Raw genomic sequence first — 56,360 nt, 5'->3', positions numbered from 1 at the left:
GGACTGCTCGGTCTGCATCCCAAGGCCCATGACGGAGAACATTTTCCGGGTCTCCTCGGACAAATTCAGATGGTAATATTCATTGCAGGCCATGAACATCGCCTCGGCGCAGGTCAGTTCCGTGCCGATGTGGTAGTGGTTGACCAGTTCATAGAGTTTCATTGTTGCCATACCATACTCCAATCGCAAAGCATTTCATTCTGTGTCACCCGGCACAACTCGTCCCGCACCTCCATCAGCGCAAAGCCCAGCAGGTTTTGTCCACGCCACTTCATGGGGTCCTGGGCCTCCGGGGAGCTGGCCGCGAGGCGGATACCCCAGATGGCATCATAGGGGCTGGCCTCCACCAGCACGCTGTCCCCGGTGGAAAGGAGAAACTCCCGCAGTTCGCGGTTCTGGCTGAATTTGTGCCAGTTGCCAAGCAGCACAATGGCGTATTTGAACTTGTCCCACACCTTCTGGTCAAAGCCCCGTACCCTGCGGCCCAAGGCCTTGATCTGCTTTGGATCGCTGCATTTCAAAATCTGGTCCCGGATCTCTTTGTCGCCGAACAGCTCGGCCTTGGCAGCCATCATATACTGCTCCATGCAGAGGTAGGAGTCAGCCGTCGTATAGAAGTCCTCCATCCACCACTGGCTGAGGCAGCTTTTTGTCAGCTGGCCGTCCTCGGATAGCTGATGGCCCCAGAACAGGCACAGCTCCCGCTTCCGCCCGGCGGCAAACTCCTGCTGGAGCCACTGGCGGGTGTACTTTGGCCGGCCCTCCGGCTGCCACGCATCCACCCAAAAGTCACCATGCTCCAGCACCTCGCTGCTGTCCTCGTCATCCCACCAGCCCTTCCAGGTCACCGGTTCAGGAAAGAGAGTGCGGTATTCCGTCCGCTCCTCCGGGGAGAGGGTGTCGAGCCAATCGCCAAATCGGTCTATGTAATCCTCCCCATAGCCCATGCGCCAGCCAATGGAGTATCGCTCAATCTCCCGGTGAGCCAGCCAAGGGGGAGGCATGATGTTCTTGTCTTGCAGTGCCATAGGGCTTGTCCTTTCCTGTCAGATATCGCTTAGTTCTTCTTTTACATCCAGCGGAGCGCCGTCCAGGGATGTGATCTGTGTCAGCTCTGATTCCGTCAGATTTTTCAGAAAAATGCAGTATTCGTCCGGGTGGCCTCCCACAAACTCCATTTTGGGCATCCCGATCTGTTGAGGATCGGTGATCCACAGGCAAGGCTCTCCCGTCGCCCAAAACCGCGTCAGGGTAAGACGCTGACCACGATAAAGGACATTCTGATCCATCCTCATCCCTCCTGTAGTTTCTTCAGCAGCTTCACGATCCGATCCCGATTCTTTGCGGTTTTCATGAAGGTGGGGAGATGGTCGGCCTGGGTCATTTTCGCTCTTCCCGGCGGCTTTTCCCGCAGATCGGCGCTGAGATAGCCAATCAGATAGGCCAGGTGCTCCCGGTTGAGAGCCCAGACTGGCTTACCCTGGAAGGAGGTCAAAAACCACAGTTCCAGGCCGAACCAGGGGTCCTTGCCGCCCTGAATCTCCGCGCCATAGGAGAAAGCCTCCGCCGTCTTGTGTACCTCGCCCGGCATGGTTGCCCCGCAATAGGGGCAGGCCACATGGAGGACGGGAAAGTGCTGTTTTGCCGTATCTTCAATATCCACCCGGTAGTATCTTCCGCAGTTTTTGCACTGGTTATGGACATCATAGCGGTAGACCGTCCGATCCTGCGTCATCCGGTGGCCGCAGCTCAGGCACCGGAAATAGGCGTTATCCTCATCCGCTGTTACAATACCTGCGCCGTGGCACTTGGGGCATTTCACCTGGATGCCGGTGGTCAGGGCGCTGTAGGCGCTGTGGGTGAAATAGGGTTCATCAACGATTCGGCTCATGCGCCCACACACTCCTTTCAGGTAATTACTTTCACAGCCGAAACCGGAATGGGTTCAAATCCTTCACAGTTTCGCAATCTCATCCAACCAGAAAGTATCAATTTCAGAGGTGTAGTCAAGTGTTTTTAACAGATGTTTGTATTCACTCAGATTGGGATTTTTCTTATCTGCAATGATGCGGAACATGAGAGCAATTGTGTATTCGGTTGGTTTCCTTTTCAACGATGCGACCAATTCTTCCTCATAGCCTTCATGGTAAAACTTCTCCATAAAGCTACCCAACGGCCCAGGACCGCCAAAATCAATATTGGGAGAAGATTCAATCAGTTCCAAGATCGGTCTTACAGCATCAAAAGGTGTTTCGCACTGTTCCAGTTCATCAGTTAAATCAAAGACCGGATCTATAAACTGATATTTGTCGCCTGTGGTGGCAGCCTTGTCGATTGCCTTTTTTATCTCTTCCAACAGTTCTGTGATTCTTGTATCCATTGTTTTTTCAACCTCCTCAAAAATCTCGAAGCTCATCAAACTTCTCAATCAGAGCATCTTTCTGGAGCATATCGCCCGGCAGGGCGTCCAGGATACCCCGCAGAGCCATGTAAATTTCATCCCGTTCCTCGGTTTCGATAAATCCCATCTTGTTGAAGGTCTGGGTATAGGCTGTCACCGCATCCAGCGCCTGGGCCTGGGCGTCCTCGCCCGGTTCAGCGGCCAGCTTCATCAGCTGGGAACGGGTCTTGCGGTATTGATTGGCTGCCTTTTTCGCAGCGGAGGCGGGAATATGCTCCGCGCCGTCCCAGCCTCGGAAGGGGTTGTCCAGGTTTTGCGCCAGCCACTCCGGTTTCCGGGGTTTGGTGATTCGCAGGTCCATTCCCGACTTGCTTTTCCAGAGCTGCTTTGCCGCTTTTGCTGCCGTCTCCGGCAGGCTGGTCATCCAGAACCAGCGAAGCTCCGGCACCTGCTCCGGGGTGGGGATGTCAGCTGCGCCGAAGCCGAACAGGTCGAAGGTGGAGAGGTTCGTCAGTTCCCGGAACCCTCCCACGGCGGAGAAGTTCCCCAGGTTTCCCGGCGCGCCCCAGAGCCGCAGTTCCTTCAGGTGGGGATGGACAGCAGCCAGCCCGGTCAGATCAAAGTCCTTCAGCTCGATGCCATACAGCCCCCGTAGGTTCGGCAGTTCCGTGTGCGGGCAGTATTCCCCGATAAATTGGAGGGTCAAGCCGCTGCCATCTTCGGGGGCATGGATGGTACAGGCGTCCGGCCCCTTGTTCTGGAACAGGAGCTGCTCCGTTCCTTCACACAGCCATAGCTCCTCCAGCCCGGTCATGTCCAGCATCAGCTTTCTGATGCTGGTGCCCCGCAGATCAAGTGTCCTCTGACCGTGGTTCAGCAAAGTCACTTCATCAACAAAGGGGTTTTCCCGCAAAAACTCCAGCAGATCCGAGTGCCACCGCTCGCAGATAAGGGTGGAGAGGCAAGGCAGCGCCTTTAGTTCCAGCGCCGAATCGAATGGTTCGTACTGGTCCGTCACCCGATGGCTGCTGACCTTCACCGGGATACCGCCGATCTCCGTTTTCTCTTCGCTCTCCATGGCCTCCTTGAAGGCCCGCCGCCGTTCCTCCGGAATGGCCTGCCACCGGATCTGGAGATACATATCATAGCCGTCACTCCAGCCGCCATAGGAGCGGCAGGGCTGGTCGGTGAAGGGCGGCAGTGTGCCCACTAGCGTGTACTGGGGCGGGACCTCCAACGGCACCCGCAGCAGGTGGAGGTCGCGTGACCAGTACATGAAGTCCTTGTAGAGCGGGCGGAGATGGGGCAGTTCCTCCGCAGTCAGAGGGGCGTCGCCCACCCAATCCAGAGAGAGGACCACCGCCCAAGATTCTTCGCTCACCGAGTCCGGCGGCGCAATATAGGCCACCTGGCAGGCGGTGTAGCGTTTCAGATATTGGTTATAGACTGTATAGACCTCTCCGGCGTTGGCTTTCATGGCGCCACGCTCCTCTCATCCGTTCTTTTCCAGATAGAATCCCCATACACAGTTGGAGAACTCCCCGGCGGCAAAGCGGTGGATCTGCCCGTCAATCTCTACCTGCCAGACCTCGAAGGTATGGCCTTGGCTATAGATCGGGTCTTTGACTTTTACTCGCTTGCCGGTGGTTTGCCAGTCGTAGTCAAAGATGTTCACACCAAACAATTTGCATTGACCGTCTGGGCCAAAAGTTTCATATTCCCAAGCCATGTGATGCCTCACAAACCCGTGCGCTGCCAGCCGTCCAGCCGCTCCTGAATCCCGTCAATCATCCAGTTATCGCCCACACGCTTCATAAGGAAGCGGCGGTCAAAGCCCGTATTTTTCTCCCTGGTGTAGATGTAGAGCTTGTTCTTGGTGATCTGCTCCGCATCAAGGAATTCTTCCCCGTTGTAGGTGCCCTGGGCACTGTATGAGAGGCCCAGGGGCCGGTAGCCCGGACGGGGCTTTTCGCTCACATACTTCTCCCAGATCGCCAGCAGGCGGGGCACAGCCTCGGCATCTTCAAACCCAGCCTGCTCCATGTACTGCTCCCACTGCGTCATCTCGGCAAAGAAAGCGGACAAGATTCTGCGACATTCTTCCGCCGCCTGCCCGTCCAGTTGGACGGGCTTTTTTGCCTTTTCCCGCTGGAGCTGGGAGAAGTGTTCCATCTGCTCCTTGGTGAATTGCACATGGGCCACCGGCTCGATGCGGTTGTTGCCGGCGATGGCCAGCAGGCCCTCATAGGTAACGGCGGTATGGTCGATCTGGATGTGGGAGAGCTTGGGGATGGAGGCCGCCTGGAGCAGACCGGCATCATCCAGCCCGGTGCGGTTGAGTGTCAGAAGGTCCAGCTTGCAGCCTTGCAAGGCGGACAAGCCGCTGCCATGGATGGCGGCATTGCCGTCCAGCAGCAGATAGCGTAGCTTGGGCATAGGGTCAAAAACGGGGAAACAGGCGTCGGTGAGCGCACCGTCCTCCACGCCGAAGTTGGCCATGCTTTTATGCCCGGCAAAGGGGCCAAGCAGTTCATCCGTCACCGGATAGCCTTTCACATGAAAGCCCACCAGGGTGTAACCGGCCAGCCGCTCCATGATCTCTGCGGTCAGTTCCGGGACTTCAAATTGCTTTTCTCCGTCTAAGGTCAGGACACCGCTCTCCCAGTTCACTGTCCGCGCCCGTTTCGGCCATTCCATCGCTGTTTCCCTCCTTACGCCTGCTCCTTGTAGCTGGCTTCAATGTCGATGAAGCGCACATACACGGCGCAGACTTCGCCCTTTGCATCATAGCCGAAGTAGACGGGATAGTAGCCGTCACCCCAGCCGGAAGCAAAGATGGGCAGATTGCAGTCCGTGTCCGGCACCGTCCAGTTGAGCCAGTCGCCGTAGTCTCCCTGATATTTAGGGTGGGCTTTGGCGTTTTCCTCCAGAAGATCGCAGAACAGGTCGTTGTAGGGGTCGATGTCCGGGTCTTCCTCCAGCCGCTTGGCCCAGTATACCTTAAAAGCCGCCTGGGTCTGGATGTCCGCAACACAGCCCATTCCAGCGTCTACGCCAAAGCCAAAATACTCGTCCTCGCCCACTTCCCCGTCCAGATCCTCTTTGCCGGTCATGCCCAGCTCATAGCGGACAGGCTTTTCCCGGCTGACCTCCACCTTGACACAGGCGTAGCGGTCACCATATTTCTCACTGGGGACCACACAGATCTTTACGGGATAAGTCCCGGCGGGGATCGTCTGGATAAAGGGTGGCGTGTCCTCCAGCTCCACCAGAGGATCGCAGGCGAAGATTGTCCCGGTGGGAAAGTGGACGGTGCCGATGTCCAGCACATCCACCGCCATGTCCCCAATCACTTTTTCTGTAAAATGCGCGTCCAGGTCGGTTTTGCAGGCCAGTTTGTCCTTAATCGATTCGTATTTGTTCAGCCACTCGGCAGTCGGCATGGTAGTTCCCTCCTGTTGATTCGATTTAAGCATAGGTCAGCTCTCTACAATGCGTACCTGTTTTCCTCCAATTTCAAATTCCGGCTTTACGCCATAGTCCGCCGCCCAAGCAGGACACTTGCTGAGCAGGGCCAGAATGTGCTCATCCGGCTCCCGGCCAAGGGTCACACGCAAAATCACGGGCCAGCCACCATATTCCTTTTGAAACTCCTCACTCTGGGTGTGGTTCAGATAGCCCTCCATCTTGTCCAGAAGGGCCTTCTGCGTTTCCGGGGAGCCGTCAATAAAGCCGTTGCAGACCAAAACCATCACCACTTCTCCGGCTTTGGTTTCTGCCAGAATGTCGATCTTATCCAGTTCGCCAAACATATTTTCAATGGACATTGTCTTCACCAGTCCCTTTTTGACTCAATCTTCCTCTAAATGCTTGATGTAGTCGCTCTTAGAGCCGTCCCAGTAGCAGTTCACACACCGGCCATTCAGGAAACGATGGGGACAATTTGGGTAGCCATAGAGAACATGAGCACATTCCGGGCACAGTCCTATCATCTGTGAGGAGCCTTTCAAAAACAGGCTGCCGCACTCATCACAGACGGCCAGTTCTTTTTCTGCCATGAGGTTCACCAGTCCCGTTCCCGGATGGCCTCCTCGGTATCAATGGGAATGTTGAACCACGCCAGAATGTAGGCCACATTTTCCGCAATGCATTCCCGTGCCACAGTTTCGAGCTCGCTGTCGTTCTCGTCAAACTCCTCCTGGAGATCATTGATGCCGCAGACCGCCTCGTCCAGCGTCTCCTGCACCACTTCGGCGTCGGTTTCGCCGCTCTCCAGCAGGTCGATGACTTTCTGGAGTTCGTCCTTTACCTTGTCTACCAGAAAAGCAGGATAGTAATTGTCCTGATACATCTCGTCCAGCAGCTTGTAATTGGGGTCAAATGCTTTCATAGAGATTGCTCCTTTCATTTTTCCTGTATTGCTTGCAGCCTTTCCAGCCACAGCGGTTCTTCAATCATCTCATCGTTTTGGTAAAAATGTTCCTTGTCACGGGCCAGATGATCGGCAAGCGGAGGTGCGTCCAGCGGGGTGCATACCGCAAAACTGTCCCGATCCGCCCCCTTAATCTCCCGGTTGAGGTAGTACACCCGCCTGGCATCGCGGGAATACCAGTGACCGAGCAATTCCCATGAGGGCAGATCCGCCTTGGGAAGCTGCTTACCGTAAGCATAGATTCGTTTCTCATCCCTGGCAAAATAGGTGTCGCCCAACGAGAGGAAAGAGGAAACTTCCGCGCCTTTGATGATCTTCACCTTGCCGTCTCCGTTGTGGAAGTAGACCTGCCGGCTGTCCTTTGCATATCCCTGTGGCGCACCCGAATCGTTCTGGCCGTTGTCCAACACCTGGAAGGTTGCCAGCTCTACATCTGGGATTCTCCCGCTGGTGGTGTAGACGGCTGTTTTGTCCATTGCGTAGGCATAGTTTAACACCCGAAACGATGCCGGGTCTGCTCCACGCAGGCGAATCCCGCCGAGAAAGCAGGCCGTAGAGGATTTACCCCAGTAATGCCAGCAGCAGAAGTCTTTGGGCGCAACACCCTTGAGCAGGCTGTTTTCATATAGGCCAGAGAAATATACGGCTCCATCCTGAAAGAAAAACTCATTGTCCAGCGTCTCTATGTTTGTAATCGGCTGCAGCAGTTCTTCGTGATGATCTGTTATGCTCAGCTCGATTTCGTCGTCGCTATAAACTAAGTAGAGCCCATGAGGGGCCTTTCTATCGAAATGCAGTTCAATGTCATGATACTTGAGGATCAAAGGTTTCCCGCCGCTTCTCATGGTGGAAACAGCATCGGGCTTGCCGAAAATCTCTATCACTTCATCCTGTGACATGCCGAATTTCAGCGGTGAAATGTTCTGGGGATTCTGTAATATTTGATTGCGCCAAGTAGTAAAGTCCTGTTTCATATTTTTAACAGCACTGGAGGACCAGCCAGATCCGGTCAAAGCGGCGGGCGGCCAGATCCTCTTTGGTGATATAGAAATAGATGTGCCCGCAGTCTCCGAACATCAACTCGAAGTCACCCTGCTCCACGGTATCCAGCTGGAACAGCAGCATCCAGCGGTCACGGGCCGTTTCTTCCGCCCGCTGACGGATATCTTTCGGGATTCTATTGCAGTTTTCTGGATTGCCCAGGCCATAGCCCTGGGATACCAGGTCGCACTCGTCGAACATACTGTTCTGGATCACATCGGGCCAACCCAGCAGCTGGGAGCGATCATCCGGGTTCTCGGGGTCCTCGCCGGTCAGTTCCTCCCATGCATCGTCGAAAGCGTCGTCATCCTCCTCATCCGGGAACACATCGCTGAAGTCCTCCCAGGAAGGATAGGAGTATTTTGAGTCCATCTTGATTTTAACCATAGGAAATTTGAAGTCTTCCTCCATATCCGCCGGGAAGTCAGCGGCGGACAGCGCGGACATGTCCTCGAACCAGTAGACGCGGGCACAGCCCTGATCCTTGGGGTCATAGCCCCAGCACTGGGTATCCGTCTCATAGAAGAAGGAGAGCAGGCCGTGATCGGGCAGAAGATGCTCTTTGTCAAACTGGGCCAGCTCCGCACAGTTGAACTGAGCCAGGAAAGTGAGAGGACGATCCTTCACCACATGGTCATAGCTCTCGCCCTCATAGGTGGGCCAAACGAAGTCCGGCGGCACATCCGGCTTCCCGCCGAAGCGGGTAGCGCCCAGCTTGTATGTTTCTTTTCTGGCAATTTTCAGCTGAATGCTGTTTCTGCCCAAAGACTCCAGTTTCTCTTTGATGCTCATGTCAGTTCCTCCTTGAAGAGTTCTTACAGCTTTCCATCCAATGCCTCAACCGTTTTCATGGCAGCGGAATCAAAGTTGCACTGCCGCAGATCCCGTTCAATCAGGGCAAACACATCTGGAAAGCACTCAATCTCATCCTGGTACTCATATTTCGCATACAGTTTCCCGTACTCGGAGATCCAAACCTCCGCCGGGTAGTAGTAGCCGATATGACCGATAGGCTGGCATTTTTCACCAGCAGCCTGTTCTACCTCTGCCAGTTCACAGCCGGACATATCCCGAAAATAGGCTTCTTCCAAATGGTTTTTGATCCCGTTGACCAGGTAAGGGAACAAAGCGAATTGGAAGTCAGCCGCCCAGTTCAGTTTTTTCTGCTCCAGATACCACTCACAGCACAGGCCGAAATATTTGCGGTAAAACCGCTGGGTGGACTTCATCATCGGGGCACCATGCTCGGCGTAATACTTTTCCGCAATGGAGATGTCCACTTTTCGCCCTTCCTGCCATCCGGCGTACTCCATCAGCTGCTTGACCTTGCTTTTGAGATCGCCGGAGATGGGGATGCGTTCTTTGATCATGGTGGTTACCTCCATTAGCAGGTTTCAGACAATTACAACTCTTCCATAAACTCATAGGAAACAGCAATGATGTTGTAAACATCATCGTATGTAAACAGCCGGTAGTGCCGATAGATGCCTTTGTCAAAGTCCTCCCGCACCGGCAGAGACTTCAGCCAGGTGCTGTCCTCAATTAAATCGAAGGAACTGCCATCCAGATACTCCGTCCCAGCCATATTTTCATAGGTGTCCAATTCACAGGTAAAATAGGCCAGCACCTGCCGGAAGGTGAGTGTATAGGGAAACCAGTCTTTTTCGTCCCTGCACTGGGAGATTAGATGGCCATTGATGTCCCCCGTAAAGGTCAGATTGTTCAGAGCATCCTGTTTCACCTGATCCAGATAGATGCAGTCCCGTCCCTTCAAAACACCTAAGCAGGTATTATCAGCAGTCGCTTTTTCCATAGGCAATTCTCTTTCATCAGCTTTCATGGGTAATACAGAAAATCTCCTGGTTTAAGTCGAAGTAGATTACCATCAACTCGTCGGTGATCTCCGGGTTGAAGGACAGATCCATAATGAAAACTTGTTGATCCATCTCGTCATCCACCAGACTGCCGAACCGCTTGAGCTTCAAAAAGTCCACCATCTCGGCAAAGGACAGCTTGGATGGGTCGGTTCCCGGAAAAAGTTCCGCCGCAATATCCGGGCCTACATCGTCCCGGTGGAACTCCATGAAAAATGTCACAATGCTATGGTAGCGGCTGTCCTCGTCCGCCAGCGCCGCTTTGATGGCGGCTTTGGCCTTCTCCGCCAATTTCTCCGCCTCATCCAGTATTTCTCCCACCGCATCCATGGCAGCAGGATCGCCGGTCAGTTCTTCCTCTACATCGAAGATAAAGGGTAGTCCCGATTCCTCGGGAAAGTTGAAGATTTCCTCGCCGGGGGTATATGTAAAATCAATGCGTTTACAGTTCAGCTTCATCTCTGCGCCTCCTTATCCCTCAATGTTGGCAGTTTTGAGGCCCTTTTTCAAGGAACCGTAGACCGTCACAGCATGATCGGTGAACATCTCATCGCAGTCAAACCAGGCGGTGAAGCTGCCGCCGGAGGTGACGGATAGGCTCGTTATGCTGATCCGCCGGGCAAGTTCTTCCTCTGTGATGGGGTCGGTTTCCGGGTTGCGGGGATTTTCCTCATCCTGGGAGAGCCAGCTGTTGGCCAGCTCGGTCAGGTTCTTGGCTGCAAGCTCCCGCATGGCCTTGTCCCAGGTTTCACAGTCGGCCAGCAGCTTTTTGGCGGCGCTGCGGGCGCGGGTCCAGGAGGGCTTGCTTTCGGCATTGACCTCCAGAGAAAGGCTCACATCCTTTCCGCACCACTGGATTTCGCCCTCGAAGGTATCATAGTCCTTGTCCAGCGTCAGTTCTCCCAGCACCTGGTCCTGGATCACAACCGGCTTGTGGTATTCCTCCAGAACAGCCTGAAGTTCCGGGCAGTCCTCATGGGCATTGACTATCTCGGAGATACACCAGGGGCGCACCACCAGATCTTTTGCCCGTTCTTCTTTCATCCGGCGGATCTTCAGGCGACAGATCTGCTCCTTGCCAAAGCGTCCCCAGCCTTTGTCACTATTGCGTTCCTCCTCGGTGACCGGCCAATCCAGCCGCTCCTCTTTGGTGCTGACCTTGCCGGTGTCACAGAACACGATACCCAGCGTCTGGGCGGTCATTTCCCAAAAGTTGCCTTTCCAGTTAAATCCGCCCCCAATGCAGCGATTGATCAGGGCGACCACTTCCTGCTCCTCGGGCTCGTACATCTCATAGAATTCTTCAAACATATGTGCAGCCTCCTTTACAGCAGTTCCAGCACCTCGGCAGCGGGCTTGGCAAACTCTGCCGGGACTTGCTCCAATACATCCTGATAGGCTTTCACCGCTTGCCAGGAGTAGTAATAGAAGCTATAGAACAGGTCATCGGGGAAGACCTCGTCCTCCTCGTAGCGCATCTCATCTTCTTCCTCGTCGTATTCCTCCGACCACAGGTATTCTTCCTTCAGCAGATCGGAGAACAGCGGCAGCGCCTCGGCGTGTTCCATCTTATCTCCATCATGGAAACACTGGAGGATGCAGGCAAAGAAGTCCAGCAGTTCCCCGGCCAGGAAATGGGCTGCGGGGTTCTGCCCGCTCTCTGCGAGGGCTTTCTCCAGAATCCGGTTCAGGAACACCATGCCGAAGGGGGTAGCGTGCCACAGGGTACTCTGGTGCTCCATGTTGGTGGTGAGCTCGTAGAGGGACTTTTTGACGGATGCCAAATCACGCATCTGCTCCAGCACTGTCAGGTGAGCGGGAAAATCCGTTCTCCGGCCATAGGCGGTGGTGAGCCGGTGCCACGGGACATCAGCGACCTTGAGATGGGTGATGTAGGTTCTGTTCTTCTCTGTCATGTTGCTGCCCTCCTTATCCCGCTGTATGGCTGAGGTACTCCTTCTCCAGAGCGGTGTACCACCGTTTCAGCATGGTTTCCAGACTGCTTTTCCCGCCTCGGTCTGTAAAAACAAGGAACTTTTGCATCAGTCTGGGGAATAGATATTTGCCCGCTGTTGTCAGATCCTGATTGAGATAGACCATCCGTAGGATACGGCCCTGCCGGTCCAGAGGGTTCTTTTTCAACAGCTCCTTTTCAAAGCAAAAGCGCAGAAACACCACATTCTCGTCGTAGAATTCCTCCACCACAGCCGCACCAATGCTGGTGTATGTGATGTCGTACACCAAACGGCTCCAGTCAAATTTCTCGGCATAGAGCAGTTTCAGCGCTTTTGCCCAGTGTTCCTCCGGGATCACCAGCATCCTGTGCTGGGCGGTGCTGGAGTATCCGCGATAGACGGGGTCCGGCTGCCCCAGCAGCTCGCTCACACTGTCGGCGTAGACGAAGCACAGCTCCTCATCGAACAGGCCGCCGATGAAGTTGCCGTTGCAGTACAACATGTAATTCTTGGACTTGGCCGGAGAATAAGAGAGGTTATATTCCTGCGAGTCCAGGCTTTTATGTACCTTGTTCAGAAAGTCTATTGATGTCATGGCTTTACTCCTCAAACTCGCCCTCGATCATCCCGTTGAGATACCGGCCGGGATCTGCGATGAAGTCATCCCATTTGGCCAGAGGGTGGAATTCCTCATGCTCGATGTCCAGATACCACAGCTTTTTGTCCCTGGGGCTCCACAGCAGCAGATAGTCGCTGTAGTTGTCCATCTGCACCATGAGGGAGAGCAGCTTCTTCCGTTTCCAGGTCATCTCCTGCACATCCATGAAGGAGTAGAGCTCCGCCCACTTCACCCATTCCTGATCCGGGAACTCCAGCCGCAGGGGGCCGGTCTTCAAGTATTCCACCAGCTTGGCGGGCAGCTTGTAGGGCATGAGCTGCCGGATCTTTTCCTGCTCGTTGTGCCATTCCTCTGGCTCCAGGGCCTTCAGGTAGTCGGCCATCTCTTGATTCTTGTTTTGAACTGCCACACTGTAGGGACGGTCACCGTATTTGTCAACAAGGGTGATATCCGCTCCCTGTTCCACCAGCCAGCGCACCATGGAGAAATTGTTGGAGCGGGCGGCCTCGGTGACAGGGGTGGAGGCGTAAGGGAACACCATGTCCGGCTTGTGGTAATTGATATCCGCCCCTTTTTCCAGCAGCAGTTTGGCAAGCTCGGCCTGTCCATCGGACACCGCCGCCCGGAATGCCTCGCTGCCAAACTTGTCCACAGTGATCCCGGCTTGCTCCAGCACCTGGATATTCTCCGAGCGCTTGCCCCAGCGCACTTCCTGGAAGGCCCGCTCTTTTTGCTTCGGGCTGAGTTTTGCGGCCTGTCCAGCAAAGAGGGAGACAACCTCCGGCCCGCAGCAGCGGGCGGCGGTGAGCAGCAGGGGCTGTTCCTCTGCCAGACCGGGATCAGCTCCATGCTCCAGCAGGAAGTGGATCATGGGCACATCATTCCGAAAAACCGCGATCTCCAATGGCATCAGCTTGATGTATTCGCTGAGCTGGATGGGAACATCTAAATCCAGACCGCCCTGGAGCAGCGCCTCCAGCTTGGGAGTGTCATGGTCACAGATGGCGGCAGCCGTTTCCGGGAGGGTCTCCCAGCGGCCAATATATGCAATTTGGTACATAAGGCACCTGCTTTCTCGACTTGTACTCATTCATCCCCGAACCGCTCAGCAGCATCTTTGTAAACAGTAATACTTTCTTCCACTTTCACTTTTTCGCTGCGAATACGGAAGTATTCCCGCAGAATGCGCTTCAGTTCCGGGTTTTCCACCTTGCGGGGCAGCAGGCTGATGAACATTTCGTCGTAGCTTCCATATAGCACACCGCCCCGATTGTAGGTCTGCCATGTCACCGTAGGTTTGCGGCCCTCCGGGTCCTTGGCCAGATCAAAGAGCCACCGCTCATCCAGATCCACATAGCGTTCAATCATAAACCTTGTGTCATAGGTTCCATAGCTATAATCCCCCCAGAAAATCAGAGCGATCATTCCATCCGGGCCCAGGCGTTCATAGGTCCAGCCTTCCGGATAACAGCGGTAATGGAGCATTCCCAGCGCATGGAACAAATAGCCTTTTTGCGGCGTATCCAGAAGGGGCGAATAGGTCTCATACACCTGCTCCTTGGGCTGGGTGATGATCGCCTTCATAAAGACCGGCATCAGCCAGCTGCCGCCGTAGCGTTCATTCAGCTCATCAGCCAATGCTTGCAGTCGCTCATCCGGGTTGCGGATCAGGGAGGCGGTCAGTACCACAGCGGGAATTTTCTCTTTTTCCTTGGGTGTGGCATCCCAAATGCGAAGCCCGTCCGTAATCCACCAGGAGGTACAATCATCACGAGAATAAACAGGCGTGCGTTTCAGCTGGGCGATCCGCTGGATGTTTTCCGCCAGAAAGCGGTAGACCTCCAGCATTTTAGGCGAGGTTTTCCCCAACATTAAATGGAAACAGAAGTTCAGTTGTTCTATATCCAGTGGCTTTGTGTCCCCCTCGTCCAGCAGCTGGGAGAGAGTCTTCAGAATAACTGGGGCGATCTGTTCCGATACACAGTCGGAACAGGCATCCGACATGATATTGCTGCCCATCCATTTACCCTTGACCAGTTTGGCCCACAGTGGGGCAGCAGGGGCATACTCCAGCTGCGTCAAAGCCTTTTGAGCAGCCGTTTTGCATTTGCCCTTTTCTGTATTCACAAGCTGGAAAAGCAGTTCGCCGTTTGCTTCATCCTTGCCCAGCTCCAAAATGGCCTGTTCTCGCTTTATGCCCTTGGGGGGCAGTTGTTCCAAAGTCATCATTCATTTTCTCCTATCCCACAATGGTGGTTTCCTTGACGGCCAGATTGTCGTAATCCATGGCGATCAGCTTTGCGGCGGTCTCCGGCTGGGCCGATGGAGCGACTGCATATACTTACTGCTTTTTCTGGCAAAACTCTTTCACATAATCGTATATGCTCTTTATCCCGCCATCAGTTACTGTATTAAACAGGCCATAAGGTTCGTTTTCCAGCTCCTTTTCTGCAAGGAGCATTGCCTGGTGGAAATTCCCTTCTGCGATTTCACACAGTACGACATTCAATCGTGCGGCCGGCGCAGTATCATGGAGAACCTCCGCTTTGAAGTCGGAGACTGTACTGCATCGGCTATGATGGTCTTGAATGGACTTGTTAAACCGACAAAACGCCTCATTCATGACCAAGGTTGCTGCGTCCACCGTGGGGACAGGTAGTTCCATTTTCTGGATGATATGAGCGGAAGGGGAATGTGCCGCTGTGATATGGAAACTAAATGGTTTCTTCCGGGCTACCTCACCCATTTCATATACATCCCAAAAGACATTGTCAATGACGCATGGCTTTGTGGAAACGACTGCTTTTATGGCAGTACCACGCCGGACAGGGGGCGCAGACAGAAATACTTCATATAAGAAATCACCCAGAACCTTATAGGCGCAGTCTGAAACCACTTTGAAGCCATGCTCTCCGGCAACTACTTTTAGGTTTTTGGAAAGCATCGTGCTTAATTCCTTGACTGCCTTCTGCTCCTGCCGTGTCATGCTATTTTCACCTCGTCCAGCTCCAGAATGGCTTTTTCTCGCTTTACGCCCTTGGAGGGCAGTTGTTCTAACCTCATCATCTATACTATCAATTACTCTTTATTTTTGTATGCTCTGTATCCGCCAATGCACACAATCGCAAACAACATCGGTACTGCTGCATAACCTGCATTTGCTGTTCCGTTTGATAGGAATACATAGAACGCACCAGCAAAGGTCAGGATTGTTAAGAGAATAGAAAGTACAAGCAACAACTTTTTCATATCAGTGATTTCCTATCCCACAATGGTGGTCTCCTTGACGGCCAGATTGTCGTAATTCATGGCGATCAGCTTCTCGACGGCTTCTGTGGTACACATGAACCAGGTGCTCACGCCCCAGGCATCCATCCTTGTGGCGGTGAAGAAGTCGGTTTCGGCGGGAGAGGGATTTCTGGCGTCAAGATAGCGGTCGGAATAGAGGTAGACCAGATCCACCTCCCGGTCCGGTAGCCACTTGGCCCGGCGCGCACGCGGTTTACCATTTTTCAGAGTCTTTTCTCTGGGGTTCTCAAACCACGCCAGTTCCTTGATCTTCAGACCGGTGAAGGTATCCATGAGCCGCTGGGCAATCTCCCGGTGGGTAAATACTCCGCAGTCCCAGGAGCCCATCAGCCATGTCTGTATAAAGTCGCCCACCTTGCTGCCGGGAGCAGGCGGCCCATAGACGCTCTCGTCCGCCCACATGACCTCCATCTTTTCACATTGATCTGGCCGGGGACAGGACTGCTTGTTGCCGTATCGGTACATGATATTCACATAACCGAAGTCCTTGCCGGTTCGGTCATGACCGACGGCTTCCACTTTATAGGCAGTTATGGACATTGCAGTTCCACCTCCTGAGCCAGTACAAATCCGCACAGTCCAAGGGAAGAGTCGATAACAAATACCCGGATGTGCTCCCGTTCCATGCGCTTCCGCAGTTCCTCGATGCTGCAGCAGGCGGGAAAGCCGTAAGAGATGGTCCCGCCCAGCAGGTCTTTGTACTGTTCAAAAAAACCGTCCACGGTGATCTCATCCATGCCGAAGAGGATGTTGTCCTGGACCACATTTTCAAACCAGTGGGCCAACAGGCCGGTGAAGCGAACGGATACTTTCTCTCCGGTCTCGGACTGGGTATCCATGTGCAGTGTGTGGGCTTCAAAGTCAGCGCAGTAGCGCAGGACTCTGTTGTCGTGCAGGCCATCAAAAGAACAAATCAGTGTACTCACAGGGATTCCTCCTCGTTCATGAGCTGCTCCTGAACCTCTTTGGGCAGGTCGTTCCATAAAATGTCGTATGTAAAATCCCGAATCTCCGGGTAACACTCCCGCGCTATCTTTTCTGCCGTCTCCCGATCCAGGTAGTGCATCTCTTGGTGGAAAAAACAGTTGAGCTTTTCCATCAGCCGATAGAGGCGGATCTGTTCTTCTTGGGTCATGGGGCACCTCCTCGGATTAGCAAAGGATAGAGTAGCTGTACTTACGCCAGCTCTGCGTCCAAAATCTGGACTTGTTTTCCTTCCTCGTTCACATAGTAAAGTGCGATATAGTCGATGCCGTCCCGCTTGACCTGTTCCCAAGGCATACGCTCGCCATTGATCAGTTCCACAGTATCCGCCTCATCCGGTTCGAAATCTTCTTTTTCGTCCTCGTAATCCACGCTGTACCCCAGCTCCAGCACCAGCTTGGAGGCGGGGATCTCATACCGCTTGAGGGGACGGTGTTCCAGCTCGGATGGATCATGTTCTTCGCAGAACATATTGTCGTAGCCATGCCGCCCACCGTCGAAGATGACGAACTCCTCGCCACTCTCCGGGTCACGAGCTGTCACAAGTTCGGGAGCGAAATAACTGGGAACAATATATAGCTGTGGTTCTGCGTTTAAGGTCAACAGGTCACCGTAGTACCAAACCTCCAGCAGTTCATTGCCAGTGGTAGAACACAATGTCACGGTGGGCAGGCGTTTCTGTGCCCACTCCTTCACATGGCCGGTGAGCCAGGTGGGATATTTTTCGCTCATCGTTCGTCCTCCTTACAGCACCCAGGACATGATGCTGGTCACAATCAGCACGATTCCCAGTAGGAAGAAGATCACCCGCCTGGAGCCGCGGCCATAGCGGTGAGAGTTCGGCTTACCGGTGGGGTCGCACATCCAGTTCCAATTCAGAATTGAGCCAGCCACGGACACAATGCCCATGATCAAAGTCACCCACTCCCAGTGTGCCTGTAAAAAAGCTGTGATCTGCTCACCGTTCATTTAAGTTTCCTCCTCTCCTTATCCCTGTATATCAGCGTCAACGGGGCCTTTTTTCAGTGTTCCATCCACAGTGATCACATGGCCCCAGAACATATCGTCGTCCTCATACCAGGCGGTAAAACGGCCGCCGGGAGATACTGTAAACTCGGTGAGCAGGATGCGCCGGGCGAACTCATCCTCGGTGATGGGGTCTTTCTCCGGGTCACGGTCGGTCTGGTCATTGTCCGCCAGCCATTCGTTGGCCTGAGCAGTGAGCTTCTGGGCAGCCATCGCTCGCAGGGACTTATCCCAGGTTTCCTGGTCTGCCACTAGTTTCTTCATCACATTGGTGACACGGGTCCAGGACGTTTTCTTTTCAATCTCCACATCCAACGAGATCCGGACTTCTTTTCCCATCCACTTACAGGTCCCCTCGAATATGCTCATCTCACGATCCAGCGTGAGGGTTCCCAGCACTTCGTCCTCCAGAAGAATGGGCTTTGTGTATTCCGCCCAAATCTCCTCCAGTGCCGGACAGGGTACGCCTTCCTCCAGTACCTCAGTGACATACCACTGAGGTTCGTAGAGGGCATCACCTTTCCAGCCGCGGGCTTTGATCCGGTAGATCTGGCCCTTGGTAAACCGCTTGGAATAGCCTCCGCCTTCCCGTTCCTTGTCTGTCAGCGGCCAGCTCAGGTAGCATCGACCGGAGATCACCTCTCCGGTCTGGACATCCGCCATGGCGAGGGCATGGGTATGCGCCGCCCAAAAGGTATCCAGAAAGGTTTTGTCCGCGCTGATACCGTCCTGAATCAGTACCAGCTTTTCCTCATCTTCTGGGGCGTACAGGGCAATAAAGTCCTTGACCGTTCTCTTTTTCATGGCGTTCTCCTTACGCAAATACTTGCTGGTATTTCTCTTTCAGTTCCTTCGGCGCCGACTTGATGACCTTGCTGCCGCCGTTTTCAGAGGCTGTGCCCCAGATGGCCCAGAGCACATCACGCCACAGGTAGGCCAGCACCCTTTTGTCATTGCCGGATTCTTCCGGCAGGTAATATTCCAGATGCCCTTTGATCTCCAGCAGAGCATCCAGGCTCTCCTCATTGGCGATCAGGGCGTGGAACTCCTTTGCGGGCTTCAGATTCTGCATGGACTGTACTCCGTGGACCAGCACCGGCATGGACTGGGCAGTGAACCCGTACTGCTTGAACAGAATATGCAGGAACTTCTCCTGCAAAGAGGAGTGCTCGTCATCACATCGATCCAGGTAATCGCACACCAGCCGCCACCACTTCGGCCCTTCCAGTCCCAGGGCGAACACGGCAAAGGTGCCAGGCATAGCACAGGCTTCGTCCGTAAGGTTTTGGTACCACTCAAACTCCCGCATAGCCAGACGAGCGTATCGCTCCATAGCTGGATGCAGATTGGGGTGCTGCACAGCGCAGGCAAAGAGCTGATTGACTCCCTTCTTGGGCAAGCCGGGAATGGGCAGATAGATTTTCTCCTTCCCTCGGAACTCCACCGAGTAACTGCGGGGGAATTCCTCCTGCTCCAGCACCGCGCACAGGTAGTCCAGGATTTCACCATAGCACTCCTGGGAGGAGTCCCTGGCGGTGATGCGGATAGTAGCAAACGCATCATTGGCCGATGCGGTGAAGTGCTCCGTCTTACGCTGCGGGATGTCCTTTGGTAATTTGCCGCTGCCGGCTGTTTTCAGCTGCTTCACCATATCTGGGCGGAGCTGGGAAACCAGGCCGAGGATGTGTTCAGTGGTGAGGGATTCAAAACTCTGCCCGTACACAGTATGGCAGATCGCCACATAGCAGGCAAAGCGCAGTAGACCTTCGTCCACATCCTCCGGACGCAATTCCGGCAGTACTGTGCAGGGCGGAAAGACGGTAAAGCCATCATCCCGCTCTCCCACAAGGAAGAACCGTTCCTGCACCTGCTTTTCTATGTACTTCTCCAACTTATAGCGGATCTCTTGCCAGCCCACCAACCGCCGCAGGGCATCGCAGAGAGAGACAGCATCCTCACAGGGAAATCCTTTCAACGGCAGCCCGGTCAGATACCGCTCCAGCAGCTGATCAGGGAGAAATGGCGTCCCGTTGTGGTTTCGCACCACGGTCGGGTAGGCGGAGTGATTTTCACGAGCGGTGCCGTTCAGCACATCCTGAATGCAGAGATCCGCCTCCGCCAGCACCTCCGGGGAAGTGTCCGGCTTGTGGATCAGATAGTAGCGGCTATGCACGCCATCACGCTTCGGCAAACTCATGGCAAGGTCTCCTCTCAGGTCTGCTGATGCTGCATGGATACGATATGGCAGTCCGGGCAGAATTCCACATAGAGCGTGCCCTCCGCACAGTCAAACACCGTATCCCACTGGATCTGCGCCAGATATTTCATAGGTTTCCCGCAGTGGGGGCAGGTCGTATATTCTGCGTCCTGTACCCAGTTGGCAAAGCCACCGATGGTGTTCACATCCTGACAGGCCGCGCCGTAAAACAGGGGCGCCAGCGCTTTGCCCAGCACAAAGGGATTTTCGGTGAGAGCCTTGTAGTCCTCGGGACTGACATAGCAATCCATCTTCTCCGCCCCGTCAAAGAGTTCGGAGTGGAAGACCTCCACGCCGCCATCCAGGGTAAAGCGGTTGAAGGCGGGGCCTTTCAGGAAGCCCACGCAGTTGGGGCAGCAGGTGGCAGTCAGGATACCGTCCAGCCCCAGGAACCGGAGCCGCTCATCCCGTCCGTCCAATACCAGTATGTCCACCATGCGTCCGCCGCAGTGGGGGCATGTGTCCTCCCGTGCCCGGCCAATGCGGACGGGAGATTTCTCGCCGGTGGTTCCTTTGACCATAGGATAGCAGGTATCGAAGTTGAGTTGGATTCTCTGGCCCTCCTTGTCAAAGGTCCAGCCGCCGATCTGCGCATAGCTGGATGGGTCCACATAGAGGCCCTTGCGCCAGGGCCGGGAATTTCGCTCCAGCTCCAGCAGCGTCTCCATTGCCTTGCCATCTCCCTGCATAGCAAGGCAACTCATCAGATTGGAGGCCTCACTGGAATATTCCGCGGACAACAGCGCATGAATCAGACCACCCCGCACATCGGCGGGAGCATGATAATAGATCTCACAGGGCCAGAACACCTCTGCGGCCAGTGCCGCCCGCTGGATCTCCGGGTCGATGGCATCCCGGTACCCCAGCAGCTGCCAAAAGTCGGTGAACTCCGGGTCCTCCATCTCCGCCAGCCGCTGGATGTTCTGAATCAGGTTTCTCTGCTTCGCTGTGATTTGTTCCGGTGTCCAGGCAAGAGCAGCCTTCCGCTCCTGTTCAGATTTGCATTTCCAGCACAATCCCTCATAGCCCAAAGAGGTCCCACAGCCGGGGCAGATGTAGTTTAGACTCATATTTCTTAACTCCTTTCCAAAGGTAGAAAAACGCCCCGCGACACCCTGTCACTTGGACAGGCTGACGCAGGGCGTGAAAAGGCCGCAAGAAAGAAGCCACATCTGCCCCCAGATGTGGTTTCCTCCACAGGCAAAATCCATTTTTTATATAGAATCAAAGTTATCTTTAACTGATTGGTGTACATCTCCCAAAAACTTCCGCCTACATCACGCATGATTCCATGCGTACAGTGTAAGTTGCTTGTGATATTTTTATATATGGTTAGTTGCTTCTTTCAAATCATAAGGTTGGATGGTTCTTTTCCATCATACCTAATTACATGGAAATTATCAACTAAAACTTGAATCGAAAAATCCCAGAAACAGTTCTCTGTTAGGGAAACACATAGATGATGGCTGACAACGGGCGCACCAATTTTTAGCACGCAATAAACAAAGAGGTAGAATTTTCTTTTTTGTATTATTTATAATGCTTTATAGTCGTTTTTGCTCCATTCCGCTTACTCTTTAGCACTCTTCGGATGGACTGTTTCCGTGTGTTCCGAGCCGCACTGTGGCTGAAAATGTGGTCAGCGCAATGATTGAGGGGTTCTGTATCTCTACCTCACAGGATGGTTTTAGTACACTGTTAACAAAGATTACTCCGGCATCTCAAACGCATCCTACTATGCCCCCCGGTGTATTGCACCGGGGGACTTATTTTTGTGAACAGTCTTGCATTTCATTTAAGTTTCGCTATAATACAAATAAAGACTATTTTTTGATTTTATACTTTATATAGGGCGGTGACGGCTTGTGGCAAGAAAAGCGTATTCTGATGAGGAGAGGGCGCAGGTAAAGGAAGCCCTGATGGTCACCATGATCCGGTGTATCGCGGACCGAGGTCTGATCCACAGCAGCATTGATGTTCTATGCAAAAAGGTGGGCATTTCCAAGACTTTCTTCTATAGTTTCTTTTCATCCAAGGAGGAGTTGGTGCTCCATGCCTTGCGGTACCAGCAGCCCAGGCTGCTGGATTATGCAAGGTCCCTGATGGAAGACCCTGGACTCAGTTGGCGGGCGGGAGTGGAGACCTTTTTGAAAAACTGTTGCTACGGGGCCAAAAGCGGAGTTGCTGTTTTGTCCATTGAGGAGGAGCAGCAGGCGCGCCGCTGCCTTTCCGAAGAGAATTTTCAGGCATTCCGACAGGACCAAGTCAGTTTTTATGGGAAGTTGCTTTCTATCTTTGGCCTCCCTGTGGACAGTATTGATCCCCGGCTGTTTGGCAATCTGGCCCTCAGCATGATGATGGTACACAAAGCCATTCCAGACACCATGCCATTTCTATTCCCAGAGGTGGCGGAGGACATGGTAGACTTCCAGGTCAGGGCTCTGGTGGACGAGATGGAGCGGGTAAAAGAGGATGTGCGGTAGGTGAAAGCAAATGGATAGGGATGAGTACCCATGTCCAAGCGGACGGGAAAGACAGCAGAATATCGTCAGACACAGAGCCTTGGGATACAGGTCTTGGTTCTGTGCGGCCTTTTCGCGCCCTGCGTCAGCCTGTCCAAATGACGGGGTGTCGCGGGGCATTTTTTATTGTTCGGAAAGAGGTGGCCTGATATGAGTTTACCAAAACGAAATAGTGCGGACGGGCGCTGTTACTGGATGAAGCCCGAGGTACAGGAGGAACTGCAACCGCTCTTTGACCAGTGCATCCAGGATGCCATTGACGGCAGAATCACGCGGCTTGATTCCCTCTGGCCACCGGTCGTGGTCAGCAGCGAAGGCGCGCCCTTTGAGGTGTGGCAACTGCTTCGGACATGGACCGAAGCGCAGCGGGCTGAGACCCTTGACGCGGAAAAGGCCATCGCCTTCAGCGAAAACCTGCGCCGCCAGAGCCGGTGGGGTGAAATTGACCACCATCTACTTGATATGCTGAAACGGGAGCTGCAGGAGAAGTATTTTGTCGTGACGGGCAATGAAGATGACCACTTCTGGGATCGGGAGTATTCCCTGAAACCAGGTATCCGTGCAGAGGAGGTTCCGGAGCCGCTACTGCGTTTCGCTTGCTATGTGGCGGTGAGCTATAAGGTATATGGTATGGACTTTCAGTATCTGGACACCAATTACCTCTTTGGATTGGTGGAGAAAGTCCGTCCTGATATGGTGAAAAAGCTCCGGGAAAATGGAACCGGCAGGCTACCGATCTCTCTGCAAAAGCGGAAAACAGAGCACTTCACTGCATCGGCCAACGATGCCTTTGCTGTGATCCGTATTACTGCCAGGGACAACACGGAGGAATGCTGCCATGAAGTGCTGAACTACCTGTGTGAGATTATGGAGCAGGAGGATTTTCCCCGCAGCTATGCGGTGGAGTTCAAAGGGCCGGAAAAGAGTTATCTTCCCATCACAGGACTGCCCAAAAAGGGAGTAAACCAGCTCTTTGCCTGTGCCGTGCAGTACCCCGGCCTCCACCCCCTGATGGAACGGTACGCCCGGCTTGCCATGCGGCAATATGAGCAGTACACCAATCTCAGCGATGAGCAGTGCGCTCTCCCCGGAAGTTTTGCCGTATTTGCTTTGGGAATGCTGGGGAAAGAGTGGCGGCAGCTGGTATGGGATTATCTCGATCTCTGTGATGATGAGCACTCCCACTTACAGGAAAAATTCCTTCGGGAGTATGTGAAACAGTTCGGATTTACCGCCGATACCGTCCCTGTATTTGTCCGTGGGGTGCTGTCCATGCAGAACATGAAGTATTCCAAGGACTATGCCGCGTGGATGGCAAACGCAGAAAGCCTGGACGCTCTGCTGGAGGCAAAAATCCACCTGTCCGAGATCATTCCAAGCGGTTTTTCCTCCGACGAGGATGACGATGATGACGAGGATGACGAGAATGAGGACCCCACCCAGGAAACAGAAGCCAGCCCGGAGGAAGTGCTGCAATACGCATGGGAGACGGTCTGCTATGTGATCTGGGGCAAAGCCAGCGAAAAGGGTGGTCAAAAAGTGGTGGAAACAGCTCCGGAGGAACTGAAAAAGCGTTGCCGGCAGATTTTTATTCCAATAACAGAGAGCCTGGAAGAAAGAGGTAGCCTGCTATGAGTTTACCGAAACGAGACGGCGTACATGGCCGTTATTACCTGATTCATAAACCGGATACGAACCCCGAAGTGCTGGAACAAGCCGATCAGTGCATCCAGGATGTGTTGGATGGAACCGCAAAAGAAAACCATTCCGGATACCCGGTGGTTGTTCGGAATCAAAACGGAACACCCTTTCTTCCCAGCCAGCTGCTGGAGCGGTACCTGTCCAAACTGCCATTGAAAGGATTTCCCTATGCGGATGCGGTCGCCTTTTGCGATGCCCTGCGGCGGCTGGCGGGCTGGAAAGAGATTGATCACACACTGGGACAATACATCGAACATCAGGTGCAGGAGCGGTATTTTGAGGTTGGAGAGAAAGAGGATTACTTTTCCGCTTACCCGCCCTGCACCGTGTGGCCCGAACTGAGGCCGGAGGATGTGGATGACGGCCTGCTGCGCTTTGCCTGCTATGTGGCGGTCTGTTATACGGTATATGGAGCCAGCTACGACTCCCTCACCACCGAGCACATTCTCGGCCTGGTTTCCCAACTCCGCCCAGACATGGTGAAGCAGCTGAAAACGGGCGGCAGCGGCAAATTGCCAAAGGACATCCAGCGGCGTAAGACGGCGCATTTCACCGCATCGGCCAATGATGCGTTTGCCACCATCCGCATCACCGCCAGGGACTCCACCGAGGAGTGCTATGCTGAAATCCTGGACTACCTGTGCGCGGTGCTGGAGCAGGAGGAATTTCCCCGCAGTTACTCGGTGGAGTTCCGTGGGCCGGAGAAGATTTACCTGTCCATTCCCGGCCTGCCTAAAAAGGGAGTCAATCAGCTCTTTGCCTGCGCTGTGCAGCACCCCAATCTGCATCCAGCTATGGCGCGGTACGCTCGCCTGGCTATGCGGGAGTTTGAGTGGTACCAAAACCTCGCGGATGAAGCCTGCGCGATGCCCGGCACCTTTGCCGTGTTTGCTCTGGGGCTGGAGGGACCACAGTGGTGTTCGCTGGTGTGCAACTATCTGGATCTATGTGATGATGAACATTCCTCTTTACAGGAGAAGTTCATCCACGCATTTTTCAAAAAAAGCGGATTTACCGTTCAGACACTCCCTGTATTGATCCACGGCGTCCAGTCTATGCAGGGTATGAAACCGGCTAAGGAGTTCCGTACTCTAATTGCCAATGAGGAGAGCCTGAACGCTCTGCTGGAGGTCAAGAGGCATTTAGAGGACTACCTGCCGGAAGAAAATTGCCAGGACAAAAGATCCCAGGACTTTCTCTGGCAAGATGTGCTCTGGGGCATTTGGGGGCAAGCTGCACAAAATGGCGGCGGTAAGGTGACCAAAGCAGCACCGGTGGAACTGAGAGAACAGTATCAGAAAATTTTTCAATAGGATGGCAGGAGGATTCAGATGAGTGAAGTAAGCTATTCAAATGTACCTCCTATGATGGCTGCCATCCGAGGTGGCGACATTGAGACACTCCGTTCCCTGCTTCATGCGGGGCATTCTCCCAATGAGCCGCAGTGCTATCAGGTAACGATTGGAGCGTGGCCGCGGGAGGAGGAAACCTCTCCGCTGGAGCTGGCGGTGCTGGAAAAACGGATGGACATGGTGCGGCTGCTGATCGAAGCTGGAGCGGATTTGACCCATAACCCGGAAGAATTGCTTTACGGCTCCCTGCGCAGTCGAGACCTGACCCTGTTTTCTTTTCTGATCCATGCCGGAGTCAGAATCCCCGCAAAACAAGAGGACATCTACCGGCTGTTTCTCTATCTGGAAGACCGACGTGATCCTGACGTGCTCCCTATTTTGGACAGGCTGGGAATGGATTTGAAGCAATATGGCGGAGAAGCTCTGCGCAGTATGGCGAGCCATGGAAATCAGCTGCTGGTGGAGTATCTGATTCAAAACGGGGCGGACATCAACTATCACAAGCCAGATATGGTGTTTCCCTACGCTTCGACTCCTGTCACTGAAGCTGCACGGCACAACGATTTTTCTATGGTGCGCTGGCTTGTGGAACAGGGTGCAGACATCACCATCCCGGATAAATACGGTGACCGGCCCTACACCGTGGCAGTACAGAACAAAAATCAGGAAATGGCCGCCTACTTAAAAGCTCTGGAGCCGGAGGAATGGCATAACGAACAGGAAAAGGCGCGTCAACTCACGCCTTACAAGCTGCCTGCCAAGCTGGTGGAATACTTAAAGACCGGCCCCTTGCGTCTGGAATTTCCAGAGCGGGAACTGGTGAAATGGGCGGAGCTTTACCCCTACATGGATGTACAGGAGATGACCTGGAAACGGAAAAAGTTGCTCGCCCTTATGGCGAAAATGGACAATTACAGCGACTATTTGCTGCTGTGGAGTCCCAGAGATAAGAAACTCTGGTATCTGGACATTGAGCATAAGGAGTTTCATCCGTTAGCCAAATGGGAGGAATTTATTGCTGATCCCGGAAAATATCTTAATGGAATGATTGAGGGAGAGTTTGAGGAATAAGGAGAGAACACAAATGACAAAAGATCAACTCTTATCTTTATGGAATGCGGATAACTGGGAGGTAATGAGTTGCGGGGTCTACTTCACGGCTCACCGGGCAGATGCAGATAAGGAACTGCATATCAACTGCAATGATTATACCGAGGCAGAGATTCTGGCCATGCCCTTCTGGGAACGATTAGCTCAGGAACTGGATGAGCTGGACCGGCAGGCCCATGAAATCTTACAGAAAGAATTCCCCGATGATGAGGACATCCCTGGTCTGGCCCTGACCGACATTACGATAGACGAATCCGGCTGTTACGGGACATTTTCCCTCTGCTATGATACTGGGGACTCTCCGGCTGGGGAACTCTATCTCAATGTGTCCTTTGACGAGCAGTTCGTGCCAAGTCCGAAGGTTGGCTACGACACCTTTTAATACAGGGAGGCTCCCCTATGGCATTAAAATTGAACTTTCGTGAAGTCACCCCGGAAGATACCGAAATTCTTCGTATGATAGCGTTGAGAAACGGGAAAGCAGAAGATTACCTCTGCTGCGATGTTACCAATGAGGATGGTGTAACACAGACTACCTGGTATAGTAAGGCGGATGTGGCCCTCTGGGGGGAGGATTATATCCGGGCGAATACCACAATGAAGTACAGCGATTATAGCGGATGGATCATCATTCTGGATATGGAGCCGTTGAACGATGCACAGGCATCACCACGAAAAAAGAAGAAACGGGATTCCTTTCCCCAAATCCCTACCTGGCTGGAGGGCCATGTCAAAGAACAGAAACAAAAGCGCCTGCCCACCGTGACCCTCTGCTCCTCTGCCGGAAATGAACTGCTGGAAGTGTGGTATTACGGAGATTTGCTCACAGTGAAGGGAGAGTCCCAATTCTATATCATAGATGGAGGCGAGGCCCCCGGACTGGTGGAAGCCCGCGACCCAGAGAGCGGCGAGGAGTTCGTCATCTTCGACGGTGGGCAGCATGGTTATGATAATATGTTCTGCGATGAACACAATCCAGCTCAGCTGGCGCACCGCCCCCTCCAGCGGTATGAGATCCCTGCCTCCAAGTTGGTGCTGGAACTGGGCTACAATATCGACTATGAGGATGAAAAAGAGAGCTTCGAGGTAGACGAGGCTGATACCGTGGAACTGGTTAACGGTGAGCGGATGCCCTGGGAGCAGGTCAAACGGGACGGCATTGACTACATTGCACTTTACTATGTGAATGATAAAGGAAAACAGGTGCAGATTTTGGATGCGGAACTGGCATGAGTACAATAGGACTGTTTTGGTAAGAATTTGATGATTACTGGTGTTGATGATGTAAGCCGAGAAAAGAAGTAAGGTGTGTGATCAATGATTACTGGAAAGTATTTGGAGAATCCTGCGTTATATAGTCCCGATGAACTTGAACGATTGGACAACCATATCGAAAAATATTTTGGAAAAGCCACAACAGTGGTTCATGAGTTTTTCAGCGAAGATATTCATGTTGATGTCTCCATCATTCCGCCCCATGAGGAACACAACTATTATACTTTGGTAACCACAGGCATGGGTGCGTTTTCGATGAAGATCCCAAGTGAATATCAAGAGGATGGCCTTCCCTCTCGGATAGAACTGATGATGTGCCTTCCGCCTGAGTGGAACCCTGAAAGTAAGGAAAGCCAAGAAAATTGGCCAGTAGAGCTGCTTCGCTATTTAGCAAGATTTCCAATCATAGAAAGCACTTGGCTGGGCTATGGGCATTCTATTCAAAACGGAACACCATACGCAGATAATACATTGCTGGCAGGGTGTGTTCTTTTAGGCGTACAGGATGCGCCGGAGGGTGCTGCCGTCTGTAAGCTCTCAGATGGAAGTTGGGTCGGTTTTTATCAGGTGATTCCTCTGACAGAGAACGAACTGGAATACAAGATTCAACATAGTACAGATGAAATGCTGGAATACATGGAAGATGTAGACCATGTTGTATATTTCCAAAGACCGGATACCAAGTTTGAATAACACAGAAGAATAAGGAGAGAACGCAACATGGAACAGGCATATTGCACCGCAGTTTTCTGGCGCGGCGGAGAAAAGATTGATCTGAATGGGCGAAAGCCGGATGCGGTACGGTGCCTATCTGTGACGGGAGAGCGGAAGGTGAATCTGTCCTTCCTGCGAGATTATCCCAATCTGGAGGAACTAACCCTAATGGAAAAGTGTGAGGGTGTAGAAGTTCTCTCCGGGCTAAAGCAGCTTCATACACTGTCCCTATGGCTGTCGGCCCCTGTTTCCTGGGACAATGTTTCTCTCCCTGGCCTGCGTGTTCTCCACCTGCGTGGGGAAAAGAATGGCGACATCACCCCGCTTCTCTCCAACATTACCAATCTCCATTTGGAGGAAATGCGGAAAACGGAAGATCTCACCCCTTTCCTGACTCCGGCGATCCGGCTTCAAAAACTCTATCTCCAGTCACTACCAGATGTGCAGAAACTACCGGCTCTGGATGGGCTTCCTTCCCTTTATGCCCTGAAACTCTATGAACTGCATAAACTCAGCGATTTGTCCGCCCTTTCTCACAGCCATTTGCGCTACTTTGCCGCCTCTCTGATTGGGGATAAACTCTCCGCCCAGGCGCTGGCAGATGCTGTGATGGCGATTCCCGATTTGGAGGCAGCCGCACTCCAGCTGGTAGACCGCTCCGGGCGGCGCTATGGCAGTATCCAAAAAGCCTTTGCCGCCGCTGGGAAATCCGCATTGCTGCGGGAGGAAATTAGTGCTTTGACCACATGGCTGTCGCTGTAACCTGGGGATTGGGGCAAGAATGATATGGAACAGTTTTTTGAACATTCCGATTTGGGATTGGGAGCACTGACCTTTCAGAAAGGACCAGGGACCATCCACTGCTGGACTGGAAGAATCGCAGACACAGAGATCCTGTTTTCCATTATTTTGAACACATCTGAACTCCGGTCGGCAAACCTGGATTTTATCCGTTCTGTGCTTCAAAACTGGCGGGAGTATCTTTCAAAAGCGGAGCATGAGATTCAGGCGCAGATTGGTAAAAGCCCTGAGAAGTTTGGATTGCAGCGCGCTCCATTCCCTGAAACGGAGATTCCCGCCGAGCAGCCGCAATTTCTGTTTTATGATGAGACAGAATGGGGCCTGCACTTTGAGATTTGTACCCTTCCTGTGGGGGAGCCATTTGGACTTATGGTTGAGTTTTCAGGGGATACGCCAACGGATGTATATGGCTTGTCGGAAGCGGAAGAAATAGAAGAATAAACGGAATAAGGGGGGCAGTTGGTGTTGAACTTTGCAGAACAAATCGCAGACGCATTGGACATTTTGAAATTTGACGGAGCTGTACAGGACACTCTGGCGGAGCTTCGGAGAAAGTGGGGCGCAAAGGTCCCGGCGCTGCTGGAGGAACGCTTCGACACCGTCGGCGTCCAGTATATGAAATTGCCCCATGAAAAAGGAGCGGCGGCCTTGGGGCAGGAACTCTCTGCCTTCGGCTGGGCACTGTATAACCTGGACGATGAGGACGAGTATCTGTTTGCCCTGATCCCGGAGGAAGAGCGCAGCGAATGGGAACGCTGGTGCAAAAAGCAGGGGCAATCTTGTCGCCTGATGAAACAGCGAGGGCGAAAATGGGGCGACCATGCCAAGGCGCAGGACCCCGGGAAGCTGATGCCCTGCGAGGAATACATCCTTCAGGATGAGTACGACTATTTCTTCAATTCTCTGGCGGGTGATTTTGCGGCGGGGGAATGGAAAAACCAGGATGCAGAAGGATGGAAAAGCGGCTGTGTGGCCGATTTGCGCCACCGTCCGCCGCAAGTAATCCGCTCCCACAGCTTGCCGCACCTTGGGTGCCTTACCTATTCCCCGGAACATGAACTATATGCTGCATCGAGGGCCGCTGGCAGCGGGACTATTGGCCGGGCATTACTGAGCAAGAATCCAGCCACGCTCAACTGGGCCGAACCGTCCCCCATTGGATATGACGGTCCACCCCGGACCCTCTGCTGGGCGGACCATTCCCTCTGGGTGGGTGATCCCACCAACGCTACACGGATTGAACTGACTGACCAGGGTACCTGCCAGGATGTGAAAAACTGGATTCTGCCGGAAGATGGATGGAGCACCAAATACCATTGCGGCATCGTGGCAGACGGGCTGGGCCGGGTCTACTTTTCCAACGAGTGGTACAAGGGGCAGATTTACCGCTGGGAAAACGGCAAGGTAACAAAACACACCTTCTCTCTGGATGGATACGACCATCTCTCCGAGGCCGTTCCCGTTCCCAGCACAGGCCGCATTACCATGATCCACGCAGTCAGTGGCAAGGGGCGGATGGAAGAATGCCTGCTGGAACTGGATATGGACACCGGGCGGTGCCGAATTGCCCCCCTGCCTGGAATGGGCGAGGGGCTGAAACTTCGCTGGTTTACCGGGGACTGGCTGCTGGTGCAGGGAAACGGCGAAATCCTCTCCGATGACTTTGCCCAGCTCATCAACATAAACACCCGTGAAGTGCTGCGTATTCGTCCGGGAATGTTCGGCGGGGAGAAAATGCAGCACATTGGAATACTCACCGATGGCACGGTGGTCATCGTCACCCGGCGGGATAGGGTTGGGCCGGTGTTTCGTTACCCCATCGACTTCTGGGGCTTTCTGCGGACGGCAAACAAGCCCAAAAAGCTGGAATGGCGGGAATACAAAGAAGTGTACCCGAATTTGCCCATCTTTCTGCCGCCCAAGGCCGCGGAGCGAAAAATCATTCTCAAAAAAGACAGCCTGACCATCCTGGGGTCGGTATTTACGCCGCCGTTTACCCTGTCGCAGCTGGCGGAAAAGTTGGGGCCTGCCCGCATTGTCCTGCAAAATGGAACACGGAAAAGCCCCATTACAGGCCGAGAGAGTCCCTATACCCAGGCACTTGCTTTGTGGGACGAGCTTGGACTCCAGGGGTGGTTGGATGAAGATGAGCAGACCATCAAAACCCTTGGTGTCCGGGTAGCGGCACAGGGAGAGTATGCGGTCCGGCAGACATTTGACGGAGCGGTTTGGATCGGATCCAAGGACTACCGGGAGGCCAGATGGAAGGATTTCGGCGGATTTGCCCATACCCTCAAATTAGGCGGCTTTACCGTTTATACCCGCTTGCCGGGTCCTGTTCCGGAGGAGCAGTCAGCGCAGAAAGCAAAGCTGGAGGCCCTCTCCGCTATGGTGCAGATCAGCTGGAAAGAGCCAGAGAAAAAGACGGCGAAAGCGCAGAAATACAAGTTATCCAAGCCGACTGAGCCAGTGCTCACCTTTACCAGTTTCAACTTCAAACTGGCGGTGCTGGAAGTCCTGATGTATGAGAAAGGCTTACTGGCTCCTAAACTGGACGCCTATGAGTTTGCCAGAGAGTACAGTCGCCGCAAGATCGACATTGACGCGGAAGGGTATGAACCTATCCCAGAGATTCAGAAGTGGCTGGAACAATACCCTGTCCCGGCGCGGCTGGCTCCAGAGATTACAGAGATCGAGATGGATGGCGGCAGCGAGATTTATACCCAGCTCTGTCCGTTCTGGGATGGCGAGGATGGAGCCTTTGATCTTAATACCATTACTGAGGCGGAACTGCGCCAGTTCCCCAATCTCAAACATATTACCCTTATGTCCTCCAAGCCGGAACAGGTGCTGCCCGTTCTGGAACGGTGCGGTATCAAGGTAGACTTGCTGTGAGGTGAAAGCATGAAAGCGAAACTAAAAGTGATAAAGAACTGGGAGTTCGAGGAATTTGAACTGACGGGAACTTCCTTCAAATACAGCCCGACTGGATGCAAAGGTATGGTAGCCCGCAGCGAGGATGAAATTGTGTTTTGGACCTATCATCTCTTGCAAAAGTGCAGCGGCGTTTTGTGGGTCAAAGGCGAAGTTTCCAGGTGGATTCCCAGCCCGGAGCCGAAAGAGCAGCAAGATGTTTGGGAAGATCCTGTCTTGCTCTCATGCGACAGAGGAATCCTGTTGGTTTGCCCGGCCAGTAAATCCCTTTGGTGGATGCCGCAGATGGATGGAGAGTGGATTCCGATCCCCATGGATAACTGGTGTGCCCAGGGTATTCCCATGCCGGTGGCAGTCACCGGAAGCCAGGGCGTTTTCCCTATTGTGTGCCGAGTGGACAACTCCGCTGATGCGACCAACAGTTTTACCAGCCTGACGGTAGACTTTGAAACCATGACTGCACACTGGGCAGAAAGCGGCTCTTGCGTATACAGCAAAGCAGGAACCCGACAGACCCATTTGGCGGCGGTAGAGCGAGCTGGCGGCAATTTTGCCCAGGCAGACTTTCACTACAACTATCCTATGATTGGCTCCATACTGGAACAGAATGGACAGTTTTATGCCTTTTTGGAAAGCAGCACTATCAATCCGGCGGGTCTTTCTCTCATGGGCTACTATTGGTATCTGGAACTGGAGGAAAACGGACTATTCAAAAAGAAACTGTGGGGTAAAGATAATTTAAGCCGCCTGCCCGGAAAACACGGGATGCGCGGAAAATTCTCCGGTGACAGGACTTACCTGATCCTATCTCCCATTTTTAAGAATGATGACTGGAAGGGGAAACAAAAGCTGCTGCGCCTTTCGGATTTGGTGCTGATCGACCTTGCCATGCCCCGTGGATACGCTTCCTTCCATGTGTTGGATGTATGGGGAAACCGGGCATTTCTCAGCGATGAGAAAGACAAGCTGGTTCTTTGTGAAATGACCTTGGAGCAGTTATGAGGTAAACCAATGGAATTATTTGCAAAAAGAATGACTTGGGAGCTGGACAATGATGACGGGCTGTCCTGCCTGTCCTTTGAACTGGAGGATGGTTACTTTACACTCTCCCGAAAGACCGGCGCGGAAGCACTCCGCTTGGAAATGAATGATCCAGCCAATGGTCAGTTGATTGACCCGGACTGTTTTGAATATGCCCTTGATCATACCAGGTTTCGTCTCAATATCGTGCGGAACAGCCGAAAGGTTCTGCGGTATCTGGAAGAACACCACATCAACACGGAGTTGTATGGAGAAATCGTCCTTCGCTACACTCCTCTCAGCAAGCCACAGCTTGAATCATTATCTGCCGTGACTCTCAGGCTGTTTTTCGGTGAACTGCTTTTTTAATTTGAGACAGGATCGCCCTGAATCAGAAGGAGGGAATGGCTATGAACGAAAAACTATTTCGTCCACAATTTGACACCTTGAAACTGTCCGATAAGCTCTGGCTGATGCAGGGGCTGGCGGCTCGTTATCATTTGACATTCAAAGAACTATACGCCTTTTCTCGCTGGGGGCAGAGCTGCACCACTGGTATATTTGAAAAAGACGGCCGGGGGTTTGTTTTTGTCCCGGGCGATACCGTGATTCTTGGCTGGGAGGGCTTTGTTCAAGGGATGGACAAGGCCAACCAAGAGGAACTGGCGGATATGTTTGCGGAAATCGAATATGAGGGCACTGCGGAGGAATTTCTTCGGCAGAGTATGACCCCAGTACGCCAGGTGACCATCGGCCCCATGTTTGTGGGCAGAAAACTGGAGGAGATCGGCTGGGAAAGCGTACCCATGAACGATCCACGCATCACCGCCCACCCTGACTGGCTGGAGAACTTGCAGAAGTGGGCGGGCCAGAACAGCCAGAGTTTTGAGATACACGAAACTGTCCGCTTTGAACGCAATGGTGATAGCTGGCGAGCGTGGCTGTGCCATCCAATGACCTACCCGGAGTTTCAGCGGTCCCTGTTGTGGGAGCTGGCAGCCAGCCTTCCCACGCCGGATGAGTGGGCCTATCTGTGCGGAGGCGGATGCCGCACCCTGTTTCCCTGGGGGGATGGACTGGACTACTCCATGCATCTGCACCACTTTGAAAGCGAGGAAGATCAGGGCAAGCCATACGACATGGAGCAGCCCAACTTCTTTGGCCTGTCTATTGCCTACGACCCCTATCAGCGGGAGCTGGTAGAGGGGAAAACATTGACTGCCTGCGGCGGCGACGGCGGCTGCAATATCTGCGGAGGCATGGGTCCTTTGCTTGGATATTTACCCTGTTCCCCTCACCGTAAACCGGAGGTTCGGGAAGATAACGAGATTCACAATGACTACGACTTTTTCCGTCCTGTTATCCGGGTGCAGACATCCGGGTGGAGAATGGTATCCTCCGAAGATGAGAGGTGATAGTATCAGATGATCGAAGCAATTACGAAAATCCACACCACTTCTTCTTCGGTTACATTTGTATGTGGCAATGTAGCCATGATTGGAAACGGTGAGTTTCGGGCTTCATCAGGAAAAGTGGATGGTTTTATCCTGTATGCCGACACCTTGCGGTATGAAAACGGGGCGAAGCTCTCACGGGATGAACAGGAAAATTTGAAGTGCCTGTATCAGCACTTTGTATTGAACCGTGAAGATTTCATAGACTGGGATATTTGAATGATAATTTACGGTAAAACAACAACCATATAGAGAGCCGAAATAAGTTTGCAGCTAACTTCCGGCTCAGGGAAACTGACTTATTTTGAAGCAGCCCTACGGCTCAACCAGGAGGTAGAGAACTTGACCCTGCTGTCCTACAGCTATTGTATCACGGGCATCTCTAAGCCTGCTGATATCTGAATTATTAACTTTCAAACTTATTATACGAGGGAGGTACGGATATGGAATTATTGGAACAATGTCAGCAATGGTTTGAACAGGATGAAGCGCAGAAGGTAATTGACGCCCTGGAAGCGATTCTCGCAGGGGAGCGCACCCCGGAACTGGACAGCGAATTGGCCAAGGCATATATTGCCGTTGCACATATAGGAGAACGGGAGCCTTTTGAAAAGGCGCTGGAACTTCTGGCTCCCCATGAGGAGTATTTTGCCGAAGATCATTGCTGGAATTATCGAATCGCTTTGGCCTATTACTGTCTGGATGAGGAAGGCCCCGCCCTGCGTTACTTTGAAAAAGCCCTGAAAGCCCGCCCTGGAGACAAAGATACCCAGGAGTACATAGACGATTGCCGCCGTCGTTTGTCCCTGCCCCGGTTTGAAAAGAACTTCCGTGAAAGGACGCAGGAAGCATGGGCAGCCTTTTCTCAGATTGAGGCAGAACTGCGTCAAATCATAGATACTGACGAAACGCACCAGCGCGGCGAAGAACTGATTGAAATATGCGGGAATGCACTCAAAACGGCCCTCCGGGATACTTCCTTTGAGCTGGGTTTCAATGGCGAAAAGTATGAATTGATCCTCAGTCCAGAGGGGCTTCTCTCCCGCCTGTTTCCGCTCGTGTACTTCCAGCAGCAAGCCCCGGAATCGGTGCTTGAGCATTGGAATATCTGGGTAGGCCGACAGCCTTCCAAGGACTTTATGCTTCGGGCCGGAGACATGGAAATTCGGGCCGAGGATGTACAGATGTGGGCAGAGAAAACAGAGGATCAGCGAGTGAGCCTGATCCTTTGCTGTGAGAAGCTGACGCCGCTTTTGAAAGAGGATACGGACCGGGTCTGGTGGGCGCTCTCTATGCTGGTGGACCAAACCATTGGAGAAGTTTCCGCTATCGCTTTTGTTGCCGGGTTTGATGTTTGTGCTCAGCCGAAAGCCGAACCGGCCATGCTCCTTTCCCAGCTGCCGGAACTGCTGCAAAGCATGGGACTCTCCCTCTGGCGGGACGGCAGTGACTATCTGGAAAGCAGCTACCTTGCCTATGAACTGGAACCTGTGGAAGATCCGGAGGCTGACTGGCGGCTGGATGTCTATACCGGTACCTGCCGTCTCCCGGTAATCATCAACGACTACATGACTGCCCGCAGTGATGCGGTGGACGAATACCACAAGGACGGCATTGCGGTGGGGTTCCTCTGCTACCCATTAGAAGGCTTTACTGGTGATGAGCGGAGCAACGCCATTCTGGACTTCCGGGATGACCTGCGGGATGCCATCCTGCGGAAGGCAGGAGCGGAAGCTGTGACCTTCCTGGGTGGGGCCACTGGCCTGTATTGCGGGTACCTGGATTTCATTGCCTGGGATCTGCCCGCTGTACTAACAGCGGCGCAGGCATTCTTTGAGGGAAGGGACCTGCCCTATGCTCACTTCCACGCATTCCGGCGGGATGTGGGCGGTGTGCCGCTGCTGGATGAGGAGGAAATAGAGCCTGATATTCATGAGGAAACTGGCTCCCTGCTCTCGGCAGAAGATATTGAAACGCTGGAATCCTTTGATGAAGGAGTTTCCGGCTACTTTGGGAAAATGCTCCGCTGGCTGGAGGATTTTATCAAAAGCGGCGTAGAAGAAGGAAGATTCAGCGAAAAGCAGGCTCATCAGGATTTGCAGATTGCCCTCTGGTATTCCTTCGCCTGCAACAATCTGGATGACTATATCCACTACTACCGCGCGGTGGAATGGATGAAGGATTCGGAGAAGAACGCCGCAGGCTGCGCTACCTGGTACTACCGCTATTCCGTGGCGCTGATGTACTGCGGCAGGCTGGAAGAAGCACTGGAATATGCGGAACGGGGAGCTCAGGAGGAACCGGACTACCCCTGGATCTGGCTGCAGGTGGGCAAGTTGCGGGCGCATTTTGGCGATCAAGCCGGCGCGCTGGTTGCCGTCGAGCAGGGATTAAAACTGGAGCCGGGCGATTATGAGTTCTTGACCTTGCAGGAGGAGATTAAAGCCGGAGCCACCCTGGAACAGATGGAGTACCATTGGATCGATCCCAACGCCGATCAAATGCTCCAGCAGGGGCTGGGCCAAGATGCGGATGATAAACAGCACGCCCTGGCCTGTATTCGAGTGGACGAAGCGGGCCTTGCCGAATTTTATGAGCTGTTCTGCCCGGAGCGGTATGGCTATGAGAAAAATGCCCCCTGCTGTGAATTCCGATACCTGGTGAAGGAACATCTTGTGGAGCTTTCGTTCCGTATGAACGAAGCCGGACTCTCCAAGATGGGAACGGACTGGCTGCGGCAGCTTAAGGAACGGCTGGACAGCGGGGAATGGCTGACCCACACTCCCGAAGGGGAAGCAGAGGGCATCCTGATAGCAGTGCTTGTGGACCAGACCCGCCACATTGGTCTTGTCTATCAACAGCCTGGAGAGGATCAATATTTTCAGATTTTCCTGAATCCAGACGGCACAAAGGCGGATGCCACCTGGTCCTCGACGGATAGCAGGGGACCGGAGGTTTATACAGAGGATGAGATGTCCGCAATCGAGCAGCACATCAAAAACACCTTTGGTGAGTTTGAGAATGTGTTCCATGAGCTGGTTTCTCCCGACATTCATGTGGACATCTGCGTTGTTCCGCCCTCTGAGGCACGGGACTACTACACGCTGGTGACGATGGGCATGGGGGCCCACCGGATGAATGTGCCAGAGGAATTGGCGGAATACAAGCTGGAGCGGGCGGAGCTGGCCATCGCTCTGCCGAAGGACTGGAAACTGGATGAGGAATCTCTGAAGGATGAGCGGTGGTACTGGCCCATTGGTCTCTTGAAAGTGTTGGCCCGCTTGCCCATTTCCGGCGATACCTGGCTGGGCTTTGGTCACACGATGGACAAGCAGTCGCCGTTTGCGGAGAACACGACGCTCTGCGGCGCACTTCTGGTGGGCCTGCAGGATGTTGTCTGGAACGGAGGAGAGGTCTGCACTTTGCCCAGCGGCGAGGAGGTCAACTTCTATCAGGTAATTCCTCTCTATCGGAACGAATTGAAGTATAAACTGGAGCATGATGCGGACGCTCTGCTGGAAAAGATGGCAGGCATCAGTTTTGTGGTCAATCCCACCCGCCAGAATGCCATCACCAGAGGAACGCTTACAGAGGAGGAGTTCACCGGCGATATGGACGATGCCGCCTGGCACCTGGAATCCATTCAGGAAAAGGGCCTGCCGGTGGATGAGATCAATGCCTACAACCACATGGTGATTTATCTGCGCTGGTGCATGGAGCATGACCTGATGAGCGTGGAATTTATGGAGCGGTACTGGGAGCAGGTGCAGCCACTGATGGCGGATCTGAGCCGCGCCGATCTGCGCAGCTTTATCCGGGATCAGCTGAATGGGCAGCTCTTTGGGGCGCTGTTCAACAAGGAGGGCGCGGCCTTTGCCGGATACTACTATGGGGAAGGAGACAGCCCTTACTTCCCCAGCGACATTGACAACTATGCCTTGGAATATTTCGGCTCAGAGCAATATTATTCTGATCAGTTCCAGGAGGAAGCTTACCTGTTCATTCCCTTTGATGAGGACTATTATCAGGCTATGGCAAAAGTGATTGATAAACGCTTTGCCAACTGGCAGGGACAGGATTTCGATGAGGCCACTCTGGAGCCTTCGGACCTTGCGAAAGCCATGATGAAATATCTGAACTGTGAATGTACCTATTTCCCCGCAATGACGGATGATGATCCCATCATGTCGGCATATAACTATGCCAAACGAGAAAGTGTCAAAGAGGGCTTTGTGCCGGTTCTGATTAAGGCGGATGACGAAATCCTGTGGGAATGCCTGATTATGAATTCTGACCCTGACAGCGATGGCGAGGACGACTATACTTTCGACCCAGACAAAGTCGCCAAATACCGGAAGAAAATGCTCGCCGCACCTCTCAAGGACGGAAAGACGGTTCTGCAGGAAATGATTGGGCAGTGCAAAGAAGAAGCCGAGGATGACGATATGGACTGGGATGAGGATATCCTGGGCGAGATGGTGGGCGGATATGATAACCGTCGTTTTTCAAGCTACTGGAATTCCGATAGCAAAATGACTTATCCTCTCATTCTGGCTAAAATCCCAGTGAAGAATCCTTGGGAGGTCTTTGCCTATCTGCCCTTTGGCGACTGGAATGAATGTCCTGACACGCAGTCGCTGATGGCAGTGGCGAAATACTGGTTTGAGCAATATGGCGCGGTGCCCGCAGTTATGACCCACGATGAACTGGAGTTCCTGCTCCCGACTCCTGTTTCCCAGGAGAAGGCCATGGATGCAGCAGTGGAGCAGTACGGCTTCTGCCCCGATGTGATCGACCAGGGCCCGGAGGAAGCCACCGTGGGTGCTCTGGCCGATGTGCTGCGGCAGTCCACTGTTTGGTACTTCTGGTGGGATTAATGGAAGCCTGCGCGTCATAAAGGAGTTCTTCTCTGCCTTTGTCCAGCCTCTGGAGGAGCGAAATAAGGCAGAAAGAGCTTACCGACTGCCAAAGCCAAGACAAAAGTGAATTACCAGAACCTCAAACGGAGCGCCTGCGACAAAGCAGACGCTCCGTTTTTCTGTCAATTGTATGTCAATAGGATATTATTTCCCCAATACAAGTAGAGAGGTAACTCGGGCACCATCCAAACATTATGTCAAATCTATGTCACATGAAAATGTTCTCGGCTAAAGAAGTAGAGAGAGTTTTGAGAAGGAGATGGTCAACATGAAAGAATCTGTCTACAAAAGCTACGACGAACTGCCGCTGTTTCTCAATTCGGAATTGGTGGCAAAGGTACTGGGTGTATCGCCGTCCAGCGGGTATGAACTGATGCACCAACCAGGCTTTCCGGTGCTGTATGTGGGCAGCTGCATGGTGGTACCCAAGGAACAGTTCATTCAATGGGTGATGTAGAACACAGGGGGAGGTGTGCACAAATGAGTTTCTTTTTCAATCAGCCTGATCCGAAGCGACGCCGCTTCCCAATTCCGAATGATGTCTGGAAATGGGAACTGAAGCCCCAAGGATTTGCTATCCTCGCCTATCTCTGCTATCTGCATGTCCACTGCAACAAAAATGCCTTGCCCAGTGCGGATGAAATCGCATCCCAACTGCACATGAGCAAGGACATGGCTGTGAAGCAGATTGCCGAACTCAACCGTCGCGGACTGCTGGATCAGCACATGGTTCCGATACTCAAAAGCAACGGCAAGAACTTTTTCTCTCTGCCCAATGAATTGTTTTTCATGAACATCGGTCACGGAGCCATCACGGTCTACGCCTATCTGCTCTACTGCGAGGATCGCCGCACACATCAGTGTCATCCCAGCTACCGCACCATCTCCGCTGCAGTACACTTGACCGTGTCCACTGTGATGAAGCACATCACGAAATTGGCGGACAGGCAGTTCATTACCATCGAGAATACCTCTTACATCGACAAACACGGCATGAAGCAGAACGGCAACAACCTGTACACCATCCTGCCAATCCAGGCGACGATGGATCATTGCTACCAGCAGCAGATGCTCCGCTTGGAGGAACGGCAGCGGTGGCAGCAGGCGCAGGCGCTCCTGGCACAGAGCACAGAGAGCGCCCCGTGTGCCCCACTGTGAGGCGCTGTGTGCCCTCCTTCGGGGTGTGGCAGAGTCCCTGCCCCACCAAGGGCTTTCAAGGCAGATTTGGCCCGCTTTCGGAGGAAATCTCGAGGACGAAAGAAAAAGCAGGATAAAGGCAAGGCGTCGCCAACGACGCCTTTGCCGGTCACATCTGCCCGCAGTGCGGGCAGTTTCAGGGGTTTCCGTGGGCGCTGGAAATGGGGTCAAAATCGGAGAGAAAACAGAGTTCTGAGGTCGTTATCCCCCGACGCTTACTCCCACAAGAAAAAAACAGGGGTCAAACCCCAGAAAGGAGCCATTATGAGCAAAAAAGAGAAATTTCCTCTCTACCTGTTGCCGGAGAAAAAGGCAACCTTGGAACGGCGGTATACGGAAGATGGGAGCCGCAGCATCACCGCATTTATTGAGAATGCCATCGACTTTTATCTGGACTATCTCAGTGCCAACAACGCGGGACTATTCCTCCCAACCTCGGTTCAGTCCTACCTGGACGGCAGGCTGGATCAGTTTGAAAATCGCATGGCAGCGCTGTTGTTCAAGCAGGCGGTGGAGTTGGACATGGGCATGAGCATGTTGGCTGACTGCATCAATCTGGATGAAGAGTATCTGCGCCGCCGCCGTGCTGATAGCATCGCCAATGTGAAGCGCACTAACGGCAGACTGCGGTTTGAGCAGATCGTGAGAGATGCCAACGGGAGTGATGACGAATGGCAAGACTGATCGTCAAGAGTCCCTATATCAAGTGCGGCGGCGGTCAAGGTGCAGGCGGCTACATGAAGTACATCGCCACGCGGGAACGGGTGGCGATCATCCCAGATGACCGTCCGCCCACCCGCAAACAGGGACAACTCATCACTAAATTGGCAAACGATTTTCCTGATACAAAAAATCTACTGGAGTATGAGGACTACATCGGTTGTCCCACTAAGGCCAACGCCTCGTCCCTCATCACTCTGGCACTGGAGGAGAACTGGTCTCAGGTGCAACCTCGGAAGGCTATGCCAAGTACATCGCTACCCGGCCCCGCGCTGAGCGTCTGGGTGACCATGGACTATTTGGCGATGAAGATGGCGTGGATCTGGACAAAGCCATGTCTGAACTGGAGCACTACACAGGAAATGTTTGGACGCACATCATTTCGCTCCATCGGGAGGACGCTGAGCGCCTGGGCTATAACAACGCCCAGGCGTGGCGTTCTCTCCTGCGTACGCACCGCAATGAGAAGATCCCGCCCCAGGATTTTCGTTGGTACGCCGCCTTCCATGATGAGGGAAAGCATCCGCATGTGCACATGATGGCGTGGTCGGTGAAACCTGGGCAAGCATACCTGTCCAAAGATGGTATTCGGCAGATCAAGTCCACGCTCACCAACCAGATATTCAAACAGGAGATGCTCCATCTCTACGAACAGAAGTCTGAAAGCCGAGACGAACTGATGCGAGAAACACGGAGAGTTATGCTGGAGCTGTCTCAGCAGATGAGTGAGTCGGTCTGTGAGCATCCACAAGCGGAGCAGATGATCTTGAATCTCGTCCAGCGGCTGGGTGAGGTAAAGGGCAAGAAGTCATACGGGTATCTTCCAAAAGCATTGAAGAAACAGGTGGACAAGATCGTAGATCAGATGGAACGGCTGCCTGTTGTGAATGAGTGCTACCAGAAGTGGTGGGACCTGCAGTGCAGAGCAAGTGACTTCTATTCAGAGAAGGAACGCCAGCGTCCGCCGCTGTCTCAGCAGAAAGAGTTCCGTGCCATCAAGAACGCAGTGATCCGAGAGGCAGAACGTATTCGGCAAAATCAAATTTCCTTTGAGGACAGGGACATGGAGGATGGTGGTGGCTGAGTAGATGATCGGGAACTTACCTGGGCGTGCTGGGAACTGCGGGGCACGATTGAAAATGAGAAACTGCCTCTCGCGGAACGGGATGCTGCGGCAGCAAAGATGGAACAACTGGCCCAAACGGGTGATGCGTACGCGCAATATTTTCTGGGGCTGTTGTACCGGGACGGCGGACTGCTCATCCCGGATACAGAGAAAGCCAAACATTGGCTGGAACGGGCAGCAAAGCAGGAAGTCCATGCTGCGCAATACGCACTGGGTAGATTATTTCTCTCTGATGATCCGGATGTGCATGATCCAAGCGAGGGCATTCGCTGGATGAAGGCAGCCGCACAAAATGGTAACGACTACGCCGCCTATATCTTGGGTGAGGAATATCTCAGCGGCAAACATGTGGTGAAGAATTCCGGTACAGCGGCGGAGTATATGCACCAGGCGGCACAAGCGGATAACCCTTGGGCGCAGTATCTGATGGGCAAACTGTACCTGATGGGCGAAGGTGTGGAACAAGACGAAGACACCGCCTACGAGTGGTTCCAGGCCGCAGCAGAACAGGGCCACACCTATGCGCAATTTTTTGTGGATCGGATGGAACAGCAGGGACAGCTTGTATCACCCAGCCTGCTGCTCTCGGCTACCCGACTGCTCCACCATATGGGCAATATTTTCCGGGACAGCGCTCCGCAGGATTCCACCACAAGGGCACCGCATATTGAGCGCAAGCGGCTCCAAAAACTCAGGGCAAAGAAAATTGCTCTGGGGCACAAGCCGGATGACTATGAGGAAGAGCAGACTATGGACGGCATGACCATGGGCGGATGGCGAGCAAAAATAGCACAGTGTTAACAATGATAAGGGCCGCGCAGAAATAGGCCGGAGAAATTGATAACAATCTGATAATTGTGGTCAAAAGCCCTGGCTATTTTCTCTGTAGTTCGGTATTGTGTGTTGCTGTAAAGGAGGCGAGGCACAATGAACGACTACATGAGAGCCCTGCACCAGCGGTTCTACCGGGAGCCGGACTTCAGTGAGTTAGAAGAAGATATTGAGAACACCCGCCAGGAGGTGCGGGACTGCCTGGACAAGCTTCAGCGGCGCAGGCTCATGCATCTGGTGGACACCCAAAACCTGCTGCGGGAGGAGACCTCACTGGCCAGTTTCACCGCCGGGTTCAAACTGGCCTGGGGACTGAGCAAAGAACTGGAAGCGGACGGCCTGTACTCCTTCGATGAGGAGGAAACAGAGCGCCTCTGTCACAGGATAGAACAGGAGGATTGAATAAGATGATGAATCGACTTCCGGTCCAGCGGTGCCAGTACTGCGGATGCGAAGACATTGGCCTTGGCTGGCAGCATGGCGAGGCGCTGGTCACCTTCAGAAAGCATGGCCTACTGGGCAATCGGCTGCAGTATCTGATCTGCCGACGCTGCGGCGCAGTTCTGTATCAGTGTGTGGCGGAGCCTTACAAATTCCCCGCTGTAAAATAAGCACTCAAAAGTTGCGCCGCAAAACGAAAATAAGGCTTTGGGGGTGATATGGCATGGCAAAAAGACGACCGTCAGGTGACGGCATGGTGCGCAAACGGGAAGATGGACGCTGGGAAGGGCGCATCGTAGTTGACCACAAGGAAAACGGTGATCCCATCTTCCGTTACATCTACGCAGATACCCAAAAGGAACTGACAGCCAAACTCCGGCAGAGCATCGAGGCGTATCAGGGCGTCGAGCTGACTGAGGAGAGCCGGATGACACTGGGCCAATGGCTGGATCAGTGGCTGGAGAACATGACTGGAACGATACGTCCCGTCACCATGAAAAGATATGAGGGAACTGTAGCCAGACATATCAAACCGTACCTGGGAGAGAAAATTATCTCCCAGGTCACAGGGAAAGACATTCAAAAGTTATATGATACACTGGCTCATCACGGAAACCGAAACACAGGAGAGGGGCTGGCCAGCGGAACAATCCGAGGTATTCACGCAATGTTCCATGAGGCGATGGGTGCCGCACAGCAGGCTGGTCTCATCCCACGAAATCCCACAGAAGATATTGATGCGCCCAAATTCAGCTACAAAGGCAAAAAGGTGCTGACAGATGAACAACTGGAAAAGTTCATGGGAACCATTCAGAGGGACAGCGTCTGGCACGATTTCTTCTACACAGAGTTGACTACCGGTTTGCGCAGAGGTGAAATCTGTGGGCTCAAGTGGGAAGATTTTGACGAGGCCAAAGGTGCCTTGAGGATTCGCCGCACGATCCATGAGGAGAAGGGTGGCAAACTGACCGCCTGGGATACCAAGACTGCTGCAGGTACTCGCACCATCAACCTGGCGCCCAGTACCGCTGCACTGCTTCGGGAGAGAAAGAAGACGGCACTGACGGAATGGATTTTTCCGCATCCGCTGAAACCAGAGCAGCCTACCCGACCAAGCGCCGCCTATGAGCGGATGAAGGATGTACTGAAACAGGCAGAGCTTCCTGATATTCGTTTCCATGATCTCAGACACACCTTCGCGACCCATGCTCTGACATCAGGGGTGGATGTTAAGACCCTGTCGGGCATTCTGGGACACACACGGGCTGCGTTCACACTGGACACATACACTCACACCACAGGAGATATGCAGAAGCGTGCGGCTGAGATCGTAGAAGAATTTCTCATTGACATCTTCGGAGAGGAGTTGAAGCCATGGGAAGAAAACGGAAAAATGGCGAAGGCACCGTCCGGCTGAGAAAGGATGGCCGCTGGGAAGGACGGATCGTCATTGGGTATGATGAGAATGACCTTCCCAAGACGAAGAATGTGCTGGCCAAGACCAAAGGCGAATGTATAGAAAAACTAAAGGCGCTGAAGAGCACCATCACACCGGATACACCCATAAAACTCAAGGCAGATATGCCATTCGGGGAGTGGTTGGACCATTGGTATGAAACCTACTGTAAGCCCAATGCCAGACCTGCTACCCAGAGGACCTACGAAGGGTATATCCGATTATACCTTCACCCCAGACTGGGAAGCATCCCGCTGAACAAAGTGACCACCAGTGATATCCAACAGATGTGTACCTGGATGATGACAGAGGCCCGTGTGGATCAGAAAAACGGAGAAGGCGGTCTCTCGGACAGTCAGGTGATAAACTGCTACAGTCTATGTGATCGGGTATTGGAAAAAGCGGTGGCAGAAAAGTTGATTGTCCGCAACCCGGCAAAGGGCTGCAAACTGCCTCCAAATAGGCCAAATGAGATGAAGGTTCTCTCCCGAGAGGATATGCAGAAGGTACTGATCCAGGCCAAGGAAGAGAATTACTACGAACTTTTCCTTCTGGAATTTGCCACTGGTCTGCGACTGGGAGAACTGATGGCTCTCCAGTGGGATGATGTGGATCTGGTTACCGGGGAATTGAGGATTAACAAACAGGTAAACCTCGTTGGTTCGAAATTGGTAATCAGTGAGCCGAAAACTAAGGCGGCTGTCCGCACTCTGATCCTGCCTCCATCTGTCAGGAAGGTGCTGGCGGAATACAAGACCAAAGTGAACTCACGATGGTTATTCCCCTCGCCCAAGAAGGACGATCTGCCGATTATCCCCTCGGCAGTCAGCCGACGGCTTCACACACTGCTGGAGCATGCGGGATGTGAGCAAGTGCGCTTTCATGATCTTAGGCATACTTTCGCAACCAATGCCCTGGCCCATGGAATGGACATCAAGACACTGTCCACCATCCTGGGCCATGTATCCAGCGCAACCACCCTGAACACCTACTCCCATGTCACCGACGAGATGCGCCAAAGGGCAGCAGTGAAGATCGACCAGGGCATCGCAAAGGCGGAGGTACAGGACACAGCCATTGCCCAGCCAGAACGGATTATAACCTCCTTCCAGGCCAGAAAACGCTGGAGCCGAGAGGCCAGCTGAGGCAAAACGACCGGCCTATCAGGGAATGCCATCCCTGGTGGGCCGGTTTTCGCTGTCTGTGGGCAAACATGTGGTCAAGTGGTGCACAGAATGAGCCTGCAATCTAAATGCAGGACAAAAACAGCCCTGTTTGCGAGATATTTGGATACTTTCAAGGAGAATTAGTGAGCAAGGTTGGAATGACTGTTGGTTGGGCTGGGAGAATCAAAGAATAAGACCAAAAAGTTAGACCTGAGGCATAGGGTTCTGCGTCCCTAGTATGCAAGTGGTTTCTGCCCCGACCACAGCTCAAATTCTACGCCGCAATAAACGAGGAATGAACAGATAATGATTTCATTACTCTTGCAGTTCCCCAAATAGATCTACCAATCTGACATTCAGAGTAGTAGCAATCTTTTGGCATTTTTCTATAGTGAGGCTGTGTTCGCCGCGTTCGACTCGTCCGTAGTACGCACGGCTGAGGCCACAATATGCAGCAAATTCATCTTGAGTAAAACCACGTCCTTCGCGATATTTTCGCAGGACGTTACCCAGAGCTACATTTACATTGTAAGCATGCACGGCACTCACCTCCAAAAATATTATACTACAAATACGAAAAAACGCTATATATAGCGTTGAGATTTCTGAGATTTTTTGTAGAATAGACTCAGATGGTGGTTGTACCGCGTATCTAATAAACTTTCTGAGTAAAGGAGTAATCACAATGACAGAGATAACATTTAATATCCCCGTAGAATCCTTCCGCAAGATTCCAAACCCCTACAAAGAAGGGCCGAGCAGTGTATCGCAAATGTATACCGCTATTTGTGATGTCAAGGATTTGCCCGAAGATCTGATCAACTGGATGGAAACAAACCCCCGAAAGCAGAATACCAACAGTGGCGTAGCAAAAAAAATTAGAGCATCTCTTGTTGAAGGCAAAGATTTTCATCTCCTGAACCGCGGTATTCTCCTTTCTGCCAATGATGTAACATTCAACAATTATGATGGCACCATGAAGTTGGTGTTTACGGACAAGGAATATCACGGCAATGTTGACGGCGGCCACACCTTGATGGTTATCCTTGAAAATCGTGATGATCTGGAACGCGGTCAGCAGTTTGTGAAACTTGAGATCTTGACGGGCGTAGAAGGCATTTTTGAGGATCTTGCTGCTGCAAGAAACACATCTACCCAGGTTCAGGACAAGTCCATTGCAAACTTGAGAGACTACTTTGATATCATCAAACAGGCTATTTCAACCGAACCTTTCAAGGACAGAGTGTATTTCATGGAGAATGACGACGGAAACATTGATGTCGGTGATATCCTCGCAATTCTGAATATGTTTAATTTGGATACTTATCCCGGAATGGACAGCTGTCCTGTTGTTTCCTTCAGTAGTAAGAAACGTTGCATTGATAACTACATTCATCTCTATGAACAGTATGGTGATAGCCCCGAAAATCCCCATGTCAAAATGAAGCCGATTATGGTTGATATTTTTAAGCTCTACGACTATGTAGAGTCTAAAATTCCTGAATACTATCGTGTTAAGAATCCCAATGGTAAGTATGGAGCGATTTCTGGAGTTACTACTCCAAAGGAGAACCGCAAGGCGCCTGTTTCTAAGTTCTATGAAAAGACTTTGTCCCACGGTTCGCCTAATGGATTTATTTACCCCATTCTTGGTTCGCTTCGGGCACTTCTCGAAGAAAAAAATGGTGTGTACAGATGGAAGTGCGACCCCTATGAAGTGTTAGAAAAAATCGGACCTGAGCTGGTATCTATTACAGTAGAAAGAAGCCGCAGCTCCGGCAATGATCCTGTGAAGGTTGGCAAAGACTCAGTCAACTGGCAGACTCTGTATATGCGTGTTATGCTTACCGCAATGGGCAACTAAACACGTTCGACCACCCAGTCAATGACTGGGTGGTTTTTTCTTGACTTTTTTGCTACTTAAGTATATAATCGCAACATACTTAAGTAGTTTAGGAGGTGTCCAATTGGACTTCTGTTACAGATTTCCTGCAGTAAAGGGATTGCAAGCCGGCAAGGAATACTATATCGCGATGATTCCCCTTAGACTCTTGAGCAAAATTTTCGGAAATGATGATGAGTATATTCCGCCTGAGTATCGTGCCCAGCGGCGGCTGAATACTACCCGCATTCCTGTAATAAAAGACTATATTTTGGATAACCGTGATTCGTATGTTTTCTCCGCCTTGGCTGCGGCAATTGATGGTGAGTACAACTTTGCTCCATCTATGGCCTCTGCAGATCTTGGAATTTTAGAAGTTTCCATGGACGCACGGTTCATGATTGTCGACGGTCAACATAGAAAAGCTTCAATTATCGAGGCTATCACCGAAGACGAGACGCTCAATACTGAAACCATTTCCGTAGTTTTCTACGAAGATAAGGGATTGCAACATGGGCAGCAGATGTTTACCGACCTCAATAAGCATGCTGTGAAAACATCTAACTCGATTGCCGAACTTTATGACTCTCGTGACGCTTTGGCTGTAGTGACAAGACGGGTTATCAGTGAAATTGAGTTTTTTGACCAGTATACAGATAAAGAAAAAGACATTCTTGGAAAGTTTTCATCGAACTTTTTTACGCTAAACACATTCTACAAAGCTAACAAAAAAATCTTAAAGCGTGCCGAATGTAATGATTCTGCAGAGGCTTTCTTGAAGCAGTATTGGTCCGCTGTGGTAAAACACATTCTTCCGTGGAACGAATTGACCAATAAGGAACTCAGCAAGGTGGATTTACGCGAGAAATACATCATCACACAAGCCATTATTATTCAAGCGCTTGGCGTTTTAGGCAATCATTTTCTAATAAACGATGCCAAAGAGCTTGAGAAAAGTATCACTGGGTTAGAAAAAGTCGATTGGCTTAGAAGTGCTGAATGTTGGAAAGGCAGGGTTATTCGTAGCAACGGTAAGATTATCAACAGTAACGATGCAGCAAGGCTGGCCTGCAATGTGCTGAAGGAAACTTTAGGGATTCCTCTGGATTCCGAAGACTTAGTATATGAAGAAAAATTCACTAAAGGAAAATGAACCCTATGTTTACAGTATTTAACGATATTATTGCGGAGATGCGACTTGTCTACCAGCACGATCAGCGCCCGTGGATGCTTGGATTTAGTGGCGGAAAAGACTCTACCCTACTCTGTCAGCTCGTTTTTGAAATGCTCCACACTTTGAAACCAGAAGAAAGAACAAAAAAGATATATGTTGTCACATCAGATACGATGGTAGAGAACCCCATTGTAAAGGACTACATGTATCGTATGAATGCGGCGATCAATACTACCAGCGAAAGTGAGCATCTCAATGTTGAAGCACACATGCTGCATCCAGAGATTCGACAAACTTTCTGGAGTTTGGTAATCGGTCTGGGATATCCGACCCCAGAAGCGCCTGGTTTCAGATGGTGTACCGAACGACTGAAGATTAACCCTTCAAATAAGTTCACTTACGATACCATCAAAAAAGATGGAGAGATTGTAATCCTTTTAGGTGTTCGAAAGGCAGAAAGCGCTGCTCGTTCAAAAAGCATATCTGCCCATGAGATTGAAGGGAAGATACTATCTCCCCATACTTCAATCCCCAAGGCCTATGTATATAACCCCCTGACAGAAATTGAAAACTCCCTCGTGTGGGAGTATCTTCTCAAAGACGATGCCCGTAGTGCATGGGGAACTGATAACAAGTATTTGTTCAGCCTTTATCAAGGCGAAACGCTGGGTGAAGAGCAAAGTGTAGTCGGTGAAGTGGATAAGGACAAGATCCCGATTACTGGTAACTCTCGTTTTGGGTGCTGGTGCTGCACCATGGTCAAAGAGGACAAGTCGTTGCAAAATTTCATTGATCATGGGGCAGAGAATCTGATTCCTCTCCGGAGATTTAGAAACTGGTTGGTAGAGTTGAGAGCCACACCCGAGGCACGAGATTGGCGCCGTAGAAATGGAGCTGTCTACTTCAATTCCGATGGCGACTTTGGTCGGGGACCATTCACACTGGATACGCGAAAAGAAATCCTAAAGCGTCTTTTGCAATTGGAAGATGAAACAGGATTTGAGCTCATTACAATTGAAGAATTGAAAATGATCGATAAAATGTGGGAAGATGAAGGAGATCTTTCCAGACGAGCTCTCGTAGATATCTATTATGAAGTGCGAAATAGACGACTTCCTTGGGATCAATTTAAACACGCAAAATACGATAATGATACCGTTCAGCGGATTGATGCGTTATGTCAGAAATATGAGGTTCCTTTCGAACTGGTTTCTAAACTTTTGATTGCCGTTGACAACACAAAATTTTATACCCGATCTGCTGTAAGTGCTCGCGAGGTTGAAAAAATTATGAACCAGGGTTGGTTACACTACAGCAATATCCAAGAAGGACTCGAAAATGAAGATTGAACGAATCGAATTAAATAACTTTGGATCATACGAAGATATAAATTCCTTTGATGTCATGACCGATGATCAATCCAAACGAATTATCATCATTGGCGGAAAAAATGGTGCAGGAAAAACTACACTTTTTACAGCCATACAGATTTGTTTGTACGGGCATGCATCTTTCGGCTTTAAAACTTCAGGGAAACGATATCTAAAGGAAATCTATGACTTAATCAATAATCAAGCTCGGTTGGACGAGACCAAATCTGCATATGTGAAGATTTGTTTTTCTGAAAGTCGTATTGATACTGATCATTATGAGGTAACTCGATTTTGGACTTGGAGCAACAGCATAATTACTGAAATTTTTTCGGTAAAGCAGAATGGTGTATTGCTGGATGAAGAAGCTGCAATGAATTTCCAGAATTACCTCTTGCACCTCATTCCTCCAGAATTACACAAACTGTATTTCTTCGATGGTGAAAAAATTGCTGACTACTTTTTGGATGAGCAGCACAATAACATTAAAGACGCGTTACTTATCCTAAGCGGTAATGATACATATGAATTGCTATACAATAATATTCGACGACTTTTAAACGGAGTTGAATCCGGCAATGAATCCATTGCTCAAAATTATGCAGACCAGAGAGAGTCCTTGACAAAGTACTCTCAAGAAGAGGCGCAATTAATCGGTGAGATTGCCGAATTGCGTACAGATGTTGAGCGTCTTGAGGCTGATCTGAATCACGAAAACAAAGCATATGCCGCCAACGGAGGCGTTACACTTGAAGTTTGGAAAGATTTGCAGAACGCCCTAAAAGACGAAGAAGAACGGCGCGAGCGGATTAATTGGAACATGAAGAGTGCAGCGGCAGAGATCCTACCATTTATAATTGTGAAGGACTTATTGGCAAATGTTAAAGAACAAATTTCGGCTGAGAGGGATCTTCAGGCCTATAGAATTCTACAGAGTTCTCTGAATACATCCCAGTTCAAGCGATGCATCTCCAACACAATGAAGAAAACAAGTAGCCATAGCCCCGCTGAAGATACGAAGCTTCTCATACATGCAATACAGTCTTTCTTTGAAAATCGAGACTTGGAGAACAAAATCCCAATTTTTATGCTGTCAGAGGATGACGGGTTCTCAATTCTTAACAAAATTGCGGCAGTGGAGGAATACAATACCGCTACCTTTAGCAAAGACAGGCGGAGAATCGAGAACTCAATTCAGCGAAGCACCGAGATCAGAACACAATTGCAAAAGAGTTCCATCGAAAATTTTGAGAGCCATGTCAAATGTGTTTCCGACTTAACCAATCAGATTGAGCGACTCAAATCCGAACTAGCGGACAAAGAGACTGCTCTACAAGGACTTCAAGAGCGAACAAAAGAATTGAAAAAAGCATTGGATCATAGTCGAAAGGCCCTGGAAGCCGAACTGAAAAAGCAATCTGTGTCCGCACTTTCCGATCGTATGCTTCTGCTGGTAGAAGAACTTCAGGAACAGCAATATAAAAAGTTGATTGCAGATGTTGAGTACGATCTCAATCGAAAGTTCAGAGAGCTTATTCGAAAAGATGATTTTGTCGATCGGATCTATCTTGGCAATGATTTCTCGCTGCACCTTGTCCGAAATCAGGCAGTTGAGGTTTCCGCACTTAAGATTACAGCAAAGAGGCATGGTGCTGCCGCTCTGAAAGGGAGTCTGAAACAGGTTGGATTCCAATCACTGATAACTCAGCTGAATACAACAGAGGAATCTCTGGGCTTTGCCTTGGCTGATTTTGCTGAAGAGACGATTACACTTCCGGTAGAACTTGACTATACTCGTTTCTCAAATGGTGAAAAGCAGGTTCTCGTAATGTCATTGTATTGGGCAATTATGAATCAAAATCACAACAAATTGCCGTTTATCATTGACACTCCGTTTGCGCGCATCGACACTGAGCATCGCGCCAACATTACTGAAAAGTTTTTCAAAGAACTTCAGGGGCAACTCTTTGTACTCTCTACAAATGAAGAGATTCGGCACGAGCACATGGTCTCACTTGAGCAGCAGATTGCGAAAGTGTATATGCTTGAATACGGAGAGGACAAGCGTACTCGGATTTCCGAAGGAAGCTATTTTGAGGTGAAATAATGTCGTTTAAACTTAAAACATCCCGGCAAACTGAAGAAATCTTCAATCAAATTGAGGCAAGCGAAAAACTGCCGTGGCCTACCCTCATGAGGCTTGCGTTATCTCTATCTATTCGCCAAGGACCTTTGATGGAGATTGAGTTATATTCTGATAGTTTGGGTAAAGAATTGAATCGTCCAACAATCACCGGAGACGCAGACAGTCTCTATAAATGCCTGATTGAATTGCAAGAAGGTCGGCATATCCCTGACGAAGAATACTTTCCTACTTATGTGAAAGGTCATTTAGAACGTGGTGCCCGTTTATTGGAACAAGAAAAAAAGTATTCAAGAGATTTACTTGTGCATTTGACAGAGTTGGACAAAGGGCTGTAATTGCCCTTAGGATTCTGATGAGAAATAATGCGAGGGCTTATGTAAAGATAAAATTAAAATACTGAAGGTGGTGTGCGGTATGGCCAACAAAAATAAATTATCAATTTATTTGATAAAGAGAGGTATCACAAGTGTAAACGACATTTTTGATTCTCCGGACAAAATCAGGATATTTCAAAGATATTCTGAAACTTCTACCGCATATTTTGTACCGTCTTTAACACACGAACCGGGTTGGCTTCAAAGTTTTTTCCGGCGAGGTAGTGACGGAATGCTTCTTCAGGCAAACTCTCGCGTGGTTCTCATTAAAACACTGGAGATTGATGGAGAGTTAAGAACATTTGCGCTTACTTTTGGCTATGCAAGATTTCTGTTTCGAGAAGATATCTTAGAAGAACAGTTTGGCCTAAGAATTGTTCTTAATAGCATTAAACAAAATGAGCTTCGAAGAATCTCTAAGGCAAGCGTTGGTTCCAATCAAAAACAGAGTGATGAACAATTACCTAAAAGCAGTGATATTTCGGAGTTTGGCTTTGATGTCAACCGAGATCTCATGAAGACTGTCAGTGGAAAATCCGATGATGAGATGTTCGAAAAAAGCATGCTAACCGGAGGAGATATTTTTAGCCTTACAGTTTCAAGAGATATCAATAACATCGATGAGCTCCTCGTTTTCTGCTACAGAAGATATATGGAAGAAACTTATAGAGAGCGATTTGCATGGATTGACAACATTAAATATGTTCGAGAGAAAGCGGCAATCGAAAGACTTAACACAAAGCTGATTCAAATGATTAACGAAGAAGCATTTGACCGAGTTTGGATGGCTGTTCCTGAAGTAGTAAAGTGGGAAGATATTCGTGATTTTAAAATTTCCGGAGTAGAAGATACCTATAATGATATTTACATAGAGAAAGTCGTCTCGTCTATGCGAAACGATTTGACTTGCTTGGATCAACTCCAGAGCAAGCGTATATACGCAAGAGCAAGCCGAGATGAGAACGAAAATGTTTATGAATGGTCTGCTTATAAATGTATTATTGCCGAGATTGAGTTAGAGGGGCAGGCATATAGCCTGAACAATGGGAAGTGGTATAAAATCAACAATAATTTTGTTGACCGAATTAATCAGCAATATTCAAACATTTCCCTCTGCCAAGATGAGTTTGTGGACTACACACATGAGGATGAAGATAGCTATAATGCTGCGCTAAAAGAGGCACTTGATAATTCTTACCTTCTTCACACCTATAAAATCGCAATAGGTGGTGGGCAAGGAAATAACATTGAGCCATGTGACGTTATGTGGAGAAATAAACTTATTCACGTCAAAAGAAATGGCGGTTCCAGCCAGCTTAGTCATCTATTCAATCAAGCACTTGTTGCAGGTCAAATGTGGCTTGATCAAAGTTTTAGAGAACAATTGCGCCTTAAAATGCAAGAGGATGGATATTGCGGAGCCGTACCTGAGCCGTACCATGCTTCTGATTATGAAATCGTAATTGCTATCATCAATAGATTCACTGAAGTTAGACCCAAGATTCCATTCTTCAGCAAAGTCGCAATGTGCTTTACAGCAACCAATATCCGCAATTTAGGCTATAGTTTAACCATAAAAAACATTCCGGTCGTTAATAGATGACCTTACCTATACGTAAACGTAATATATTTTACAGACATTGATTATAGTTATCATTCCCCAAAGAAAGGAGAAGTACGGGATGAAAGTCATCTGCTTCGGCGACTCTAACACCTACGGATATGATCCCCGAGGTTATTTCGGCGGGCGCTATGATGCGGACAGCCGGTGGGTGGACATCCTGGCTACGGAGACCGGATGGATAATCTCCAATATAGGCCAGAATGGCCGGGAGATTCCTTCTGCGGCTCCCGCCTTCCCTGCTGACACAGATCTGCTGATCGTCATGCTGGGGACCAACGATCTGCTCCAGGGGCGTAGTCCCGAGCAGGCCGCTGAGAGATTGGAGCGGTTCCTCTCAGGTATCCCTCTGGACCGAAGCAAGATCTTGCTGATCGCACCGCCGCCAGTTACTTTGGGAGCATGGGTGCCCAGTGCGAAGCTCATTGATGATTCCCGCACCTTTGCCCGGCTCTGTCAGGTCCTTGCGGAACGAATGGGTATTCGTTTTGCCGACGCCGGAAAGTGGGACATCCTCTTAGCCTACGATGGCGTACACTTCACGGAGCAAGGGCACAAAGCCTTTGCCGCCGGACTTTTGGAGGAACTCAAATGAAACGAATGATCCCTTTCCTGCTAGCCCTTTTACTGCTAACCGGATGCGGTGGAAATGACGCAGATGGCTCCTACCAGCAGATCACACAGGAAGAAGCCAAAGAGATGATGGATACCCAGGAGGTTATCATCCTAGATGTGCGGGAGCAGGACGAGTATGACAGCGGCCACATTCCAGGTGCCGTTCTTCTGCCGGTAGGTTTGATTGACGAAGATACTGCCGCGGAGGTGATCCCGGAAACGGACTCCACGGTTCTGGTCTACTGTCGCAGTGGAAACCGCAGCAAGACCGCATCCTCTACTCTGGCTAACTTGGGCTACACAAACATTTATGAATTTGGTGGTATCAACACCTGGCCCTATGAGACAGAGCCATGAGAACGGTGGAAACCTGTAAGTAGCACACAATCTACATTGCCTATACAAAGAATAAGGCCGGCAGGCACTTCAACTGAAGTGCCTGCCGGCCTTATTTGTGATCTTCAAAATTATTTTAAATTTCATGTCGGAGGTAGTGTCAACAGTTTTGCGCAAATTGGTTTGCAGACTCTTGGATGAATGA

64 protein-coding genes and 2 pseudogenes (1 of these 66 running past the window's edge) are annotated in these 56,360 nt (G+C 51.5%); 33 read left to right on the top strand and 33 right to left on the bottom strand.

Annotation, left to right across the window (positions count from 1 at the left end):
• The 32 genes and pseudogenes from DWX58_RS05845 to DWX58_RS05695 all read right to left on the bottom strand — a co-directional run.
• Positions 1–171, bottom strand: the 5' end (the start) of a protein-coding gene (locus tag DWX58_RS05845) for a C-GCAxxG-C-C family protein (protein ID WP_242960511.1). 288 nt of this gene lie to the left of the window's left edge; only the first 171 of its 459 coding nucleotides appear in the window; its start codon is at positions 169–171; the stop codon falls past the left edge of the window.
• Complete coding sequence (locus tag DWX58_RS05840) at positions 159–1,028, bottom strand: NADAR family protein (protein ID WP_118642049.1); 870 nt, start codon at positions 1,026–1,028, stop codon at positions 159–161. Before DWX58_RS05840 ends, DWX58_RS05845 begins: the two co-directional genes overlap by 13 nt.
• Positions 1,029–1,046: 18 nt before the next feature.
• Positions 1,047–1,289: a hypothetical protein gene (locus tag DWX58_RS05835; protein ID WP_199648707.1), complete on the bottom strand. Its 243-nt coding sequence runs from the start codon at positions 1,287–1,289 to the stop codon at positions 1,047–1,049.
• A gap of 2 nt (positions 1,290–1,291) precedes the next feature.
• Positions 1,292–1,891: a hypothetical protein gene (locus DWX58_RS05830; protein ID WP_118642047.1), complete on the bottom strand. Its 600-nt coding sequence runs from the start codon at positions 1,889–1,891 to the stop codon at positions 1,292–1,294.
• 63 nt (positions 1,892–1,954) lie between these two features.
• A complete protein-coding gene (locus tag DWX58_RS05825; protein WP_118642046.1) occupies positions 1,955–2,380 on the bottom strand; it encodes a hypothetical protein in 426 nt (141 codons plus the stop codon).
• A 16-nt stretch (positions 2,381–2,396) separates the two neighbouring features.
• Positions 2,397–3,878 carry a hypothetical protein gene (locus DWX58_RS05820; protein ID WP_118642045.1) on the bottom strand — a complete coding sequence of 494 codons (1,482 nt, stop codon included), beginning with the start codon at positions 3,876–3,878 and terminating at the stop codon, positions 2,397–2,399.
• Between the two features lie 15 nt (positions 3,879–3,893).
• Positions 3,894–4,130 (bottom strand): hypothetical protein, encoded by a 237-nt coding sequence (locus tag DWX58_RS05815; protein ID WP_118642044.1) that lies wholly within the window; start codon positions 4,128–4,130, stop codon positions 3,894–3,896.
• An 8-nt stretch (positions 4,131–4,138) separates the two neighbouring features.
• A complete protein-coding gene (locus tag DWX58_RS05810; RefSeq protein ID WP_118642043.1) occupies positions 4,139–5,098 on the bottom strand; it encodes an NTF2 fold immunity protein in 960 nt (319 codons plus the stop codon).
• A 14-nt stretch (positions 5,099–5,112) separates the two neighbouring features.
• Complete coding sequence (locus tag DWX58_RS05805) at positions 5,113–5,877, bottom strand: DUF4241 domain-containing protein (protein ID WP_118642042.1); 765 nt, start codon at positions 5,875–5,877, stop codon at positions 5,113–5,115.
• 3 nt (positions 5,878–5,880) lie between these two features.
• On the bottom strand, positions 5,881–6,228 hold the full coding sequence (locus tag DWX58_RS05800; RefSeq protein ID WP_118642041.1) for a hypothetical protein: 348 nt from the start codon (positions 6,226–6,228) through the stop codon (positions 5,881–5,883).
• 42 nt (positions 6,229–6,270) lie between these two features.
• Positions 6,271–6,459: pseudogene (locus DWX58_RS05795) on the bottom strand (DUF4241 domain-containing protein); the annotation flags it as partial.
• 5 nt (positions 6,460–6,464) lie between these two features.
• Complete coding sequence (locus tag DWX58_RS05790) at positions 6,465–6,791, bottom strand: DUF5713 family protein (protein WP_118642040.1); 327 nt, start codon at positions 6,789–6,791, stop codon at positions 6,465–6,467.
• Between the two features lie 14 nt (positions 6,792–6,805).
• Positions 6,806–7,807: a DKNYY domain-containing protein gene (locus DWX58_RS05785; protein ID WP_118642039.1), complete on the bottom strand. Its 1,002-nt coding sequence runs from the start codon at positions 7,805–7,807 to the stop codon at positions 6,806–6,808.
• Positions 7,808–7,811: 4 nt separating this feature from the next.
• Positions 7,812–8,666, bottom strand: a complete 855-nt coding sequence (locus DWX58_RS05780; RefSeq protein ID WP_118642038.1) for a YwqG family protein — start codon at positions 8,664–8,666, stop codon at positions 7,812–7,814.
• A gap of 23 nt (positions 8,667–8,689) precedes the next feature.
• A complete protein-coding gene (locus tag DWX58_RS05775) occupies positions 8,690–9,244 on the bottom strand; it encodes an SUKH-3 domain-containing protein (RefSeq protein ID WP_118642037.1) in 555 nt (184 codons plus the stop codon).
• A 32-nt stretch (positions 9,245–9,276) separates the two neighbouring features.
• On the bottom strand, positions 9,277–9,687 hold the full coding sequence (locus DWX58_RS05770; protein ID WP_243093280.1) for a hypothetical protein: 411 nt from the start codon (positions 9,685–9,687) through the stop codon (positions 9,277–9,279).
• Between the two features lie 16 nt (positions 9,688–9,703).
• Positions 9,704–10,207, bottom strand: a complete 504-nt coding sequence (locus DWX58_RS05765; RefSeq protein ID WP_118642035.1) for a DUF2004 domain-containing protein — start codon at positions 10,205–10,207, stop codon at positions 9,704–9,706.
• Between the two features lie 12 nt (positions 10,208–10,219).
• Complete coding sequence (locus tag DWX58_RS05760) at positions 10,220–11,059, bottom strand: DUF2262 domain-containing protein (protein ID WP_118642034.1); 840 nt, start codon at positions 11,057–11,059, stop codon at positions 10,220–10,222.
• A 14-nt stretch (positions 11,060–11,073) separates the two neighbouring features.
• Positions 11,074–11,664, bottom strand: coding sequence for a hypothetical protein (locus DWX58_RS05755; protein ID WP_118642033.1), 591 nt, complete (start codon positions 11,662–11,664; stop codon positions 11,074–11,076).
• A 13-nt stretch (positions 11,665–11,677) separates the two neighbouring features.
• Positions 11,678–12,298: a hypothetical protein gene (locus tag DWX58_RS05750; RefSeq protein ID WP_118642032.1), complete on the bottom strand. Its 621-nt coding sequence runs from the start codon at positions 12,296–12,298 to the stop codon at positions 11,678–11,680.
• A 4-nt stretch (positions 12,299–12,302) separates the two neighbouring features.
• On the bottom strand, positions 12,303–13,382 hold the full coding sequence (locus DWX58_RS05745) for an ankyrin repeat domain-containing protein (protein ID WP_118642031.1): 1,080 nt from the start codon (positions 13,380–13,382) through the stop codon (positions 12,303–12,305).
• 26 nt (positions 13,383–13,408) lie between these two features.
• Entirely contained in the window at positions 13,409–14,551 is a 1,143-nt protein-coding gene (locus DWX58_RS05740; protein ID WP_118642030.1) for a hypothetical protein, read from the bottom strand.
• A 112-nt stretch (positions 14,552–14,663) separates the two neighbouring features.
• Positions 14,664–15,308 carry a hypothetical protein gene (locus DWX58_RS05735; RefSeq protein ID WP_118642029.1) on the bottom strand — a complete coding sequence of 215 codons (645 nt, stop codon included), beginning with the start codon at positions 15,306–15,308 and terminating at the stop codon, positions 14,664–14,666.
• A gap of 92 nt (positions 15,309–15,400) precedes the next feature.
• A complete protein-coding gene (locus DWX58_RS15330) occupies positions 15,401–15,571 on the bottom strand; it encodes a hypothetical protein (RefSeq protein ID WP_199648705.1) in 171 nt (56 codons plus the stop codon).
• Positions 15,572–15,583: 12 nt separating this feature from the next.
• Entirely contained in the window at positions 15,584–16,171 is a 588-nt protein-coding gene (locus tag DWX58_RS05730) for a hypothetical protein (RefSeq protein ID WP_118642028.1), read from the bottom strand.
• On the bottom strand, positions 16,162–16,557 hold the full coding sequence (locus DWX58_RS05725; RefSeq protein WP_118642027.1) for a hypothetical protein: 396 nt from the start codon (positions 16,555–16,557) through the stop codon (positions 16,162–16,164). Before DWX58_RS05725 ends, DWX58_RS05730 begins: the two co-directional genes overlap by 10 nt.
• Positions 16,554–16,766 carry a hypothetical protein gene (locus DWX58_RS05720; protein WP_118642026.1) on the bottom strand — a complete coding sequence of 71 codons (213 nt, stop codon included), beginning with the start codon at positions 16,764–16,766 and terminating at the stop codon, positions 16,554–16,556. Before DWX58_RS05720 ends, DWX58_RS05725 begins: the two co-directional genes overlap by 4 nt.
• A gap of 41 nt (positions 16,767–16,807) precedes the next feature.
• Positions 16,808–17,347, bottom strand: a complete 540-nt coding sequence (locus DWX58_RS05715; protein ID WP_118642025.1) for a hypothetical protein — start codon at positions 17,345–17,347, stop codon at positions 16,808–16,810.
• A 12-nt stretch (positions 17,348–17,359) separates the two neighbouring features.
• Complete coding sequence (locus tag DWX58_RS05710) at positions 17,360–17,584, bottom strand: Imm17 family immunity protein (RefSeq protein ID WP_110440767.1); 225 nt, start codon at positions 17,582–17,584, stop codon at positions 17,360–17,362.
• An 18-nt stretch (positions 17,585–17,602) separates the two neighbouring features.
• Entirely contained in the window at positions 17,603–18,445 is an 843-nt protein-coding gene (locus tag DWX58_RS05705) for a DUF2262 domain-containing protein (protein WP_118642024.1), read from the bottom strand.
• A 10-nt stretch (positions 18,446–18,455) separates the two neighbouring features.
• Complete coding sequence (locus DWX58_RS05700; protein WP_118642023.1) at positions 18,456–19,838, bottom strand: DUF6138 family protein; 1,383 nt, start codon at positions 19,836–19,838, stop codon at positions 18,456–18,458.
• 14 nt (positions 19,839–19,852) lie between these two features.
• Positions 19,853–20,968 (bottom strand): hypothetical protein, encoded by a 1,116-nt coding sequence (locus DWX58_RS05695; protein ID WP_118642022.1) that lies wholly within the window; start codon positions 20,966–20,968, stop codon positions 19,853–19,855.
• Between the two features lie 795 nt (positions 20,969–21,763).
• Here DWX58_RS05695 and DWX58_RS05685 point away from each other — a divergent pair.
• From DWX58_RS05685 to DWX58_RS05620, 14 genes are all read left to right on the top strand, one after another.
• Positions 21,764–22,381 (top strand): TetR/AcrR family transcriptional regulator, encoded by a 618-nt coding sequence (locus DWX58_RS05685; RefSeq protein ID WP_118642020.1) that lies wholly within the window; start codon positions 21,764–21,766, stop codon positions 22,379–22,381.
• Between the two features lie 189 nt (positions 22,382–22,570).
• Positions 22,571–24,055, top strand: coding sequence for a DUF6138 family protein (locus tag DWX58_RS05680; RefSeq protein WP_243093279.1), 1,485 nt, complete (start codon positions 22,571–22,573; stop codon positions 24,053–24,055).
• Positions 24,052–25,434 (top strand): DUF6138 family protein, encoded by a 1,383-nt coding sequence (locus DWX58_RS05675; RefSeq protein WP_118642018.1) that lies wholly within the window; start codon positions 24,052–24,054, stop codon positions 25,432–25,434. The genes DWX58_RS05680 and DWX58_RS05675 overlap by 4 nt, the downstream gene beginning before the upstream one ends.
• Positions 25,435–25,452: 18 nt before the next feature.
• Entirely contained in the window at positions 25,453–26,544 is a 1,092-nt protein-coding gene (locus tag DWX58_RS05670) for an ankyrin repeat domain-containing protein (RefSeq protein WP_199648703.1), read from the top strand.
• A gap of 64 nt (positions 26,545–26,608) precedes the next feature.
• On the top strand, positions 26,609–26,965 hold the full coding sequence (locus tag DWX58_RS05665) for a hypothetical protein (RefSeq protein ID WP_243093278.1): 357 nt from the start codon (positions 26,609–26,611) through the stop codon (positions 26,963–26,965).
• Positions 26,966–26,982: 17 nt separating this feature from the next.
• Entirely contained in the window at positions 26,983–27,816 is an 834-nt protein-coding gene (locus DWX58_RS05660; RefSeq protein WP_118642016.1) for a hypothetical protein, read from the top strand.
• Between the two features lie 84 nt (positions 27,817–27,900).
• Positions 27,901–28,551, top strand: a complete 651-nt coding sequence (locus DWX58_RS05655) for a suppressor of fused domain protein (RefSeq protein WP_036627022.1) — start codon at positions 27,901–27,903, stop codon at positions 28,549–28,551.
• Positions 28,552–28,578: 27 nt separating this feature from the next.
• Complete coding sequence (locus tag DWX58_RS05650; RefSeq protein WP_117476751.1) at positions 28,579–29,334, top strand: hypothetical protein; 756 nt, start codon at positions 28,579–28,581, stop codon at positions 29,332–29,334.
• A 24-nt stretch (positions 29,335–29,358) separates the two neighbouring features.
• Positions 29,359–29,814: a hypothetical protein gene (locus DWX58_RS05645; protein WP_020225652.1), complete on the top strand. Its 456-nt coding sequence runs from the start codon at positions 29,359–29,361 to the stop codon at positions 29,812–29,814.
• A gap of 63 nt (positions 29,815–29,877) precedes the next feature.
• Positions 29,878–32,268, top strand: coding sequence for a hypothetical protein (locus DWX58_RS05640; RefSeq protein WP_243093277.1), 2,391 nt, complete (start codon positions 29,878–29,880; stop codon positions 32,266–32,268).
• A gap of 9 nt (positions 32,269–32,277) precedes the next feature.
• Complete coding sequence (locus tag DWX58_RS05635; protein ID WP_118642014.1) at positions 32,278–33,309, top strand: hypothetical protein; 1,032 nt, start codon at positions 32,278–32,280, stop codon at positions 33,307–33,309.
• Between the two features lie 9 nt (positions 33,310–33,318).
• The gene (locus tag DWX58_RS05630; protein ID WP_118642013.1) at positions 33,319–33,696 is read left to right on the top strand and encodes a hypothetical protein; all 378 of its coding nucleotides are present in this window, start codon (positions 33,319–33,321) and stop codon (positions 33,694–33,696) included.
• A 41-nt stretch (positions 33,697–33,737) separates the two neighbouring features.
• Entirely contained in the window at positions 33,738–34,742 is a 1,005-nt protein-coding gene (locus DWX58_RS05625; RefSeq protein WP_118642012.1) for a hypothetical protein, read from the top strand.
• Positions 34,743–34,751: 9 nt separating this feature from the next.
• Complete coding sequence (locus DWX58_RS05620; protein WP_087380136.1) at positions 34,752–35,000, top strand: hypothetical protein; 249 nt, start codon at positions 34,752–34,754, stop codon at positions 34,998–35,000.
• Positions 35,001–35,230: 230 nt separating this feature from the next.
• Here DWX58_RS05620 and DWX58_RS15585 read toward each other — a convergent pair whose 3' ends face one another.
• A complete protein-coding gene (locus tag DWX58_RS15585) occupies positions 35,231–36,196 on the bottom strand; it encodes a hypothetical protein (RefSeq protein ID WP_243093276.1) in 966 nt (321 codons plus the stop codon).
• On the opposite strand from DWX58_RS15585, the gene DWX58_RS05615 reads away from it, so the two are divergent.
• From DWX58_RS05615 to DWX58_RS05530, 19 genes and pseudogenes are all read left to right on the top strand, one after another.
• Positions 36,164–39,658, top strand: coding sequence for a suppressor of fused domain protein (locus DWX58_RS05615; protein WP_243093275.1), 3,495 nt, complete (start codon positions 36,164–36,166; stop codon positions 39,656–39,658). The two genes, DWX58_RS15585 and DWX58_RS05615, sit on opposite strands and share 33 nt — an antisense overlap.
• 310 nt (positions 39,659–39,968) lie before the next feature.
• Positions 39,969–40,157: a DNA-binding protein gene (locus tag DWX58_RS05610; RefSeq protein WP_118642010.1), complete on the top strand. Its 189-nt coding sequence runs from the start codon at positions 39,969–39,971 to the stop codon at positions 40,155–40,157.
• Positions 40,145–40,858 carry a helix-turn-helix domain-containing protein gene (locus DWX58_RS05605; RefSeq protein ID WP_347559152.1) on the top strand — a complete coding sequence of 238 codons (714 nt, stop codon included), beginning with the start codon at positions 40,145–40,147 and terminating at the stop codon, positions 40,856–40,858. The genes DWX58_RS05610 and DWX58_RS05605 overlap by 13 nt, the downstream gene beginning before the upstream one ends.
• A gap of 357 nt (positions 40,859–41,215) precedes the next feature.
• Positions 41,216–41,581, top strand: coding sequence for a hypothetical protein (locus DWX58_RS05600; protein WP_243093273.1), 366 nt, complete (start codon positions 41,216–41,218; stop codon positions 41,579–41,581).
• A pseudogene (gene mobL / locus DWX58_RS15860) lies at positions 41,569–41,733 on the top strand (relaxase MobL); the annotation flags it as partial. The gene DWX58_RS05600 and the pseudogene mobL, both read left to right, overlap by 13 nt.
• Before the next feature lie 98 nt (positions 41,734–41,831).
• The gene (gene mobP3, locus DWX58_RS15580) at positions 41,832–42,701 is read left to right on the top strand and encodes a MobP3 family relaxase (protein WP_347559160.1); all 870 of its coding nucleotides are present in this window, start codon (positions 41,832–41,834) and stop codon (positions 42,699–42,701) included.
• 99 nt (positions 42,702–42,800) lie between these two features.
• The gene (locus DWX58_RS15575; RefSeq protein ID WP_243093272.1) at positions 42,801–43,544 is read left to right on the top strand and encodes a tetratricopeptide repeat protein; all 744 of its coding nucleotides are present in this window, start codon (positions 42,801–42,803) and stop codon (positions 43,542–43,544) included.
• Between the two features lie 126 nt (positions 43,545–43,670).
• Positions 43,671–43,976 (top strand): hypothetical protein, encoded by a 306-nt coding sequence (locus DWX58_RS05590; protein WP_118642008.1) that lies wholly within the window; start codon positions 43,671–43,673, stop codon positions 43,974–43,976.
• Between the two features lie 5 nt (positions 43,977–43,981).
• Positions 43,982–44,185: a hypothetical protein gene (locus DWX58_RS05585; protein WP_118642007.1), complete on the top strand. Its 204-nt coding sequence runs from the start codon at positions 43,982–43,984 to the stop codon at positions 44,183–44,185.
• 53 nt (positions 44,186–44,238) lie between these two features.
• The gene (locus DWX58_RS05580) at positions 44,239–45,432 is read left to right on the top strand and encodes a site-specific integrase (RefSeq protein WP_118642006.1); all 1,194 of its coding nucleotides are present in this window, start codon (positions 44,239–44,241) and stop codon (positions 45,430–45,432) included.
• A complete protein-coding gene (locus DWX58_RS05575; RefSeq protein WP_118642005.1) occupies positions 45,390–46,616 on the top strand; it encodes a site-specific integrase in 1,227 nt (408 codons plus the stop codon). The genes DWX58_RS05580 and DWX58_RS05575 overlap by 43 nt, the downstream gene beginning before the upstream one ends.
• A gap of 706 nt (positions 46,617–47,322) precedes the next feature.
• On the top strand, positions 47,323–48,501 hold the full coding sequence (locus tag DWX58_RS05565; RefSeq protein ID WP_118642003.1) for an AIPR family protein: 1,179 nt from the start codon (positions 47,323–47,325) through the stop codon (positions 48,499–48,501).
• Between the two features lie 103 nt (positions 48,502–48,604).
• Entirely contained in the window at positions 48,605–49,672 is a 1,068-nt protein-coding gene (dndB, locus tag DWX58_RS05560; RefSeq protein ID WP_118642002.1) for a DNA sulfur modification protein DndB, read from the top strand.
• A gap of 5 nt (positions 49,673–49,677) precedes the next feature.
• Positions 49,678–51,042, top strand: a complete 1,365-nt coding sequence (gene dndC, locus DWX58_RS05555; protein WP_243093271.1) for a DNA phosphorothioation system sulfurtransferase DndC — start codon at positions 49,678–49,680, stop codon at positions 51,040–51,042.
• The gene (locus tag DWX58_RS05550) at positions 51,032–53,170 is read left to right on the top strand and encodes an AAA family ATPase (RefSeq protein ID WP_118642001.1); all 2,139 of its coding nucleotides are present in this window, start codon (positions 51,032–51,034) and stop codon (positions 53,168–53,170) included. The genes dndC and DWX58_RS05550 overlap by 11 nt, the downstream gene beginning before the upstream one ends.
• Positions 53,170–53,544 carry a DndE family protein gene (locus DWX58_RS05545; RefSeq protein ID WP_118642000.1) on the top strand — a complete coding sequence of 125 codons (375 nt, stop codon included), beginning with the start codon at positions 53,170–53,172 and terminating at the stop codon, positions 53,542–53,544. The genes DWX58_RS05550 and DWX58_RS05545 overlap by 1 nt, the downstream gene beginning before the upstream one ends.
• A 79-nt stretch (positions 53,545–53,623) precedes the next feature.
• Positions 53,624–55,186 carry a DUF6119 family protein gene (locus DWX58_RS05540; RefSeq protein WP_118641999.1) on the top strand — a complete coding sequence of 521 codons (1,563 nt, stop codon included), beginning with the start codon at positions 53,624–53,626 and terminating at the stop codon, positions 55,184–55,186.
• A 79-nt stretch (positions 55,187–55,265) separates the two neighbouring features.
• Positions 55,266–55,799 carry a GDSL-type esterase/lipase family protein gene (locus DWX58_RS05535; RefSeq protein ID WP_118641998.1) on the top strand — a complete coding sequence of 178 codons (534 nt, stop codon included), beginning with the start codon at positions 55,266–55,268 and terminating at the stop codon, positions 55,797–55,799.
• 32 nt (positions 55,800–55,831) lie between these two features.
• Positions 55,832–56,176, top strand: a complete 345-nt coding sequence (locus tag DWX58_RS05530; RefSeq protein WP_347559159.1) for a rhodanese-like domain-containing protein — start codon at positions 55,832–55,834, stop codon at positions 56,174–56,176.
• The last annotated feature ends 184 nt before the right edge of the window (positions 56,177–56,360 follow it).

Origin of the sequence: Pseudoflavonifractor sp. AF19-9AC (assembly GCF_003478995.1) — a bacterium.
Taxonomy (GTDB): Bacteria; Bacillota; Clostridia; order Oscillospirales; family Oscillospiraceae; genus Lawsonibacter.
Note: the sequence above shows the minus strand (reverse complement) of the source record. Positions and strands in the feature narration are given on the sequence as shown.

Coding starts and splice junctions, on each gene's coding strand:
- DWX58_RS05540 (WP_118641999.1), top strand. CDS start 53,624: ATGGCCAACAAAAATAAATTATCAATTTATTTGATAAAGAGAGGTATC.
- DWX58_RS05765 (WP_118642035.1), bottom strand. CDS start 10,207: ATGAAGCTGAACTGTAAACGCATTGATTTTACATATACCCCCGGCGAG.
- DWX58_RS05650 (WP_117476751.1), top strand. CDS start 28,579: ATGGAACAGGCATATTGCACCGCAGTTTTCTGGCGCGGCGGAGAAAAG.
- DWX58_RS05705 (WP_118642024.1), bottom strand. CDS start 18,445: ATGAAAAAGAGAACGGTCAAGGACTTTATTGCCCTGTACGCCCCAGAA.
- DWX58_RS05720 (WP_118642026.1), bottom strand. CDS start 16,766: ATGACCCAAGAAGAACAGATCCGCCTCTATCGGCTGATGGAAAAGCTC.
- DWX58_RS05615 (WP_243093275.1), top strand. CDS start 36,164: ATGCTCCTTTCCCAGCTGCCGGAACTGCTGCAAAGCATGGGACTCTCC.
- dndC (WP_243093271.1), top strand. CDS start 49,678: ATGTTTACAGTATTTAACGATATTATTGCGGAGATGCGACTTGTCTAC.
- DWX58_RS05590 (WP_118642008.1), top strand. CDS start 43,671: ATGAACGACTACATGAGAGCCCTGCACCAGCGGTTCTACCGGGAGCCG.
- DWX58_RS05800 (WP_118642041.1), bottom strand. CDS start 6,228: ATGTCCATTGAAAATATGTTTGGCGAACTGGATAAGATCGACATTCTG.
- DWX58_RS15330 (WP_199648705.1), bottom strand. CDS start 15,571: ATGAAAAAGTTGTTGCTTGTACTTTCTATTCTCTTAACAATCCTGACC.
- DWX58_RS05710 (WP_110440767.1), bottom strand. CDS start 17,584: ATGAACGGTGAGCAGATCACAGCTTTTTTACAGGCACACTGGGAGTGG.
- DWX58_RS05775 (WP_118642037.1), bottom strand. CDS start 9,244: ATGATCAAAGAACGCATCCCCATCTCCGGCGATCTCAAAAGCAAGGTC.
- DWX58_RS05830 (WP_118642047.1), bottom strand. CDS start 1,891: ATGAGCCGAATCGTTGATGAACCCTATTTCACCCACAGCGCCTACAGC.
- DWX58_RS05810 (WP_118642043.1), bottom strand. CDS start 5,098: ATGGAATGGCCGAAACGGGCGCGGACAGTGAACTGGGAGAGCGGTGTC.
- DWX58_RS05770 (WP_243093280.1), bottom strand. CDS start 9,687: ATGGAAAAAGCGACTGCTGATAATACCTGCTTAGGTGTTTTGAAGGGA.
- DWX58_RS05675 (WP_118642018.1), top strand. CDS start 24,052: ATGAGTTTACCGAAACGAGACGGCGTACATGGCCGTTATTACCTGATT.
- DWX58_RS05665 (WP_243093278.1), top strand. CDS start 26,609: ATGAGTTGCGGGGTCTACTTCACGGCTCACCGGGCAGATGCAGATAAG.
- DWX58_RS05625 (WP_118642012.1), top strand. CDS start 33,738: ATGAACGAAAAACTATTTCGTCCACAATTTGACACCTTGAAACTGTCC.
- DWX58_RS05750 (WP_118642032.1), bottom strand. CDS start 12,298: ATGACATCAATAGACTTTCTGAACAAGGTACATAAAAGCCTGGACTCG.
- DWX58_RS05655 (WP_036627022.1), top strand. CDS start 27,901: ATGATTACTGGAAAGTATTTGGAGAATCCTGCGTTATATAGTCCCGAT.
- DWX58_RS05610 (WP_118642010.1), top strand. CDS start 39,969: ATGAAAGAATCTGTCTACAAAAGCTACGACGAACTGCCGCTGTTTCTC.
- DWX58_RS05620 (WP_087380136.1), top strand. CDS start 34,752: ATGATCGAAGCAATTACGAAAATCCACACCACTTCTTCTTCGGTTACA.
- DWX58_RS05780 (WP_118642038.1), bottom strand. CDS start 8,666: ATGAGCATCAAAGAGAAACTGGAGTCTTTGGGCAGAAACAGCATTCAG.
- DWX58_RS05605 (WP_347559152.1), top strand. CDS start 40,145: ATGGGTGATGTAGAACACAGGGGGAGGTGTGCACAAATGAGTTTCTTT.
- DWX58_RS05535 (WP_118641998.1), top strand. CDS start 55,266: ATGAAAGTCATCTGCTTCGGCGACTCTAACACCTACGGATATGATCCC.
- DWX58_RS05695 (WP_118642022.1), bottom strand. CDS start 20,968: ATGAGTCTAAACTACATCTGCCCCGGCTGTGGGACCTCTTTGGGCTAT.
- DWX58_RS05635 (WP_118642014.1), top strand. CDS start 32,278: ATGAAAGCGAAACTAAAAGTGATAAAGAACTGGGAGTTCGAGGAATTT.
- DWX58_RS05815 (WP_118642044.1), bottom strand. CDS start 4,130: ATGGCTTGGGAATATGAAACTTTTGGCCCAGACGGTCAATGCAAATTG.
- DWX58_RS05840 (WP_118642049.1), bottom strand. CDS start 1,028: ATGGCACTGCAAGACAAGAACATCATGCCTCCCCCTTGGCTGGCTCAC.
- DWX58_RS05835 (WP_199648707.1), bottom strand. CDS start 1,289: ATGGATCAGAATGTCCTTTATCGTGGTCAGCGTCTTACCCTGACGCGG.
- DWX58_RS05740 (WP_118642030.1), bottom strand. CDS start 14,551: ATGATGACTTTGGAACAACTGCCCCCCAAGGGCATAAAGCGAGAACAG.
- DWX58_RS05550 (WP_118642001.1), top strand. CDS start 51,032: ATGAAGATTGAACGAATCGAATTAAATAACTTTGGATCATACGAAGAT.
- DWX58_RS05630 (WP_118642013.1), top strand. CDS start 33,319: ATGGAATTATTTGCAAAAAGAATGACTTGGGAGCTGGACAATGATGAC.
- DWX58_RS05825 (WP_118642046.1), bottom strand. CDS start 2,380: ATGGATACAAGAATCACAGAACTGTTGGAAGAGATAAAAAAGGCAATC.
- DWX58_RS05645 (WP_020225652.1), top strand. CDS start 29,359: ATGGAACAGTTTTTTGAACATTCCGATTTGGGATTGGGAGCACTGACC.
- DWX58_RS05585 (WP_118642007.1), top strand. CDS start 43,982: ATGATGAATCGACTTCCGGTCCAGCGGTGCCAGTACTGCGGATGCGAA.
- DWX58_RS05700 (WP_118642023.1), bottom strand. CDS start 19,838: ATGAGTTTGCCGAAGCGTGATGGCGTGCATAGCCGCTACTATCTGATC.
- DWX58_RS05785 (WP_118642039.1), bottom strand. CDS start 7,807: ATGAAACAGGACTTTACTACTTGGCGCAATCAAATATTACAGAATCCC.
- DWX58_RS05760 (WP_118642034.1), bottom strand. CDS start 11,059: ATGTTTGAAGAATTCTATGAGATGTACGAGCCCGAGGAGCAGGAAGTG.
- DWX58_RS05745 (WP_118642031.1), bottom strand. CDS start 13,382: ATGTACCAAATTGCATATATTGGCCGCTGGGAGACCCTCCCGGAAACG.
- DWX58_RS05575 (WP_118642005.1), top strand. CDS start 45,390: ATGGGAAGAAAACGGAAAAATGGCGAAGGCACCGTCCGGCTGAGAAAG.
- DWX58_RS05715 (WP_118642025.1), bottom strand. CDS start 17,347: ATGAGCGAAAAATATCCCACCTGGCTCACCGGCCATGTGAAGGAGTGG.
- DWX58_RS05735 (WP_118642029.1), bottom strand. CDS start 15,308: ATGACACGGCAGGAGCAGAAGGCAGTCAAGGAATTAAGCACGATGCTT.
- DWX58_RS15575 (WP_243093272.1), top strand. CDS start 42,801: ATGGAACAACTGGCCCAAACGGGTGATGCGTACGCGCAATATTTTCTG.
- DWX58_RS05565 (WP_118642003.1), top strand. CDS start 47,323: ATGACAGAGATAACATTTAATATCCCCGTAGAATCCTTCCGCAAGATT.
- DWX58_RS05580 (WP_118642006.1), top strand. CDS start 44,239: ATGGCAAAAAGACGACCGTCAGGTGACGGCATGGTGCGCAAACGGGAA.
- DWX58_RS05545 (WP_118642000.1), top strand. CDS start 53,170: ATGTCGTTTAAACTTAAAACATCCCGGCAAACTGAAGAAATCTTCAAT.
- DWX58_RS05790 (WP_118642040.1), bottom strand. CDS start 6,791: ATGAAAGCATTTGACCCCAATTACAAGCTGCTGGACGAGATGTATCAG.
- DWX58_RS05820 (WP_118642045.1), bottom strand. CDS start 3,878: ATGAAAGCCAACGCCGGAGAGGTCTATACAGTCTATAACCAATATCTG.
- DWX58_RS05805 (WP_118642042.1), bottom strand. CDS start 5,877: ATGCTTAAATCGAATCAACAGGAGGGAACTACCATGCCGACTGCCGAG.
- DWX58_RS05730 (WP_118642028.1), bottom strand. CDS start 16,171: ATGTCCATAACTGCCTATAAAGTGGAAGCCGTCGGTCATGACCGAACC.
- DWX58_RS05755 (WP_118642033.1), bottom strand. CDS start 11,664: ATGACAGAGAAGAACAGAACCTACATCACCCATCTCAAGGTCGCTGAT.
- DWX58_RS05660 (WP_118642016.1), top strand. CDS start 26,983: ATGGCATTAAAATTGAACTTTCGTGAAGTCACCCCGGAAGATACCGAA.
- DWX58_RS05670 (WP_199648703.1), top strand. CDS start 25,453: ATGAGTGAAGTAAGCTATTCAAATGTACCTCCTATGATGGCTGCCATC.
- DWX58_RS05680 (WP_243093279.1), top strand. CDS start 22,571: ATGAGTTTACCAAAACGAAATAGTGCGGACGGGCGCTGTTACTGGATG.